The sequence below is a fragment of the Terrabacter lapilli genome (assembly GCF_039531305.1).
Classification (GTDB): domain Bacteria; phylum Actinomycetota; class Actinomycetes; order Actinomycetales; family Dermatophilaceae; genus Terrabacter; species Terrabacter lapilli.
Genome location: NZ_BAAAPU010000005.1, coordinates 1 through 40,708, shown reverse-complemented (window position 1 = coordinate 40,708; position 40,708 = coordinate 1). Strand labels below are relative to the sequence as shown.

39 protein-coding genes are annotated in these 40,708 nt (G+C 72.8%); 24 read left to right on the top strand and 15 right to left on the bottom strand.

From position 1 onward, the window contains the following. Positions 1-65 precede the first annotated feature (65 nt). On the bottom strand, positions 66-680 hold the full coding sequence (locus tag ABD241_RS07385) for a hypothetical protein (protein ID WP_344060026.1): 615 nt from the start codon (positions 678-680) through the stop codon (positions 66-68). A 27-nt stretch (positions 681-707) separates the two neighbouring features. Continuing rightward, on the bottom strand, positions 708-2,021 hold the full coding sequence (locus tag ABD241_RS07380; protein WP_344060024.1) for a GNAT family N-acetyltransferase: 1,314 nt from the start codon (positions 2,019-2,021) through the stop codon (positions 708-710). A 56-nt stretch (positions 2,022-2,077) separates the two neighbouring features. Between ABD241_RS07380 and ABD241_RS07375 the strand changes: the two genes are divergently transcribed. After that, positions 2,078-2,584 (top strand): nitroreductase family deazaflavin-dependent oxidoreductase, encoded by a 507-nt coding sequence (locus ABD241_RS07375; protein ID WP_344060022.1) that lies wholly within the window; start codon positions 2,078-2,080, stop codon positions 2,582-2,584. Between the two features lie 29 nt (positions 2,585-2,613). Here the strand turns inward: ABD241_RS07375 and ABD241_RS07370 are convergent, their stop codons facing one another. Then, a complete protein-coding gene (locus ABD241_RS07370) occupies positions 2,614-3,327 on the bottom strand; it encodes a PadR family transcriptional regulator (protein WP_344060019.1) in 714 nt (237 codons plus the stop codon). A gap of 365 nt (positions 3,328-3,692) precedes the next feature. On the opposite strand from ABD241_RS07370, the gene ABD241_RS07365 reads away from it, so the two are divergent. The 3 genes from ABD241_RS07365 to ABD241_RS07355 are packed head-to-tail and all read left to right on the top strand — an operon-like array spanning position 3,693 to position 5,842. Next, positions 3,693-4,127 carry an ATP-binding protein gene (locus ABD241_RS07365; RefSeq protein ID WP_344060017.1) on the top strand — a complete coding sequence of 145 codons (435 nt, stop codon included), beginning with the start codon at positions 3,693-3,695 and terminating at the stop codon, positions 4,125-4,127. A gap of 49 nt (positions 4,128-4,176) precedes the next feature. Beyond that, complete coding sequence (locus ABD241_RS07360) at positions 4,177-5,064, top strand: DUF5926 family protein (protein WP_344060015.1); 888 nt, start codon at positions 4,177-4,179, stop codon at positions 5,062-5,064. Positions 5,065-5,107: 43 nt separating this feature from the next. Next, positions 5,108-5,842 carry a glycosyltransferase gene (locus ABD241_RS07355; protein ID WP_344060013.1) on the top strand — a complete coding sequence of 245 codons (735 nt, stop codon included), beginning with the start codon at positions 5,108-5,110 and terminating at the stop codon, positions 5,840-5,842. A 30-nt stretch (positions 5,843-5,872) separates the two neighbouring features. Here the strand turns inward: ABD241_RS07355 and ABD241_RS07350 are convergent, their stop codons facing one another. Continuing rightward, complete coding sequence (locus ABD241_RS07350) at positions 5,873-8,065, bottom strand: hypothetical protein (protein WP_344060011.1); 2,193 nt, start codon at positions 8,063-8,065, stop codon at positions 5,873-5,875. Positions 8,066-8,162: 97 nt separating this feature from the next. On the opposite strand from ABD241_RS07350, the gene ABD241_RS07345 reads away from it, so the two are divergent. Both ABD241_RS07345 and pheA read left to right on the top strand, forming a co-directional pair. Then, positions 8,163-8,678, top strand: coding sequence for a DUF4446 family protein (locus tag ABD241_RS07345; protein WP_344060009.1), 516 nt, complete (start codon positions 8,163-8,165; stop codon positions 8,676-8,678). Next, a complete protein-coding gene (pheA, locus tag ABD241_RS07340; RefSeq protein WP_344060007.1) occupies positions 8,675-9,622 on the top strand; it encodes a prephenate dehydratase in 948 nt (315 codons plus the stop codon). The genes ABD241_RS07345 and pheA overlap by 4 nt, the downstream gene beginning before the upstream one ends. A gap of 24 nt (positions 9,623-9,646) precedes the next feature. Here pheA and ABD241_RS07335 read toward each other — a convergent pair whose 3' ends face one another. Next, positions 9,647-10,516, bottom strand: coding sequence for a peptidoglycan-binding domain-containing protein (locus tag ABD241_RS07335; protein ID WP_344060005.1), 870 nt, complete (start codon positions 10,514-10,516; stop codon positions 9,647-9,649). A 435-nt stretch (positions 10,517-10,951) separates the two neighbouring features. Between ABD241_RS07335 and ABD241_RS07330 the strand changes: the two genes are divergently transcribed. From ABD241_RS07330 to ABD241_RS07315, 4 genes are all read left to right on the top strand, one after another. Continuing rightward, entirely contained in the window at positions 10,952-12,538 is a 1,587-nt protein-coding gene (locus tag ABD241_RS07330) for a S8/S53 family peptidase (RefSeq protein ID WP_344060003.1), read from the top strand. Beyond that, a complete protein-coding gene (locus tag ABD241_RS07325; RefSeq protein WP_344060001.1) occupies positions 12,535-13,116 on the top strand; it encodes an RNA polymerase sigma factor in 582 nt (193 codons plus the stop codon). Before ABD241_RS07330 ends, ABD241_RS07325 begins: the two co-directional genes overlap by 4 nt. A 2-nt stretch (positions 13,117-13,118) precedes the next feature. Beyond that, positions 13,119-13,616 (top strand): hypothetical protein, encoded by a 498-nt coding sequence (locus ABD241_RS07320; protein WP_344059999.1) that lies wholly within the window; start codon positions 13,119-13,121, stop codon positions 13,614-13,616. 64 nt (positions 13,617-13,680) lie between these two features. After that, positions 13,681-16,236 carry a CHAT domain-containing protein gene (locus ABD241_RS07315; protein ID WP_344059997.1) on the top strand — a complete coding sequence of 852 codons (2,556 nt, stop codon included), beginning with the start codon at positions 13,681-13,683 and terminating at the stop codon, positions 16,234-16,236. A 125-nt stretch (positions 16,237-16,361) separates the two neighbouring features. Here the strand turns inward: ABD241_RS07315 and ABD241_RS07310 are convergent, their stop codons facing one another. Together ABD241_RS07310 and ABD241_RS07305 are read right to left on the bottom strand one after the other, a co-directional pair. After that, positions 16,362-17,543 carry a flavin-containing monooxygenase gene (locus ABD241_RS07310; RefSeq protein WP_344059995.1) on the bottom strand — a complete coding sequence of 394 codons (1,182 nt, stop codon included), beginning with the start codon at positions 17,541-17,543 and terminating at the stop codon, positions 16,362-16,364. A gap of 55 nt (positions 17,544-17,598) precedes the next feature. Next, positions 17,599-18,261 (bottom strand): DUF2461 domain-containing protein, encoded by a 663-nt coding sequence (locus tag ABD241_RS07305; RefSeq protein ID WP_344059993.1) that lies wholly within the window; start codon positions 18,259-18,261, stop codon positions 17,599-17,601. A gap of 115 nt (positions 18,262-18,376) precedes the next feature. Here ABD241_RS07305 and efeU point away from each other — a divergent pair, with 115 nt between their 5' ends. The 3 genes from efeU to efeB all read left to right on the top strand — a co-directional run bounded on the left by efeU (position 18,377) and on the right by efeB (position 21,814). Beyond that, complete coding sequence (gene efeU / locus ABD241_RS07300; protein ID WP_344059991.1) at positions 18,377-19,237, top strand: iron uptake transporter permease EfeU; 861 nt, start codon at positions 18,377-18,379, stop codon at positions 19,235-19,237. Positions 19,238-19,316: 79 nt separating this feature from the next. Then, positions 19,317-20,495, top strand: coding sequence for an iron uptake system protein EfeO (gene efeO / locus ABD241_RS07295; RefSeq protein ID WP_344059989.1), 1,179 nt, complete (start codon positions 19,317-19,319; stop codon positions 20,493-20,495). Continuing rightward, positions 20,492-21,814, top strand: coding sequence for an iron uptake transporter deferrochelatase/peroxidase subunit (gene efeB / locus ABD241_RS07290; protein ID WP_344059987.1), 1,323 nt, complete (start codon positions 20,492-20,494; stop codon positions 21,812-21,814). The genes efeO and efeB overlap by 4 nt, the downstream gene beginning before the upstream one ends. A gap of 18 nt (positions 21,815-21,832) precedes the next feature. Here the strand turns inward: efeB and ABD241_RS07285 are convergent, their stop codons facing one another. Beyond that, positions 21,833-22,933 (bottom strand): diacylglycerol/lipid kinase family protein, encoded by a 1,101-nt coding sequence (locus tag ABD241_RS07285; protein ID WP_344059985.1) that lies wholly within the window; start codon positions 22,931-22,933, stop codon positions 21,833-21,835. Between the two features lie 78 nt (positions 22,934-23,011). Between ABD241_RS07285 and ABD241_RS07280 the strand changes: the two genes are divergently transcribed. The 5 genes from ABD241_RS07280 (at position 23,012) to ABD241_RS07260 (ending at position 26,457) form a co-directional block, all read left to right on the top strand. After that, the gene (locus ABD241_RS07280) at positions 23,012-23,560 is read left to right on the top strand and encodes a DinB family protein (protein ID WP_344059983.1); all 549 of its coding nucleotides are present in this window, start codon (positions 23,012-23,014) and stop codon (positions 23,558-23,560) included. Beyond that, a complete protein-coding gene (locus ABD241_RS07275; RefSeq protein WP_344059981.1) occupies positions 23,557-24,612 on the top strand; it encodes a Gfo/Idh/MocA family protein in 1,056 nt (351 codons plus the stop codon). Before ABD241_RS07280 ends, ABD241_RS07275 begins: the two co-directional genes overlap by 4 nt. A gap of 64 nt (positions 24,613-24,676) precedes the next feature. Further along, positions 24,677-25,450: a type I methionyl aminopeptidase gene (map, locus tag ABD241_RS07270; RefSeq protein ID WP_344059979.1), complete on the top strand. Its 774-nt coding sequence runs from the start codon at positions 24,677-24,679 to the stop codon at positions 25,448-25,450. Between the two features lie 122 nt (positions 25,451-25,572). Beyond that, the gene (locus ABD241_RS07265; protein WP_344059977.1) at positions 25,573-26,043 is read left to right on the top strand and encodes a DUF2500 domain-containing protein; all 471 of its coding nucleotides are present in this window, start codon (positions 25,573-25,575) and stop codon (positions 26,041-26,043) included. A gap of 36 nt (positions 26,044-26,079) precedes the next feature. Continuing rightward, positions 26,080-26,457: a DUF2500 domain-containing protein gene (locus tag ABD241_RS07260; protein WP_344060028.1), complete on the top strand. Its 378-nt coding sequence runs from the start codon at positions 26,080-26,082 to the stop codon at positions 26,455-26,457. 37 nt (positions 26,458-26,494) lie between these two features. On the opposite strand, the gene zwf is transcribed toward ABD241_RS07260, so the two are convergent. Beyond that, the gene (gene zwf, locus ABD241_RS07255) at positions 26,495-27,928 is read right to left on the bottom strand and encodes a glucose-6-phosphate dehydrogenase (RefSeq protein ID WP_344059975.1); all 1,434 of its coding nucleotides are present in this window, start codon (positions 27,926-27,928) and stop codon (positions 26,495-26,497) included. A gap of 92 nt (positions 27,929-28,020) precedes the next feature. Here zwf and ABD241_RS07250 point away from each other — a divergent pair, with 92 nt between their 5' ends. Next, on the top strand, positions 28,021-28,284 hold the full coding sequence (locus ABD241_RS07250; protein WP_344059972.1) for a GlsB/YeaQ/YmgE family stress response membrane protein: 264 nt from the start codon (positions 28,021-28,023) through the stop codon (positions 28,282-28,284). Between the two features lie 70 nt (positions 28,285-28,354). Here ABD241_RS07250 and ABD241_RS07245 read toward each other — a convergent pair whose 3' ends face one another. The 4 genes from ABD241_RS07245 to ABD241_RS07230 form a co-directional block, all read right to left on the bottom strand. Then, a complete protein-coding gene (locus ABD241_RS07245; RefSeq protein ID WP_344059970.1) occupies positions 28,355-28,954 on the bottom strand; it encodes a hypothetical protein in 600 nt (199 codons plus the stop codon). Positions 28,955-28,987: 33 nt separating this feature from the next. Beyond that, entirely contained in the window at positions 28,988-30,646 is a 1,659-nt protein-coding gene (locus ABD241_RS07240; RefSeq protein ID WP_344059968.1) for an ABC-F family ATP-binding cassette domain-containing protein, read from the bottom strand. Positions 30,647-30,902: 256 nt separating this feature from the next. Beyond that, positions 30,903-31,613: a response regulator gene (locus ABD241_RS07235; RefSeq protein ID WP_344059966.1), complete on the bottom strand. Its 711-nt coding sequence runs from the start codon at positions 31,611-31,613 to the stop codon at positions 30,903-30,905. After that, positions 31,610-32,845 (bottom strand): sensor histidine kinase, encoded by a 1,236-nt coding sequence (locus ABD241_RS07230; protein ID WP_344059964.1) that lies wholly within the window; start codon positions 32,843-32,845, stop codon positions 31,610-31,612. Before ABD241_RS07230 ends, ABD241_RS07235 begins: the two co-directional genes overlap by 4 nt. A 186-nt stretch (positions 32,846-33,031) precedes the next feature. On the opposite strand from ABD241_RS07230, the gene ABD241_RS07225 reads away from it, so the two are divergent. Together ABD241_RS07225 and ABD241_RS07220 are read left to right on the top strand one after the other, a co-directional pair. Beyond that, positions 33,032-33,931: an ABC transporter ATP-binding protein gene (locus ABD241_RS07225; protein ID WP_344059962.1), complete on the top strand. Its 900-nt coding sequence runs from the start codon at positions 33,032-33,034 to the stop codon at positions 33,929-33,931. Next, positions 33,928-34,779, top strand: a complete 852-nt coding sequence (locus ABD241_RS07220) for an ABC transporter permease (protein ID WP_344059960.1) — start codon at positions 33,928-33,930, stop codon at positions 34,777-34,779. Before ABD241_RS07225 ends, ABD241_RS07220 begins: the two co-directional genes overlap by 4 nt. Before the next feature lie 84 nt (positions 34,780-34,863). On the opposite strand, the gene ABD241_RS07215 is transcribed toward ABD241_RS07220, so the two are convergent. Further along, on the bottom strand, positions 34,864-36,450 hold the full coding sequence (locus ABD241_RS07215) for a catalase (RefSeq protein WP_344059958.1): 1,587 nt from the start codon (positions 36,448-36,450) through the stop codon (positions 34,864-34,866). Positions 36,451-36,518: 68 nt separating this feature from the next. On the opposite strand from ABD241_RS07215, the gene ABD241_RS07210 reads away from it, so the two are divergent. The 3 genes from ABD241_RS07210 to ABD241_RS07200 all read left to right on the top strand — a co-directional run bounded on the left by ABD241_RS07210 (position 36,519) and on the right by ABD241_RS07200 (position 39,582). Then, complete coding sequence (locus ABD241_RS07210; protein WP_344059956.1) at positions 36,519-37,055, top strand: hypothetical protein; 537 nt, start codon at positions 36,519-36,521, stop codon at positions 37,053-37,055. Between the two features lie 106 nt (positions 37,056-37,161). Beyond that, positions 37,162-38,487 (top strand): serine--tRNA ligase, encoded by a 1,326-nt coding sequence (gene serS / locus ABD241_RS07205; RefSeq protein ID WP_344059954.1) that lies wholly within the window; start codon positions 37,162-37,164, stop codon positions 38,485-38,487. A 159-nt stretch (positions 38,488-38,646) separates the two neighbouring features. Beyond that, positions 38,647-39,582, top strand: coding sequence for a TIM barrel protein (locus tag ABD241_RS07200; protein ID WP_344059952.1), 936 nt, complete (start codon positions 38,647-38,649; stop codon positions 39,580-39,582). 133 nt (positions 39,583-39,715) lie between these two features. On the opposite strand, the gene ABD241_RS07195 is transcribed toward ABD241_RS07200, so the two are convergent. Then, on the bottom strand, positions 39,716-40,159 hold the full coding sequence (locus tag ABD241_RS07195; RefSeq protein WP_344059950.1) for a PA2169 family four-helix-bundle protein: 444 nt from the start codon (positions 40,157-40,159) through the stop codon (positions 39,716-39,718). Positions 40,160-40,708: the final 549 nt, after the last annotated feature.

Below are 40,708 nucleotides of genomic sequence, written 5' to 3'. Positions count from 1 at the left end.
TCCCATTCGGAGGTTCTCGTTCGTTCAACCAGGCACGCCGCTACCAACGTGGTGGCCGGGTACACCTAGGCGTCGAGGCCGGACTCGTGGGCGACGACCTCGGCCCCTCGGGTCAGCCGCAGGACGACCGCCGTCCAGAGACCGAAGGCCGCTCCTGCCGTGACGACGAGCAGCCAGGCGTGCACGCCCTCGGGCAGCTCGTGGCCGGCCTGCGGCGCCCACAGGCGGGGCATGGTCACGGGCACCCACAGGGCAGCCCACGCGAAGACGGTCCAGGACCGCCTGCCGTGGGTCGCCCTGTCGAGCCGCGAGAGGCGGACCGCGGGCAGGACCCACCCGACGACGGGCAGCGCCCACATGACCCACATCCCGAGGTCCGGCGCCACCTTCGAGAGTCGCCGGGTGCGAGCGAGGTACCACTGGAGCCGCACCAGCCAGACACACGCCAGCGCGCCGCCGGCCACCGCGAGCACCGCTGCGAGGCGATAGGCCGGGTCCGACGTCGAGCCGCCGAGGGCGCCGACGACGAGCGACGGCAGCGACAGGGAGCTGATCGCCAGGGACCGTGTGGCAGGTCGCCGCAGCCGCGGCTGGACCAGCCGTCTCGGTCGGTCGTCGGGCACGACGGCGAGGGCCTGCAGGGCTCCCGGCGTGCCCGTGCCACCCCTGTCGTCGTCCACGCCCGAACCGTAGCGGGCGGGAGGCCGTCAGGAGGTCGTTCCACCGTGCACGAGCGAGTAGTAGACCTCGTCGGACCAGGTGCCGTCGGGGTTGGGCAGCCGCCGGCTGAGCCGGCCCTCGGCGTGGAATCCCGCCTTCTCGGCCGCGCGCCCGGAGGCCTCGTTGCCCACCTTGTGGCCCAGCTCGAGGCGGGCGAGGCCGGCCTGCTCGAAGGCCCACCGCGACACCAGTCGCAGGGCCCGCGTGGTGAAGCCCCGCCCCCGGAAGGCGGGGAGCACCCCGTAGCCGACGAGTCCGGTGCCCGGAGGTCCGAGGCGCATGATGCCGATGACGCCGGCGCCGGCTCCGGTCGCGGCGTCGACCATGACGAACCGGGCCGCGGTGCCGCGACGCCACTCGCGCGCGGCGGACGCAGCACGCTGCCGCGCCTCCCGGTCGGTCAGCGGCCGGCCGGAGAAGTCCCATCGCAGGGACTCCTCGTTGTTGTGCTCGTCGCGCACGACCGGCCAGTCGTCAACGGTGAGGGGTCGGAGCGAGAGCACGCCGTCGCCCAGCGGGCCGGTCGCCGGGAAGCCCGGCGGCCGGTGCCCGGTCGAGGCGCCGGCGGGCGTCCTCAGCAGGTAGGTGTCCAGCGCCCAGCCGCGACGCCTGCGCGCCTCGGTGCGCAGGTGACGCACCTCCTCCAGGACGTCGGCCAGCCGGCCGTGGGCCAGGGCCTCGTCCGGAGTGCCCAGGTGGGTGCCCCAGTAGAGCTCGAGGTCGGGGAAGGCGTCCGCGAGTCCCGCGCAGGCCAGGTCGTCGTCGACGCTGACCACGACGTCCCCGAGCGCAGGGTCGTACTCGTCGACGAGGCGCGGCCCGGAGGTCAGGTGCACCGGCGCTCCGGCCGGGCCGAGCGCGATCCCGTGGCGCGCCGCCAGCAGCTGCGGTGCACCGATCCCGGCGACGACGTCGTGGACGAGCTCGACCCCGGCTGCGGCATACCGCTCGACGAGCGCGTCGACGAGGCTCGCGGTCGAGGCCTCGAACGCGGGGTCGCCCCACACGAGCAGCCCCACGGTCGTGACGTCCTCATCCAGCGCGTCGATCACCCGGGCGTACGCCTCCACGGCCGAGCGCTCGCCGCCCGGGACCCCGAGGACGCGCCCCGCGTGCCCCTCCGGAAGGAGGGCCTCGCAGAGGGCCCGTCGGGCGGCGGCCGGCGCCGGGTGTCCGCCTTCCTCGGGGACGAGCACCACGTCCAGCGTCGTGAGGGCGTGGGTCGCCTCACCCGTGAGGTGCAGCGGGTCGCCGAGGCCGATCCCGATGACCCGGATCCGCAACGACGCCGGCGAGTGCATCTCGCCATCGTGCCGGACGGGAGGCAAGGCCGTTCGCAGGTTCTAGGCTCGCGCCCATGCAGGTGCGACGCCTCGAGCACGCCAACCGGGTCCAGCGTGCGCTGCGGGCGCTCGTGGCCTCCCGTCCCGGGGCCTGGGTGGGCAAGCGGGTGCTGCACCGCCTCGACCTCGTCGCGCGCCGGCTGGCGCCCGGCCGCACGACGCCGAGCCAGTGGCTGGCGGGGGTTCCCGTCGGGCTCCTGACGACCACCGGCGCCAGGAGCGGGCAGCCGCGCACCGTGCCACTCATGCTCGCGCCGCTCGATGCGGGCTGGGGCGTCATCGCCTCGCACTACGGTTCGGAGCGACCGCCCGGGTGGTACTTCAACCTGCGCGCCCACCCCGACGCGTGGCTCGAAGTGGACGGGGTCGTGCACCGGGTGCGCGCCGAGCAGGTGCAGGGCACGGACAGGGAGCGCGTGCGGGACGCAGCCCTGAGCTGGTATGCCGGCTACACGGCATACGAGGAGCGCGCCGGTGGGCGGGACCTGGGCTTCTTCGTGCTGCACCCCGAGCGCGACTGACGCGCTCGGGGTGCAGCTGCCGTCGACGACTACTCGGGGTCGCCGTCGGCGAGCAGGCGGTAGAGCTTGCGCCGGGTCTCGGTGAGGACCTCGGCGGCCTCGGCCCGCTGCTGCGACGTGCCGGTGGTGACGATCTGCCACATGCCACCCATCACCTGGCCGACGAGCGGCATCAGGTCACCGGCGCCGCCGGACGGGCGAGGAGCCTCCTCGTCGTCGGTCGGTGCCTCGAAGGGGCGCCAGGTGGCAGCCATCTCCTCGGCGTTCTCCTCGACGTAGGACCGGCCGGCGTCCGTCAGGCGCAGCAGCCTGCGGCCGTCGACCTCGCGGCCCTCGACGAGCCCCTCGTCCTCGAGCTGCTGGACGGTCGGGTAGACCGAGCCGGGGCTCGGCTTCCACGCTCCGCCGGTGCGCTCGGAGATCTGCTGGATGAGCTGGTAGCCGTTCATCTCGTCCCCGGCCAGCACGTCGAGGATCGCAGCGCGCACGTCGCCGCGCTTGGCCCGGGGGCCGCGGCGGCCGCCGAACTCGGGACCGAAGCCGGGTCCGCCGAAGTGCCGGACCAGGTCGGCGACCCACGGTGGCGGGCCGGGGCGTCCGCGGCCGCCGGGACCCGGGCCGCCGGGACCGCCCCAGGGACCGCGCCCCGGGCCGAAACCGCCGCCGCCCCCTGAGCCGCCTCCCCAGCCGCCCCAGCCGGCGTCCCAACCGGACTCGCGTCTGGTGTGTCGATGTCCATGCATGGTTGTTCTCCTTCCGCGCGACTCACGAACAGTCGCGATAGGTCGACGATATATCGGTTAGAACGATGGTGCAAGGGGCGGGAAGGGGTGGGTAAGGACCACATGCACCGGAAACTCGTCGATGGCCGCGTATCAAACGGTCTAGATGAGGCACTAGAGAGAACTAGGCGGACACATCTAATGAGACGAGTTGTGCAAGAAAGTCACAGTTCGTTGAGGTAGGGCGAAGGTTTGGTTAGCGTGCCCGGCAGGGGGGCGCGCTTCGCCCGTGAGGAGGAACTGACGTGGCGGACACACAGGGACGCGGCTCGTCGCCCTACGCCGGTACGGGCGCCCGACGAGCCGCAACCGTCACAAGGAGACCGATGAGCAACATGCCGGCTACGCCGCTGGGCGAGAAGCGGACCCTACGCCTGCAGTGGGCGCCGGCCGCAGCGCCTCGGATCCGCCGGGAGCTCGTGCAGGACCTTCTCGCGCGTGAGGTCACCCCGGAGGTCATCGACGAGGCGGAGATCGTCGTGAGCGAGCTGGTCGCCAACGCGATCCGCCACGCGAGGCCGCTCGCCGACGGGGCGATCCGGATCCACTGGAAGGTCAAGAACAACGTCGTCGAGGTCGAGGTCTCCGACGGTGGCGGTCCCACGGTGCCGCGACCGGCCCCGCCCGCGATGTGGGCGCCCGGCGGCCGGGGCCTGCGGATCGTGCGGTCGCTGGCGCACGAGTGGGGCGTCATCGACGACCCCAACGGGCGCACCGTCTGGGCCTCGCTCGGCGGACCGTCCCGGCGCCGCTCGCACTGAGGTCGGCCGGCTGTCAGCACGCTCCCGGCCGGCCACTAAGGTGGCGCGCATGGGTAAGGCATCACGTCGACCGCGCGGCGAGCGCGCTGACCGTTCCGCACGTCCGCTCCCGGCCCCGTTCGTGGCCCGGCCCTTCGAGGGCCTGCCCAACGAGACCGACTGGGTCGCGATGCGCGAGATCGTCCCGGCTGCCACCGCCACGGTGCGCTTCGCCGACGGCAAGGCACCCGAGGGTGCACCGGACGAGGTGACCATCGCGACCGTCCTCCCGCTCGCCTGGCCGGGACTGCACCGCGAGAGCGGCGAGGTGCTCGTCGGCATCCAGTCCGGCAACGCCAGCGGCGACACCAGCCGCGACATCGCCCAGGCCATCGCCCTCACCTCGGCCGCCGATCCGGGCTCGCCGGTCGAGACGCTGCCCGTCGCCACGGTCGACAGCCCCCGGCTGCAGGACCTGCTCGACGTCGACGCGCCCTTCCAGATGCAGCTGCACGACGGCTTCGACTTCTGGGTCGCCGACGCCGACCTCGACGCCGACGGCAAGGAGTCGCTCCAGCGCGCCAACGAGTCGGTGATCCCCACCGTCAAGCTCGAGGCGGCGCCCTCGGCCTTCTGGTGCCGCATCGGTGACCGCACCTACGTCCGTTGGGTCCTGCCCTTCCCCGAGGACGCCGCCACCGACGCCCTCGCCCGGCTGCACGCCGCCGGCGACAGCCACCTCGGCGAGGACGGCCGGCTCCTCGGCTGCTTCCGCTCCAGCGGGCTGCTCATCCCGGTCTGGGAGGTCGACCCGAGTGCCGACGCCGGCGAGTTCGAGGACTCCGTCGCCGCGATGAGGTCGAGGATCGACGAGGCAGCCGCGTCCACCGAGCCGCTCACTGCCGCCGAGCGCGGCGCCAAGGCGGGCCTGACCAACCGCCAGGTCACCCTGCGCTGAGCAGTGCTGGCCGAGCAGGTCTGCGCGACGTGAGCCCACGAGGATGACCACGACCCCGCTGCCGTCCGTCGCGGTCGTCATCCCGGCCAAGGACGAGTCGGCCCGGATCGCCGAGACGATCCGCGGCGTCCGCACGATCCCGGGCGTCGCGGCGGTGGTCGTCGTCGACGACGGCTCGACCGACGGCACCGACGCCATCGCCGCCCATGAGGGCGCGGAGGTCGTGCGCCATGCACGCAACCACGGCAAGGCCGACGCCATGATGAGCGGCCTGGGCCGGGTCAAGGGGTTGCGCCGCGTCGGGCGCCTCGACGAGGACGCGTCGGTCCTCTTCGTGGACGCCGACCTCGAGGCGTCGGCGCAGGCGGTCGGTGCGCTGGTCGCGCCGGTCGCCCGCGGCGAGGCGGACCTCACCATCGCCACCCTGCCGAAGCAGCAGGGCAGCGCCGGTGGTCACGGGCTCGTCGTGTCGCTCGCCCGCCGCGGCATCGAGGAGCTGACCGGGTGGTCCCCGGTGCAGCCGCTGTCCGGCATGCGGTGCCTGTCCCCGGCCGCGGTGGCGGCCGCCACGCCCTTCGCCCGTGGCTGGGGTGTCGAGGTCGGCATGACCGTCGACGTCCTCGACGCCGGCCTGACCGTCCTCGAGGTGCCGTGCGACCTGCAGCACCGGGTCACCGGAACCGACTGGCGCTCACAGGTCCACCGCGCAGCCCAGTACCGCGACGTCGCGCTCGCCCTGGGCGTACGCCGGTTGCGCCGCCGCCTGGGCCCCGCCTGACCCGCTCCGGCGCAGTCGCAGACGGCGCAGTCAGAGGTGGTGGCGGTCCCGGCGCCGCCGCACCGGGGCCTTGCGCGCCTCGATCGCCAGGAAGTGCATCACCGCCGACACCACGAGCGGCACGGTGAAGATGGCGGCTACCGGGGGGATCGCCGCGCCCGAGTCGTTGGTGAGGAAGCCGATCACGGCCATCACGATGATCGAGAGCAGGCCGCGGCGCAGGATCGGGGCCTCCTCGAGCAGGCGCTGCAGCGGTTCGGTGCCGAGGATGCCCGGCTTCAGCACGACCAGCACGGCCACGACCATGAGCACGACGACGAGCACGAGCAGGACGGGCATGGCCACGGCCAGGTCGATGTTGGCCCACAGCTTGCGCGACAGGACGTCCCATGCGCCGCCGTCGATGACCGTCTGCAGGAAGCGTCCCGGGTGCGAGCGCTCGGCCTCGGGCCGGCGCCAGTCGAGGTAGCAGACGAGCCCGACGACGAGACCGGCCAGCACGAGCACGATCGAGATGTTGCGCACGGACGTGCGCCAGCCCATGACCCCCATCAGCAGGAAGCCGAGGGCCGGCACGAGCGCGATCGGGCCGCCGAAGTCGGCGCCCCAGGCCGGCAGCACGTCCACGGCCAGGGCGCAGCCTCCGACGAGGACGACCGCGCAGACCGCCAGGCGCGGGGCGCCCCGCCTCATCAGCGCGTGCGCGAGGGCGGCGCACAGCAGCAGGACGGCGGCGGCATACAGGGCGAACGCGACGTTGCCCATGCCGTAGAAGCGGCCGCCGACGAGCGGCTGGAGGCCGAAGATCGAGGAGATCTGCAGGCGGGAGCCGGTCAGCAGGTCGATGCCGATGACGGCGGCGGTGATCGCCGACATCGCCGCGAGCGGTCCGAGGGAGGAGCTGCTCCACGGACCCTTCAGGCACACCAGCGTGAGCAGGCTGCTGATCACGAGCACGAGGACGAGGAGCATGGCCACGAGAGCCACGGTGTTGGTCGACGCCCGCCACCACGGCACGAGGTTGGCCAGGAAGGTCGCCGCCGGCATGGCCGCAGCGAGGAGCCCCGTCAGTCGGGTCATGCGCAGCACGCGGGCGCGGGTCAGGCGCCGGTTCCACGGCCTCGCCCGGCGGATGACCACCCACAGCACGAACATCACGAGCGTCGTGCCGGCCAACCAGATCGTCAGGAACGGCGCGACGATGCGGTGCATGGCGTCGGCCTTGGTGTCGATGTCCGTCAGCACGGTCAGCTTGCTGTCGGCCGTCGCCTCGCTGTTGTTGGCCGACGGCACGATGCTGAGGGCCCGGCCGCCGATCTCGGTCCTGGGGTGCACCCCGCCGCGCTGCAGGATGGTCGCCGTGATGTCGGAGAGCTGGGCCACGCCGGTCAGGCGGGTCGAGGCCGACGCGAGCAGCCCCGGGGCGTAGTGCGGCCCGCTCGCCGCCAGCAGCCGCAGCCGCTCCTGCTGGTCGCGGTCGGCGAGCCCGGCCACGAGCAGGTCGGCACCGCTCGGCATGGCGTCCATGACCTGCTCGATCCGGCGCTCGAGGCCGTCGACGAGCTCGCGGTGGCGGGTCGGGTTGGGGTCGGTCGTGTCGATGCCGCCGACGTCCACGATGCTGACGGGGCACTGGGCGAGGTCGGAGACGAGGGTCGTCGCCTGGAAGGGGCTGTAGCGGGCCACCTTGCCGTCTGAGGTGGCCGCCGCGAGCCCGCCGCCCGGCCCGATCGCCTGGACGCACGTCCGTTCCGCCGCGAAGGAGTCGCCGAGCAGCCCGAGCTGGGCCCGGAACTCCGCGTCCCGGGAGGCCTTGGCCAGCGCGTCGAAGCCGCTCACGCGGAAGCCGGACGTGGCGTCGCCCGTGACCGAGGGCAGCGGATCGCACCGGGGACGCGTCTCGCTCGTCTCCGGCCCCGCCGCCTCACCCGCCGAGATGGTGGCCCAGCCGTCGGTGGGGCAGGTCGTGAGCCGCAGCGTCTTGACCGAGACGGATGCCGCCGCGCCGTCACGCAGCAGCCCCCACAGCGTCGGGGTCTCCTTGGCGGACACGTCGTCCCACGACAGGCCGCCGAGGCCCACGACGACGAGCGACTCGCCCGGCTGCGGCTGGGTCGTGGGCGGCACCGGGACCGTCGTGCGCTTGACGTAGGCGAGGGTGAGAGCCGCCGCCATGACCAGGAGCAGGACGACCAGCGTCTTGACGGGATGGCGGCGGATCACGCAGGACACCCTACAAACCGGTCCTGTCGACGGCCGTCGCGGTCACGGGCTGGAATGGGCGGGCCGGGGGTGCCCCACGCGGTTACCCTTGCCGATCGTGGACGCCCCGACGCTGACGACCCTCGCCATCGCGGCTGTCGTCGTGGCGCTCGTCGCCGTCGCCCTGGCCGTCGGGGCGCAGCTGCGGCTCGCCGGTGTCCGCCGCGACTTCGCGGCCCTCGGCGGCGACGGCCGGACCGACATCGCCCGGGTCGCCGCGGCCCAGAACCACCGCATCGACCGGCTCACCGCCGAGCTGTCCCGGCTGCGGGAGGACGTCGCGAGCGCCGAGGAGGACGTGCGCCAGAGCCTGCGCAACGTCGCAGTGGTCCGCTACGACGCCTTCGGCGACATGGGCGGACGCCTGTCGTTCTCGGCTGCCATCGTCGACGACCTCGGCGACGGCATCGTCCTCAGCTCGATCCACGCCCGCGGCGAGTCGCGCACCTATGCCAAGGGCATCGTCGGCGGGAGGTCGAGCATCACCCTGACCCCCGAGGAGCAGCAGGCCCTGGCGTCGGCGACCAAGGACGAGCCGGGCCGCCTGCCCGGGCGAGCGAAGGACGCCTCGTGACCCCACCGCGCACCCCGGAGCAGCTGCATCGCTTCGGCTACCTCGGCCCCCGCGGCACGTTCACGCAGATGGCTCTGGACTCGTGGGACGCCGCGGAGGGCCGCGAGCACCTGCCCTTCGGATCGGTCGACGCGGCGCTGTCGGCCCTGCGTAACGGCGACATCGACGCGGCCATGGTGCCCATCGAGAACTCCGTGGAGGGCGGCGTCTCGGCGACGCTCGACGCGCTCGCCACGGGCGAGCCGCTCGTGGTCATCGGTGAGGTGCTCGTGCCGATCACCTTCGTGCTGTGCGCCCGCCCGGGTATGCCGCTGGCCCGGGTCCGCACGGTGGGCACCCACTCGCACGCGTGGGCCCAGGTGCGCGGGTGGATGGGGCGCCACCTCCCGGACGCGGTCTACGTCCCGACGCTGTCGACCGCCGCGAGCGCCGCGGCGCTCGGCCGGGCCGCCGAGGCCATGTTCGACGCCGGGGTGTGCGCACCGGTCGCCGCCCGCGACGAGGGCCTGGCGATCCTGGCCGAGGACATCGGGGACAACAGCTCGGCCGTGACCCGGTTCGTCCTCGTCGCGCGGCCGGGCACGCTCCCCGAGCCCACCGGCGCCGACAAGACGACAGTCGTGCTCTTCCAGCGCGAGGACCACGCGGGCGGCCTGCTCGAGCTGCTCGAGCAGTTCGCCGTGCGCGGGGTCAACATGACCCGACTCGAGTCGCGGCCCACCGGCGAGGCGATGGGGTCGTACTGCTTCTCCATCGACTTCGAGGGCCACCTGCTCGACGCCCGCGTCGGCGAGACGCTGATGGGCCTGCGGCGGGTGTGCGCCGAGGTCCGCTTCCTCGGCTCCTACCCACGCGCCGACGGCGGGAAGCCCGACGCGCGGCCGGGCACCTCGGACGAGGACTTCGACCGGGCCAGGGCCTGGCTGGACGACCTCCGCGCCTGACCGCGGCGCACGCCGGGCCGGGCCTCAGCCGATCGTCGCGCCCATCTTGAGCAGGAAGAGCGTCTCGTCCCTGACGACACCGTCGGCCCCGACTCGGTTGGCGTCCTGCAGGCGCTGGACCGCCTTCTTCGTCTGCGCGCCGAACCGGCCGTCGACCGCCACGGTGGCGCCGGCGGCCCGCAGCGCACGCTGCAGGGTCACCACATCGGGACCCTGCGAGCCGAGCTGGAGGGTCACGTCACCGAGCGACCGCGAGATGACGAGCACCCACGTGCCGGCGTCGATGCGCCCGGGGTGCGCCGGCGGCCCTTCCAGGCTCGCCTCGACTCGCCTGACCGCGGCGCGCGTCTCGGCGCCGTAGACGCCGTCGACGCTCACCGGCCCGTAGTCGGCGTCGTCGAGGAGGCACTGCAGGGCGCGGACCGCGCCGCCGCGGGCCCCCGGCTCGAGCACCGGGTATGCCGGGAGCGTGCGCTCGCACGAGCCGTTCATTGGGCCCTTGCCGCCTGCCGGGCCGGGGGTGGGTGGGGCGGTCACCGGCGACACCGTCGCGGCACCGTCGGTCGGCGCGCCCGCACCTGCAGTCGGGGTGCCACTGGCAGCCCCGCCCGGAGCAGGCGTCGTGGTGGGCGCCGGCCGCTCGGGGGTGAGGGGGTCGGCCGTCATCGTGGGGACCGGCTCGGTCGCGGCGTCGCCCGTGGACGTCGCAGTGGCTGTGCTCGTGGCGGACGGCGACTGCCCACCCGCGACCGCGGGTGACGGCGCGGCGGAGGTCCGTCCGAGCGTCAGCGGCCCGCATGCCGACAGCGTGAGGCCGAGGACGACCGCACTCGCCGCCGAGAAGACCATCCGGTGCCGAGCCGTGTGGCCCCGCACGCCTGTCGCGCCCTGCATCCGACCGTCCCCCTGAGCTCGGCGCGGTCCCTGTGCCCGCACCCGTGGCAGAAGTATGCGCCAGCGACAGCGAGCGCCGGATCGCGACGCGCCTGACCGCATACGCCCGGATCGCGGTTTTTGTCCGACCGCCGGACGGCCGAGGCAGGGAAGGGGGCGCCGGTGCTGCCCAGCCCGGCGCCCCACGGTAGGGACCGCCCCACACGAGTCCCGAGCCCTCTAGGTCACCGAGCCCGCCGCCCCTCCTCGACGCCCTGCAGCAGCCCGATGACCGATCCCCCAGCCGTCCAGAGCGGGTTCGCCCGCTCCTGATACATGCCAGAGAGCCCACCGCCGGAGAAAGTTCGGGAAGGCGGATGTATCAGGAAAGGGCCTACGGACTCCCACTCCAGTGGAAGGGTCCTTCCATCACTGTCGCTGCTCAGGAGGTTGTCGATGTCCGAGTCCGGTCCAAGCGGCCCGCAGGGCGGCAACGGGGACAACCCGGCAGGCGGCGAGCGCCGTCGCGATCGGCCGCCGGTGCGGGCGCTCGACCCGGCGACGGCGATGCGCCTGACGGACGGCCGGCCGCCGCTCCCGGCGCTCTACCTGTCCGACCGGCTCCTCGTCCGCAACGTGCCCGGACTCACCCGCGGGCTCGACGACCTGGGCACCGCCCTCGACCGGCTCGGTCTCGACTTCGAGGTCACGCCGCCGCGACCCGACGAGCCTCGGGGGCTCGCCGGCAGCGCATGGGGCGCGAGCATCACCCTGCGGCCACGCAGGAGCATCGAGCCGGTCGACGCCTGGGACGTGCTGCAGCGGCTGCGGGCGGCAGACGACCCGGTCGCCGAGCGGCTCAGCCTCGAGCACGTCCTGCGTCCGGCCGACGGCTACTGGGGCGGCATCGGGGGCTACTGGGGCGGCATCGGCGGCTACTGGGGCGGCATCGGCGGCTACTGGGGCGGGATCGGCTACTGGGGCGGCATCGGCGGGTCGGCGCTGCAGGAGTACGGCATGCCCGGACGAGGCGGCCGGATGCCGGTCAGCCTGGCCCTGCCCGACCCGGCCCTGCGGGCCCGCAAGGTCGACCGCAGCCCGGTCGTCGCGCTCCTCGACACGCCCGTCGCCGACCACCCGTGGTTCCGCGACAGCGAGCGGCTCATCCGGTTGCGCTACCAGCACGGGCACCTCGTGCCGGACGACCCGCCCGTGACCTCTCCGAGTGCTGGCCCGGGTGCCCGCCCGGAGCCCACGCCGGCCCCGCCCGCGCCCCCAGTGGGTCTGCTCCAGGGACACGCGACCTTCATCGCGGGGCTCCTGCGCCAGGGCTGTCCCGAGGCGACGGTCCTGTCGATCCCGGTGATGGACGACGACGGCGTCGTCGACGAGAGCCACCTGCTCGACGTGCTCGAGGCGCTGCTCGAGCGCCACCAGCGCGGTCAGAAGCGCGGCGGGCGCAAGGCCGACGTCGTCGACATCCTGTCGCTGTCCATGGGCTACTACGCGGAGGACAGCTCCTTCACGAGCGGTCCTGTGGCCGAGATGCTCGACCGCTTCGCCGCGGCGGGCGTCACGGTCGTGGCGGGGGCCGGCAACGACGGCACGAGCTCGCCGTTCGTGCCCGCGTCGCTCGCGGCGTCCCTGCCGGGGCCCAAGCAGCCGCAGGTGCCGCCCGTGTCGAGCGTCGGGGCCGCCAACCCCGACGGGACGACGGTGGCGCTCTTCAGCAACCCGCTCACCGTCATCACGGCGACCCGGCCCGGCGTCTCGCTGGTCAGCACGCTCCCGCTCACCGACGGGATGGGGCAGCCGTCGTCCAGCATCACCGGCGACACCAACGTGCGCTGCACGGTCGACCCCGACGACTACACCGGCGGTTTCGGGGTCTGGAGCGGCACGTCGTTCTCGACGCCGGTGTTCGCCGCCGAGCTCGCCGCCTCACTCGTCGAGCAGGGCGGCCTCAAGGACGTGGGGCCCGAGGCCATGTGCGCCCGCTCCCTGGCCGCCCTGCACTCCTGCACCGGGAAGGACCTGTCATGACCTCGACACCCACTGCACCGGACGGGCTCGGCACGCTGGCCGGCCGAGCGTTCGCCGCCTACCGCGCCGGTGACCGCGAGCGCCTCTCGGAGCTCGTGGACCTCGTGACGCCCGTGCTGTGGAACGCGGCGCGTTCGCAGGGCGGCGCGACGGCGCTGTGCGAGGACGCCGTCCAGACCGCGTTCCTCCAGCTCGTCGACCGCGCCGAGTCCATCCAGGAGCCGGCGGCCGTGCTCGGCTGGCTCGTCGTCGTCGTCAAGCGCGAGGTGTGGCGTCTGGCCAGGGGTGCCCGCCGCGAGGTGGGCGTCGAGGAGGTGCCGGAGGCTCCGGCCCAGCAGCTCGACCCGGAGACGCAGTCCATCCTCTCGGAGCGCCAACGCGTCCTGTGGAGGCACGTGTCGGGCCTTCCCCCGCGATGCCAGGAGCTGCTCCGGGTCATCGCCTTCGCCGACCGGCCCGACTACGCCGCCATCGCGCAGTCGCTCGGCATGCCGGTCGGCAGCATCGGCCCGACCCGTGGCCGTTGCCTCCAGAAGCTGAGGACCACTCTCGGCTCCGACCCCGGATGGGCGGTCTGACCATGACTTCGCACACTGACGCCATCGACGTCCGCGACCTGGAGAACCTGGGACACCTGCGTGAGCTGTTCTCGCACGCCGACCCGGTGCCCGGTGACCTCACCGAGCGGGTGAAGTTCGCGCTGACGGTCCACGCGCTGCACGCGGAGGTGGCCGAGCTCATGGACACGGCGCTGCTCACGACGCGCGGCGCCGACACGAGCGTCGAGCCGACGCCGACGGAGTCGGTCACCTTCACGGCGGCCTCGATGAGCCTCATGGTCTCGTCCTCGGCGACGTCGACGGAGGAGTCCGACGACCGCGTACGCGTCGACGGCTGGGTCACGACGCCCGGGGCACGCGTCGAGGCCGTGACGAGCGAGGGGAGCAGCTCGGCCGTTTCCGATACGAACGGGCGTTTCGTTCTGGATGATCTACCTCACGGGCCGGTGCACTTCGTCGTGACCGACCCCGACAACGAGGACCTGCGACCGGTCATCACGCCCACGATCCAGATCTGAGCCCAGCTCTGGCGCGGGTGGGGCGGCCGGCGCCCGAGCGAGAGGCCGGCCGCCGACCATCGACGTGCTCGAGAGCGCACGAGCCCTGCGCGAACAGGGGGCTGCGGAGAACGTCGCCGGGCGACCCGTCGAGGCGGCCCGGTCGCTGGCGGCTGCCCTCGAGGAGATCGAGCGCTCCGGCGGTGACGCCCCGTCGAGGGCGCACCTGGAGCTGCGCTGCCGCACCCTCACCACCCTCGCCCTCACCGAGCTGATGCTCTCGGGCCTCGAGCGGGCGGTGGCCCGGCTGGCGGAGGCCGAGAAGCTCGTCGTCGAGCTAGACGACGACGTGCTCCGGGCGCGCCTGGACTACCAGCGTGCCAACATCCACGGCCGCGTCGGCGACCTCGCCGCGGCGTGGGACGGCCTCGAGGGCGCCGTGCGGCGGCTCGACGCGTTCGCCCCGCACGAGCAGTGCTCCGTGCACCTCAGCCGCGGGATGCTCGCCTTCACGCTGATGCGGCCGCGCGAGGCGCTCGAGTCCTTCGCCGAGGCGGCACGGCTCGCGCACGAGCTCGGCGGCGTGGAGCAGGAGTTCATGGCGCGCCACAACGAGGGGTATGCCGCCTACCTCCTGGGCGACCTCCCGCGGTCCCTCGCCGGGATGGCCCGCGCCGACGAGCTCGACGCCGACGTCTTCCTGGGCCCGGCGAGGCTGGACCGGGCGCAGGTGCTGCTCGAGGCCGGCCTCGCCAAGGAGGCCGTCGAGGCGCTGCAGGCAGGCGTGGCCGAGCTGGACGGCGACGGGCACGACCAGATGCGGGCCGAGTTCGAGCTGGAGCTCGCTCGCGCGCACCGGCTGCTGGGCCACGTGGACCGGGCGGCGGCGGCAGCGGCGTCCGCCCGGGAGACGTATGCCCGCATCGGCGCGACCGCCTGGGCCGCCAAGGCCACCCTCGTCGGCCTGCTGGCCGAGCTCGACCGGCAACGCAGGACGCATCGCGCGCAGCCGGACGCCGACGAGACGGGTCTGGCGCTCGCGGCGGCGGCGACGGCGGACGAGCTCGTCGAGACCGCGACGATGCTCGGCGACGCAGAGCTGGCCGACAACGCCCGGGTGGTCGCGGCACAGGCGCTCCTGCTCGCCGCTGACCCGGCGGGGGCGGCCACCCGGCTGCGCGACCTCGCGCGGGTGTCGAGCGGGTCCCTGGCCGACGAGCTCGACGCGGCGGTGGTCAGGGCGATGACCTTGGTCGCCACGGGTGAGCCGGCGCCTGCGAGGCGCGTCCTCGCGCAGGCGTCCCGGCGGCTCGCCGCGGGCCAGCAGGGCAGCGCCAGCCTCGACCTGCGCACCGCTCGGGCCATCCACGGGGCCAGGCTGGCCGAGCTCGACCTCGAGCTGGCCGTCCCACGGGGGAGCGGCGCAGTGCTGCAGGCTCTCGACCGCTGGCGCAGCGCCACCGACCGCCTTCCCTCCCTCGGTCGTCCGGACGACGAGCAGCTGGCCGTGCTGACGGAGCAGCTGCGCGCCGTACGCGGCCAGCTGCGGGGAGAGGACGATCCCCGGCAGGTGCGCGAGCTGCACGAGCAGGCCGCGCGGCTCGAGCGCCGGATCCGCGACCGCGACTGGGCGCTGAGCCGGAGCGGCGCGGCGACGCGCGCCGTCCCGGTCCGGCTCCACGAGGCTCGCGAGCACCTGCGACACGTCGACCGGGACCTCGTCTGGTTCTTCCGGCACCACGACCGGCTCTGTGCCGTCGGGATCGTCGGCGGGCGGGCGACGATGCGCGACCTCATGCCCGCCGGTCGGGCGGCGGAGCTCGCCCAACGCGTGCGTGTCGACCTGCGTGCCGCTGCCACCCACCACCTCGGCCCGCTCGCGGGCGCCGTCTGGTCCTCACTGCGGGCGAGCGCGAACGAGCTGGACGAGGCGCTGGTTCGTCCCTGGCGCTCGGGCCGCGGGCTCGTCGTCGTCACGTGTCCGGAGGTCTCCGCGCTGCCCTGGGCGGTGTTCCCGTCCATGGTGGGGCGCCCGTTCACGGTGGCGCTGTCGCTGACCTCGTTCGCCCGTCGAGGCGCCCGGCCAGTCGGTGCAGGCGTCCCCGGGGTGCACGTGACGGTGGGCCCGGGGGTGCCGCGCGGGCTGGGCGAGAGCCGGTCGGTGGTGGCCACCTGGGGCGAGCGGGGCACCCTGGTGGACCCGTCACGCCGCGAGGAGCTGCTCGGTGCGCTCGCGCGCCCCGGCGTCGTGCACGTCGCGGCCCACGGGACGCACCAGGCCGAGTCGCCGCTGTTCTCCTCGCTCGTGCTGCACGACGGTCCCGTCTTCGCGCACGAGCTGCAGCCGACCGGTGTCCGCGCGGACCACGTCGTGCTCTCGGCCTGCGATGTCGGTCTGGCCTCCGCGCGGCCGGGCCACGAGTCGCTGGGGCTCGCGCTCTCGCTCCTCTCGCTCGGTGCGCGCTCCGTCGTCGCGGCGGTGGCGCCGGTCCCCGACGACGTCGCGGCGGCCACCATGACACGGCACCACGAGCTGCTGGCGTCCGGCCTGGCGAGCGACGAGGCGTTGGCGCGGGCGGTGGCAGAGACGGACGACGTCGCTGCTGCGTTCCTCGGTCTCGGTGGTCAGCATCGGTTGTGACGGCTGGGTGACGCGCACGGCGCCCTGACGGTCGCCGACGCTGCTCCCGGCGACGTCCGCCACGTCGCCCATGGGCTCGGAAGCTGCTCCCGAGAACGGAGCAGGATCCGATGACGCCCGGGGGACTACGAGGCGGCGCGGAGGGCCTTCATCTCGCGTCGTTTGCGCAGGGCCATGGCGAGGGCGATCTTGCGGGCGTCGATCGACAGCTCGCGGAGCATGCCCGAGATCGGGTTGGTGTAGCCGGTGAACCACAGCCCTTTCGCACCGCGCGGGGTGCGGCCGCCACGCTCGCAGGGGCGGCCCCGGTCGTCGAGGACGCCGAGGTGTCCGAGCAGCGGCTCGAGCCCCTGCGTGTAGCCGGTCGCGAGCACGACGACGTCCGGGTGCAGGCGCGTGCCGTCGGCGAGGACGACCGCGTCAGCGTCGAGCTCGCGCAGGGCCGCGACAGGCTCCACGGCACCGGTTCGGATGGCCTCGATGATGCCGACGTCCTGCACCGGGATCGCGTTGTCGCGCTCGACCCGGGTGAGCAGGCCGGTGTCGGGACGGGGCAGCCCGTGCGCCGAGAGGTCCGGGGTCTGGATGCGCTCGACGATGGGCGCGACGCGGTCGACGAGGGAGGTGGGCAGGTGCCGCACGGCGATGCCGGTGTACTGGGCGGCATACGGCCCGGTGTTGCGGCGCAAGATGTGGGGGACGGTCCGCACGGCGAGGCGCACGCGGGCGGCGCCGTGCTCGACGAGGTCGACGGCCAGCTCGGTCCCGGTGTTGCCGGTGCCGACGACGAGCACGTCCTGGCCGGCGTATGCCGCGCCGTTGCGGTAATCGCGAGCCATGACGACCGTGCCCGAGTAGTCCTGCAGGCCGGGCACGGCGGGCTCGCGCGGGGTGTGGTTGAACCCCGTCGCGACGACGGCGTAGGGCGCGGTGAGCGTCGTCCCGTCCGCGAGGGCCAGCGTCCACGCGTCGCCCTCGGGGGAGCGGTCGATCCGGCTGACCTCGGTCCCGAGGCGCACGTCGAGCCGGTGGTGGGCGGCATACAGCTCGAGGTAGCGCACGACGTCGTCGCGCGAGACCCAGCGCCCCATCTCCTTCGGGATGGGCAGGCCGGGCAGGCCGGAGAGCTCGCGTGGCGTGTGCAGGTGCAGCCGGTCGTAGTGACCGCGCCACGACGAGCCGATGCGGTCGGCGCGCTCGAGGACGACGCCGTGGAGCCCGCGCGCCTTCAGCGCCGCGGCCGTGGCCAGCCCGCCCGGTCCGCCACCGATGATGTACGCGTCGACCGGGACGCTGCGCTGGGTCACGGTCGGAATGTAGCCGCCGCGCCGCCCCGGTGCCCACGAACCGCCGAGCAGCGTCTCACGTCGTGGCCGCGTCGGAGTCCACGTGCTGCGAGAGCCACTCCACGAGCGGACGGACGGATCGCCAGGTGTCCCGCACCTTCGTCAGGGCGCGCCGCGTCGAGAGCCAGTCCGGCGCACCGAAGTCGCGCACCACCATCAGCTCCTTGTGGCGGAGCGTCTCGATGCGGGGGTGGTCGGCGGCATATCCCCTCGGGGCGGTCTTCACCCGCTCGCCCAACACCTCGAACCGCCCCCGGCGCAGGGACTGGAGGACCTGCTCCAGCGCGAGCCCGCTCGCGGGCGCGTCGACGGCCGCCCGGAAGCGCGCGGTCTGGGCCGACGACGCCGCCCGGAAACCCCCGCCCGCCCGCAGGCCGTCGGCGCTGACCTGCACGTAGTAGCCGAGGACCGTGCCGGAGCCGACGAGGGCGCCCTGGTGGGTCTTGTACGGCGACTTGTCGGCGCTGAAGCGCACGTCGCGGTTCGGGCGGAACATCCGGGCCTCGCCGAACTCGTCCTCGAGGCCGTCGAGCAGCGCGAGCATCGGCTCGTGCACGTCACGCTCGTACGCGTCCTTGTGCGCGAGCCACCAGTCCCGGCTGTTGTGCTCCTCGAGCTCGGCGTAGAAGGACAGGGCGCCGGCAGGGAAGCCCGAGAAGGGCGGGGCGGGCGTGCTCATGTGGCGACTCTGACACCGGTGCCAGGTTGTTAGGCAAGGCTTACCTGTGCTTTGCTGAATTCCGTCACGCCACCGTGGCGTAATTGCTGACAGCTATCTGAGAGAGAAGGCCGCCGTGCTCGCGAGCAATGCGCTCATCGGACTCCGAGAGGGGCTCGAGGCTGCCCTCGTGGTGGTCATCCTCGTGGCCTTCCTCGTCAAGACCGACCGACGCTGGGCCCTGCGTCACGTGTGGACCGGTGTCGGCATCGCCGTCGCCCTGTCGGTGGCCCTCGGCGCCCTGCTCACCTACGGCACCAAGCAGCTGACCTTCGAGGCCCAGGAGCTCATCGGCGGCAGCGCATCGATCATCGCGGTCGTCTTCGTGACCTTCATGATCTTCTGGATGAAGTCCGCGTCGCGCACGATCTCCGGTGAGCTCAAGGGCAAGCTCGACAGGGCGCTCGACATGGGCCCGCTCGCCATCGCCCTCGTCGCGTTCCTCGGCATCGGGCGCGAGGGCCTCGAGACGGCGATCTTCTTCTACGCCACCACCCAGGCCGCCGGCCAGGGCAACAGCCAGCCCCTCGTCGGCTGGGTCATCGGCCTCGGTGGGGCGGTCGTCCTCGGCTGGCTCATCTACCGCGGCGCCGTGAAGATCAACCTGACCAAGTTCTTCCGCTGGACCGGCATCCTGCTCGTCCTCGTCGCGGCCGGCATCCTCGCGTACGGCCTCCACGACCTGCAGGAGGCGCAGTTCCTGCCGGGCCTGACGACGCTCGCCTTCGACGTCAGCAACACCGTCGACCCGGGCAGCTGGTACGCCACGCTCCTGAAGGGCATCTTCAACTTCACGCCCGAGACGACCGTCCTGCAGGCCGTGGCCTGGGTGCTCTACGTCGGCATCGTGCTGACCCTCTTCCTGCGCCCCGCCCGCACGCCCGCACAGCCGGCTGCCGCCACGCGCTCGACCGGCCGCCCCAGCGTCGCCGCCTGACCGCCGCGCCCGACCCGCGCGCCACCCCTCGCCGACGAGCACCACCCCCTCGCAGCTCACACCGCCAGGAGAAACCGCCATGCCCCGCCCTGCCCTGCGCCCTGCCGCGCGTGCCGCCGCGCCCCTCGCAGCGACGATCGTCGCCGCCCTCGTGCTCACCGGCTGCGCCGACAAACCCACCGCGGGTACCGGCTCGACGGCCGGCTCGACGGCCGCGGCTGGTGGCCCGATCACCGTCCAGGCCGGCGACACCGCGTGCACGCTCAGCGCCACCACGGCCAAGGCGGGCACCGTGACGTTCCAGGTGACCAACACCGGCACCAAGGTCAACGAGTTCTACCTGTACGCCGCGGGTGACCGCATCGTCTCCGAGGTCGAGAACATCACCCCGGGCCTGAGCCGTGAGCTCAAGGTCGAGATCACCGAGCCCGGCACGTTCACCACCTCGTGCAAGCCCGGCATGGTCGGCGACGGCATCCGCGGCACCTTCACCGTCACGGGCACCGCCGCCAAGGGCAGCACGGACACCAAGGTCGCCAAGGCCATCGCCGACTACAAGGCGTTCGTCGCCTCCGAGGCCGACGAGTTCGTCGAGGGCACCGAGCAGTTCGTCGCCGCCGTCAAGGCCGGTGACGTCGCCAAGGCCAAGTCGCTCTATGCGGAGGCGCGCCACCCGTGGGAGGCCATCGAGCCGGTCGCCGAGGGGTTCGGCGACCTCGACCCGAAGATCGACGGACGCGAGGACGTCGTGGCCGACGGCATGACGTTCAGCGGCTACCACCGCCTCGAGAAGGACCTCTGGAAGGACGGCCTCCAGAAGGACTCGGGCGCCGTGGCCGACCGTCTGCTCGCCGACGTCAAGCAGATCGCCGCGAAGAGCAAGACCGTCGAGCCCACGGCCCTGTCGATCGCAGGCGGCGCCAAGGCGCTGCTCGACGAGGTCGCCACCGGCAAGGTCACCGGTGAGGAGGAGCGCTACTCGCACACCGACCTCTGGGACTTCGACGGCAACCTCGAGGGCTCGCAGCAGGCGCTCGCCGTGCTGCGACCGGTCATCACCGAACGCGACCCCGCGCTGCAGAAGGCGCTCGACGCCCGCTTCGCCGAGCTGAAGACCCTGCTCGGCAAGCACAAGAACGGTGCCGACTACACGAGCTACACCTCGCTCACGGCCGCCGACATCAAGGCCCTCACCGTCTCGCTCGACGCACTGTCCGAGCAGGTCGCCAAGGTCCCCGGAGTCGTGGAGGCCACGTGAGCGACACCTCCTCCGAGCCCGGCGTCAGCCGGCGCCGGCTCCTCGGCGCGTCCGGCACCGCTGCCGTCGTGGGGATGGTCGGGGGCGCGGCCGGGTCTGGAGCCCTCGCCCTGCGAGGGAATGCCGTGTCGCGCGGTGACGACGCCGCTGCAGCAGGTGCCCCGGCCTCCACGGCGGCCCCCGCCCTCGACGCCGCGATCCCGTTCCGCGGTCCGCACCAGGCCGGGATCGTCACGCCGGCCCAGGACCGCCTGCACTTCGTCGCGCTCGACGTCGTGACCTCGGACCGCGAGGAGCTGCGAAGCCTCCTCGAGGAGTGGACCCGCGCCGCGGAGCGGATGACCGCCGGCGCGGAAGCCGCTCCCGGCGGCCTGGTCGGCGGGGGACCGAACCGCGCGCCGGAGGACACCGGCGAGGCGTACGACCTCCCGGCCTCGGGCCTGACCATCACGATCGGCTACGGCCCCTCGCTCTTCGACCACCGGTTCGGGCTCGCGTCGAGGAAGCCCGCCGCCCTGCGGGACCTGCCGGCCTTCACGGGCGACCAGCTCGACCCCCGACGCACCGGCGGCGACCTGTGCATCCAGGCCTGCGCCAACGACCCGCAGGTCGCGGTCCACGCGGTCCGCAACCTCATCCGGATCGGGTTCGGCGTCGTGGCTGTCCGGTGGTCGCAGCTCGGCTTCGGGCGCACCTCCTCGACGTCGACGACGCAGGCCACGCCCCGCAACCTGTTCGGCTTCAAGGACGGCACCAACAACCTCAAGGCCGAGGAGCCCGAGGCCCTCGACCAGCACGTGTGGGTCGCGCCCGGGGACGAGACCGGTGGTGGCTCCTGGATGGCCGGCGGCTCCTACCTCGTCGCACGCCGCATCCGCATGCACATCGAGGTGTGGGACCGGACCAGCCTGCAGGAGCAGGAGGACGTCATCGGCCGCGACAAGAAGGAGGGGGCACCCCTGGGCGCGGCCAAGGAGCACGACGCCCTCGACCTCGCGAGGAAGGGGCCGGACGGCAAGCCGGCGATCCCGGCCACCGCCCACGTGCGCCTCGCCCACAAGAGCCACCTCGGCGGCATACGCATCCTGCGGCGCGGCTACAACTTCACCGACGGCTCCGACGGCGTAGGCCACCTGGACGCGGGCCTGTTCTTCCTCGCCTACATGCGCAACCCGGAGAAGCAGTTCGTGCCGATGCAGCGGGCCCTCGCCAAGGCGGACGGGCTGAACGAGTACATCGAGCACAACGGTTCAGCGGTCTTCGCCTGCCCGCCGGGCCTGAAGGACGGCGAGCACTGGGGCCAGGCCCTCTTCGCCTGAGCCCCGGTCGCGGCACGGCTACTGGCTGACGCGGACCGTGAGGCAGCCGGGCCGGACGGTGGCGCTGACCTCGGTCGCCTCGCCGATGACGTCGCCGTCGATCTGGACGGGGACGGGGCGGTCGGTGCGCACGCGGACCTCCCTGGACACCTTGTGGTCCAGCGTCGGGTGGCCCTTGCGCCGGCGCGTCGCGACCCGGGTGGCGACGGGCACCCAGCCCACGACGCCTCGGGGCGAGGCGATGACGGTGTCGAGCTGCCCGTCGTCGACCCGGGCGTTCGGCATGAGCACGAGGCCGCCGAGGAGGCGCCCGCAGTTGCCGATGACGACCATGCGCGCGCGGCGGCGGAACTCGAGCTCGTCGTCGACCTTGACCGAGATGCGGAACTCCGGCGAGACGAGGTGCTTGAGCCCGGAGACCATGTAGGCCGGCCAGCCGACCTTCGCCTTGAGGTTCTCGTTGGTGCCGGCCATGATCTGTGCGTCCATGCCGATGCCGCTCATGACGAGGAACTGGTGCGTGTGCGGCGCGCCGGACTCGTCGGGGGCCTCGTCCATGGGTGCCGCGCCGATGACGAGCTCGCCGACGTCGATGCGCCGGTTGCGCCCGGTCAGGGCGACGGTGACGGCCATCTCCAGCGCCACGGGGAGGTCGAGGTTGCGGGCCAGCAGGTTGCCGGTGCCGGCGGGCAGGATGCCGAGGGCCGTCTCGGTGCCGATGAGGGCGCTCGCGACGTTGCGGACGGTGCCGTCGCCGCCGAGGGTGCACACGAGGTCGACGCCGTCGCGGACCGCCTGGGCCGCCTGGCCGGTGCCGGGGTCCTCGACCGTCGTCTCGTAGAAGAGCGGCTCGCCCCAGCCGTTCGCGAGGCAGGCCGCGGTGATCCGCTGCTCGACCGCCACGAGGTCGGTGAACTTCGTCGGGTTGATGACGACGCCGGCTCGCTTGAGCGGCGCCGGGGGGTCGTCGCCGTCACGGAAGTGGTCGCGCGGCGGCCGGGGGCGGCGCCGCAGGGTCGCCGTCGCCTCGGGCGCCACCCGGGTGAGGACCACGCCTGCCACGACCAGCGCCAGCACGACGAGGCCGGCGATGATCCACGGCAGGTAGTCCTTGAGCACGAAGACATACGGTATCCCGAGCCTGAACGCCTCCCGAACGGCCGTCGTCGCGTCGGGTGGCCGCCCTAGGGTGAGCGCATGAGCGAGCCGATCACCGACCCGGGACCCTCCACGCCCGACGACGCGGACTGGACGTGGGTCCTCACCCGCCCGTGCCCCGACTGCGGCTTCGACGCCGCCGCCGTCGAGCCGGGCGACATCCCGGCCCTGATGCGCGAGGCCGCCCACCGGTATGCCGTCCGCCTCGGCCGTGACGACGTGCGCTCCCGCCCCGCCGACGGGGTGTGGTCACCGCTGGAGTACGCGTGCCACGTGCGCGACGTCTGCGACGTCATGACCGGCCGGCTCGAGCAGATCATCGCGGGTGGCGGCGAGCTCGTCACCTTCGCCGACTGGGACCAGGACGCGACCGCGGTGGAGCGGCAGTACTGGCGCACCGATCCCGAGGTCGTGGCGCGCGAGGTCGCCGATGCCTGCGAGAGGGCCGCGACGGCATACGGCCGCCCTTCGGGTACGCAGTGGGAGTGGCCGGCGCTGCGCAGCAACGGCTCCCGCTTCACGGCCCGCACGCTCGCGCTCTACTTCGTCCACGACGTCCGCCACCACCTCTGGGATGTGACCGCATGACCCTGCCCATCGACGTGCCGCTCCGGCTGCCCGAGGCGCGCACCCCCGACCCGCACGACGCACCGGCCATCCGATGGGGCATCCTCGCCCCCGGCGGCATCGCGCACGCCTTCGCCGACGCGGTCGCGGTCGGCACGGCGTCCTCGGTCGTCGCGGTCGGCTCCCGCAGCCTCGAGCGGGCCAAGGACTTCGCCGACGAGTTCGGCATCCCGCGGGCGCACGGCTCCTACGAGGACCTCGTCGCGGATCCCGAGGTCGACGCCGTCTACGTCGCCTCGCCGCACTCGGAGCACCGCGACCACGCGCTGCTGGCGATCGAGGCGGGCAAGCCGGTGCTCGTGGAGAAGGCGTTCACGCGCAGCGCGGCGCAGGCACGCGAGGTGCTCGCGGCCGCCGCCGAGCGGGGACTGCTCGTCGTCGAGGCGATGTGGAGCCGGTTCCTGCCGCACTACGACGTCGTGCGCCACGTCGTCGAGACCGGCCTCATCGGCGAGCTCGTGACGGTCTTCGCCGACCACGGGCAGCGCCTCTACCCCGACGGTCCGGCGCGCCTGTCCCAGCCCGAGCTCGCCGGTGGCGCGCTGCTCGACCTCGGCGTCTACCCGGTCTCGTTCGCCGACCTCGTGCTCGGCGCGCCGTCGTCGGTGTCGGCCCACGGCACCCTGACGCCGCTCGGGGTCGACGCGACCACGACGGTCACGGTCAGCGGTGACGGGGGAGCGCAGGGCCTGCTGTCGTGCACGATGGCCGGGGTCACCCCCTGCACCGCCGTGGTCGCCGGCACCGAGGCGCGGCTCGAACTCTCGGGCGCCTTCTACGGCGCCGGGTCGACGATCCGCCTGGTCGACCGGCACAACGAGACCATCGACGAACGGCCCGGCGGCCTGGGCGACGACGTGCGTGGGTTCTCCTACGAGGCAGCGGAGTTCGCCCGCTGCCTCGTCGCAGGCGAGACCGAGTCGCCGCTGATGCCGCACGCAACGACGCTGCGCGTCATGGAGACGATGGACGACGTACGCCGGCAGGTCGGGGTCATCTACCCCGGCGAGTGAGCGTGATGCCGGCGATGGCATCGACGGGGCCGGAACGGCCATCGGGCAATGAGGGAGGGGCGGCGTGATCGAGATCCTGAACGCCGACGAGCTGCGACGAGCCAGGGCGGCCGGAGGGCTCGTCGCCGAGATCCTGAGCACCCTGCGTGCGCGCTGCGCCGTGGGGACCAACCTGCTCGAGATCGACCGGTGGGCCAAGGACATGATCGTCGAGGCGGGCGCGCAGTCCTGCTACGTCGACTACGCGCCGTCCTTCGGGCGCGGGCCGTTCGGCCACTACATCTGCACGTCGGTCAACGACGCCGTGCTCCACGGGCTGCCCCACGACTACGCCCTCGCCGACGGCGACCTGGTCTCGCTCGACCTGGCGGTTTCGCTGGGCGGCATCGCGGCCGACTCGGCCCTCAGCTTCGTCGTCGGTGAATCGAGGCCGGCCGGGAGCGTGGCGCTCATCGAGACGACCGAGCGCGCCCTGGCGGCGGGGATCGCCGCGGCCGGCCCCGGTGGCCGACTCGGCGACATCTCGCACGCCATCGGCTCGGTGCTCTCGGGGGCGGGATACCCCGTCAACACCGAGTTCGGCGGCCACGGCATCGGCTCGACCATGCACCAGGAGCCGCACGTGCCCAACACCGGTCGGCCCGGCCGAGGCTACCGGCTGCGGCCGGGTCTGCTGCTGGCGCTGGAGCCGTGGGTGATGGCCGACACCGACGAGCTGGTCACGGCGGAGGACGGGTGGACGCTGCGCAGTGCCACCGGTTGCCGGACCGCCCACAGCGAGCACACGATCGCGATCACCGACGACGGTGCCGAGGTCCTCACGCTCGCTTCGCGGTAGAACCGAGCCGGAGCCGCGCTGGGACCGAGCCGGAGCCGCGCCGGTCTCCCGATGGTGCAACCCTGGGCGCCGGGCCGCCGTCATACTGCGGTCCTCACCCCTTCGAGACACAGAGGTCTGCGATGGTCACCGACGAGTTCGGCCCCTTCGACCAGGCGATGACAGGGCCGCCGACCATGTTCCTCGTCTTCTTCGGGGTCGTCGCGACGGTGGTCGTCGGCACGTTCGTGTTCACCGCGGTCAAGCTCTTCTCGCGGTGGCGGGCGGACCAGGCCGCACCGCTGCGCAGCATCGATGCGATGGTGGTCTCCCGCCGCACCGACGTGCGCCGCAGCACCCGGCCCATCGGTGGCCCCGTCGCCGGCCCTGCCGACGGAAGCGCCGGCGCACCGATGGCCGCAGCAACCGTGGCCACCAGCACGAGCACCTCGTACTTCGTGACGTTCGAGGAGCCGTCCGGCGAGCGGCGCGAGCTGCAGGTGCGGGGCCGCGACTACGGCCAGCTCACCGAGGGTGACCGCGGCCATCTCATCCACCAGGGATCGCGTTACAAGGGCTTCACCCGCCAGGGCACGGTGGACGGGATCCGTTGAGGCAGGTGGGCCGGTGAGCCCGAGGTCGGAGGCGTGATGGGCAGCACCGTCGGGCTCGTCGGGCTCATCGCGTACGTCGTGTTCCGGCTCATCTGGCTCCTGGGGGTCCTGCTCCTCGTCATGGGCTCAGGCGAGCTCTTCCTGCAGTGGCGTGCCAACGAGGCGGCGCCGGTGGTCCGCGTCGACGCGATGGTGGTCTCCAGCCGCAAGCGGGTGGCCCGGCGCCGACGAGCGGGCGTGGACCCGTCGACGTACATGGTCACGTTCGAGGAGCCGTCGGGCGAGCGTCTCGAGCTGCAGATCCGGGGGCAGTACATGGCCGACCTCACCGAAGGCGTCCAGGGACTCCTGACCTACCAGGGCACGCGCTTCCTGGGTTTCGTCCGCCACGACACGGTCGACCGCCAGGGCTGAGCGGACGGTGCCACGCGGCATACGTCCTCGGCGCGGGTCAGGCCCCCATGACGTTGGGGTCGCGCCAGCGGCGCTCGAACGGCAGGCGCCACGTGTAGGGCGCCACGAGCTGGTGGATCTGGTTGGGGCCCCACGTTCCCGGCTCGTAGGGGCGGACCGGGGGCGGGTTGTCGAGCAGCGGCTGGCTGATCTCCCAGAGGCGCTCGATGCCCTCGGCGGAGGTGAAGAGGGTGCGGTCGCCGCGGGCGGCGTCGTAGACGAGCCGCTCGTACGCCTCGAGGACGGCGCCGGCCCAGTGGGTCTCCTGCATCGAGAACTGCATCGAGAGCTTGTCGAGCCTCATGCCCGGTCCCGGCCGCTTGCCGTAGAACGACAGGGACATCCGCGCCTTGTCGGCGAGGTCGAAGGTCAGGTGGTCGGGGCCGTTGTCACCGACACCCGAGGCGGCCGGGAACATCGAGCGCGGCGGCTCCTTGAAGGCGATCGAGATGATCCGCGCGCCCTCGGCCAGGCGCTTGCCGGTGCGCAGGTAGAACGGCACGCCCGCCCAGCGCCAGTTGTCGACGAAGCACTTGAGCGCCACGAACGTCTCGGTCTGGCTCTCCGGATCCACTCCCGGCTCGTCTCGGTAGCCGACGTACTGGCCGCGGACGACGTCGTGCGGCTCGATCGTCGCCATCGAGCGGAAGACTTTGTTCTTCTCCTCGCTGATCGCAGCCGGCTCCAGCGCCGTCGGCGGCTCCATCGCGGTGAAGGCCAGCACCTGGAAGAGGTGCGTCACCACCATGTCGCGGTAGGCGCCGGTGCCCTCGTAGAAGTCGGCGCGCTGGGAGAGGCCGAGCGTCTCGGGCACGTCGATCTGGATGTGGTCGATGTGGTTGCGGTGCCAGATCGGCTCGAAGAGGCCGTTGGCGAAGCGGAAGGCGAGGATGTTCTGCGCCGGCTCCTTGCCGAGGAAGTGGTCGATGCGGAAGATCTGCTCCTCCGAGAAGACCTGGTGCAGCTCGGCGTTGAGCGCGCGGGCGCTCTCGAGGTCGGTGCCGAAGGGCTTCTCCATGATGATGCGGCTGCGCTCGACCAGCCCCGCCTCGGCCAGCTCGTGCACGACCGTCAGCGCTGCCTTCGGTGGCACTGAGAGGTAGTGGAGGCGCCGCGAGTCGTCGCCGAGGATCGCCTCCGACTCGTCGACGGCCGCCCGGATCCCTTGCGGTCCAGCGCTTCCCGGCACCCAGTGGATGCGGTCGGCGAACTCCTTGAGGTCGTCGTCGCTGACGTCGTGGCTGCTGTGCTCGCGCACCGACGCGAAGACGACGTCGAGGAACTCGTCGCGGCTCAGCTCGTCGAGCGAGGTCGCGACGACGCGCAGCCCGGCGAGCAGCTTCGACTCGTGCAGGTGGAGCATGCCGGGGAGCAGCTTGCGACGCGCGAGGTCACCGGTGGCGCCGAAGAGGACGACCGTCGTGGCAGGCATGCGACCAGCGTGCCGCAGATCGCCGGCCTGCGGGGGCTCTGGGCTCGGCCGAACCCCTGACCGCGACGGCATCCCGGTCCTATGCTCGGAGCATGCTCATTCTCGGCATGATCCTGTTCGGGATGCTCGTCGGGGCCGCCGCCCAGCTCATCCTGGGCCGCAAGGGCAAGGGCATCGACTGGACGATGGCGTTCGTCGCAGGGCTCGTCGGCTCGTTCGTCGGTGGGCTCATCGCGAGCCTCCTCTCGGGCGACGGCCTCCAGCTGCGCCCCAGCGGCATCCTCGGCTCGATCGTGGGTGCCGTCCTCGTCACCGCGGGCTGGCGCTGGTTCCGGACCCGCAGCGTGGCCCGCTGACGGCGTCCGGTGGCTCCCATCACCGCTGCCGACGCCAGCGGATGGCGGAGGACGCCGTTGCGCCTCTGCGTCAGGCGCGGGTGGTGACGTCGGCCCGGATCGTCTCCAAGGCCTTGCTGAGCGGCTCGGCGTTCACGGCGAGGTTGTAGGGCAGGCAGATGCCCTCGCTCCCGATGATCCCCGGGGCGTAGAGGCGCGAACGTCGGCCCCCGGCGCTCCGGCGCTGCGCGACCCACGCGTCGACGGTCGACTCGTCGACGAGGATCGTCGCCACGAGGTGGCTCTTGTCCAGGCGGTTGCCCTGCAGGCTGGTGCCGAAGCCCGAGATGACCGACCACGGGACGCACTTGCCCTGGACGTGCACGCCCTCGGCGTCGGCGACCACGGGCGGTCCGGACGGTCGGGCCTGCCCGATGCCCAGACCGAGGATGAAGAGGCCGACGAGGGCGAAGACGGAGCCCATGACGGCGTCACCGCCCTCCACCGTGCCGGTGCCGGGCGAGACGACTCCGAGGACCATGCCGATGAGTGCGAGGCCCGCCGCCAGCAGCCCCACTCCCAGCACGAGGTACACCCCCACCATCGACCGGCTGAACCGGACCTCCACCCTGCCGTCGCGACGGAACGTGTCGACGACGCGACGGACCTGTGCTCCCCTGTGTGCAGTCACGGGTCCGAGTGTGCCGTAGGCGTGTCGGGCGCTTCAGAGCGCCTCGACCCGCACGTGCCCGCGGCGCACGACCCACCGGTGGGTGAGCCGTATGCCGTCCAGCAGGCTCTCGTCGTGGCTGACCACGAGCACCGTCCCCCCGAAGGCCGCCACGGCGGCCTCGAGCTGCTCGATCGCGTCGACGTCGAGGTGGTTGGTCGGCTCGTCGAGTACGAGGACGTTGACCTCGCGTCCCTGGAACAGGGCCATGAGGGCACGGGTCCGCTCGCCCATCGACAGGCTCCGCGCCGGACGTGACACGTGCTCCGAGCCGAGCCCGAACTTGGCCAGCAGCGTGCGCACGTCGGCGACCGGCCACTCGCGACCCGTCCTCGGGTCGGTGCCGAGCTCACGGCGTACGACCTCGAGGACTGGCGCGTCGTCGTCGAGCAGGTGCCGGCGCTGGTCGAGCACGCCGACCGCGACCCGGGTGCCGAGGGCCTGCCGGCCGGAGGCGAGCGGCAGGTCGCCGAGCAGCGCCCCGAGCAGGGTGGTCTTGCCCGAGCCGTTGTCGCCGACGAGCGCGATGCGGTCACCGCGCCCCACGACGAGGCTGACCGGGCCGAGCCGGAAGCCGTGGCGCTCCACGACCGCCTCCGAGAGGGTCGCCACGACGTCGGCCGACGGCCGCCCCTCGGTGATGGCGTAGCGCAGCTGCCACTCCTTGCGCGGCTGCTCGACGGTCGCCAGGCGGTCGGCGGCCCGCTCGAGCCTGGCCCCCTTGGCGGCCTGGCGGTCGGCGCGGGCCCTGTGCTTCTCGCGGATGTGCTTGTCCGGCTCACCGCCCAGGGCGACGTTGCGCCGCCCCTTCTCGGCCCAGCCCTGGCGCTGCCGGGACTGGGCGAGCAGCGAGTCGCGCTCGGCGGCATACCCCTCGTACGCCTGCCACGCGTGCGCCCGCGCCAGCTCGCGCTGGGCGACGTAGTCGCTCCAGCCGCCGGTGTAGTGGCCGATACGCTGCTGCTTGACGTCGAGCTCGACGACGCTCGTGGTCACCGCGTCGAGGAACGTCCGGTCGTGGCTCGCGATGAGGACGGGCCCCTCGTGCCCGCGCACGAACTCGGCCATGAGGGCGAGCCCGCGCGCGTCCAGGTTGTTCGTCGGCTCGTCGAGCAGGAGCACGTCGTACTGGCTGAGCAGCACCGCGACGAGGCAGGCGCGGGCGGCCTGGCCACCGGACAGCGTCCCGAGCGGCCGGTCGGGTGCCACGTCGAGGCCCACCCGGGCGGCGACCTCGGGGAGCCGCTCGTCGAGGTCGGCAGCCCCCAGGGCCAGCCAGCGCTCGAGCGCCACGGCGTAGCGGTCCTCGCTGCCGTCGGCTCCCTCTGCGAGCGCCGCGGACGCCGCCTCGAGCTCCGCGTCGGCAGCCGTGACACCCGTGCGCCGACGCGCGTACGCGACGAGCGTCTCGTCCGCGTCGGGCACAACCTGCGGCAGCCAGCCGATGGTCGCGTCGCGCGGGGCGAGCCGCATCGAGCCGGCCTCCACGGGGAGCTCGCCGACGATGGTGCGCATCAGCGTCGACTTGCCCGAGCCGTTGGGGCCCACGACGGCCGTCACGTCGCCGTCGGCGAGCGTGAGGTCGAGGCCGGAGAAGAGGGTGCGCGCGCCGAAGGCGACGTCGAGCCCGGTGATGGTCAGTGTGGAAGACATGAGAGGTCCTGGATGGTCGGCAGGGCCCCGGCGGTGACGTCGGACGCTCAGCGGCGTGTCGTCGACGGGTCAGCGCGCGGGCTGGCTCGGAGCATCAGGAGATCCACACGGGAGAGAGGTTAGGGGCGGGCGCGCCTGCCGTCCACCCCTTTTCCGTGCGCACCCGTGCGCGCGAAGTGCGCCCTGGCGCGGTTCGGGGTCGGGTTCCGGCGCGGTTCGGGGCGGGAAGTGCGCCATGGCGCCGTTGGGGTCGGGCTCAGGTGAGGCCGGCGTCGTGGACGACGATGGCGATCTGCACCCGGTTGTCGGCGCCGAGCTTGTCGAGCACGCGCGAGACGTGTGCCTTCACGGTCGGGACCGACAGGTGGAGCTCGCGCGAGATGTCGGCGTTGGACAGCCCGCGGCCGATGGCGTGCGCGACCTCGCGCTCGCGGTCGGTCAGGGTGGCGAGGCGGGTCTCCGCCTCGGACCGGCGGCGGTGTCCCTCCACGTCGGCGCCTCCGCCGGTGGCGACGTGGGTGATGAGGGCCGCGGTGACGCTGGGGGAGAGGATCGGCTCACCGGCGGCGACGAGACGCACCGCCTCGACGAGCCTTCGGGGCTCGGTGTCCTTGAGCAGGAAGCCGTGCGCGCCGGCCCGCAGCGCCTGCACGACCATGTCGTCGGCGTCGAAGGTCGTCAGGACGATGACCTTGAGGTCGTCACCGCGAGCGTCGCGGACGGCCCGGGCCTCTTCGGCCAGAAGGGATCTCGTCGTCTCGAGGCCGTCGCGACGCGGCATCCGGATGTCCATGAGCACGACGTCGGGACGGTGCTCATGGACCACGCGCTCGGCCTCGAGCCCGTCACCGGCCTCGGCCACGACCTCTAGGTCGGTCGCACCCCCGAGGATCATCCTCAGGCCCGCACGGACCAGCGCGTCGTCGTCGACGATCGCCACACGCGTACACCGCTGCTCCCCGCTCATCGCGACCACGGTAGCCGAGCGGTGAGGACGAAGTCGCCGGCCCGGTCGGGGCCGTAGGTCAGCTCGCCACCGGCGAGGACGGCCCGCTCGGTGAGCCCGAGCAGTCCCAGCCCTGACCCGACCGTGACGTCGGGGCGTATGCCGTCCGCTGCGTCGGTGCGCGCGCGGGGGACGCTGTTGCGCACCGTGATCCGGACCGTCTCGTCGTCGAGGCCAGCGTCGGCGGACGTCGCCACGCTGACGCGGACGGATGCCCCGGGGGCGTGCTTGCGGGCGTTGGTCAGGCCCTCCTGGACGATGCGGTAGGCGCTGCGCGACACCTGCTCGGGCACGGCCTCGAGGGTGCCGGAGCGGTCGAGCGAGACCGTCGTGCCTCCGGACCGGGCCTCGTCCGCGAGGGTGTCGAGGTCGTCCAACGTCGGTTGCGGTGGCTCGGGCGAGCCGTCCGCCGGCGCGTCGACGCCGGGCACGTCGCGGAGCACCCCGAGCACGGTGCGCAGCTCGGTCAGGGCTTGGTTGGCGCTCTCGCGGATGACCTCGGCCGTCTCCGAGACCTGCTCGGGTGTGAGGTCGGTGCGGTAGGCGAGGGCGCCGGAGTGCATGGCCACCAAGGAGATCCGGTGCGCCAGGACGTCGTGCATCTCGCGCGCGATGCGGGCCCGCTCGGCCACCTTGGCCTGGACGACGCGCATCGCCTGCTCGCGCTCTGCCGTGAGCGCCCGCTCGTGCAGCGAGGCGACGAAGGCGCGGCGCTCGCCGATGGCCCAGCCGATGGCGACGCTCACGGCATAGCTGAGCAGGCCGATGATGACGTTGGGCAGCGTGATCGCCTGGTCCTCGGTGGGATAGACGAACGCGTGTCCCCAGCCGGCGAGCATCCAGGGCACGGCGACGACGGCGATCTCGCGCCAGCGGCGCCGCGTCGACAAGGAGACGAGAGCGAGCACCGACGGGCCGACGGCGACCGAGGACAGGCCCGAGAGCAGCGCCGTGGCCAGGGCCACGGCGAGCGGCCGGCGGCGCCGCCACAGCAGCAGCACGGCCGAGCCGAGCCCGATCGCGAGGTCGACGAGAAGCCAGCCCCTGCCGAAGGTCGGGTCGAGGTGCCGCTGGTCGAGCTGCGCCTGCACCGAGCCCCAGATCGCGAGCCCGAAGAGGAAGGACAGCCCGAGCCGCCAGCTCTCGCCCCACACGTGCCCGCGTCGGGTGCGGGCGATCCGGGGCAGCGGCACCCCGCCAGCCTAGGCGCGGACCGGGCGGGACGGCATACGACCAAGGTCTGCTCTCGCACCCGACCACAGTGGCCACCCCGAGCAGGGACCCTGACCCGGGTCAGGGTCGGACACGACCTTGGTAGGGGTCGGAATCAGGCTTGTGACGGATGTGCGACCCCACCCGGCTTCGGGAGGGTGGAGCCCATGATCACAGTGGAACGACTCACCAAGCGCTACGGCCCGTTCACGGCCGTCGACGACGTCTCCTTCGACGTCAAGCCGGGCCTCGTCACCGGCTTCCTCGGGCCGAACGGGGCCGGCAAGACGACCGCGATGCGCGTCATGGCCGGCCTCACCCCTGCCACGTCGGGGCGGGCCACGGTGCTGGGCAAGCCGTATGCCGCCCTGCCGAACCCGGGCCGCCATGTCGGCCTGCTGCTCGACGCCTCCGCCCAGCACGCCGGCCGCACCGGCCGCGAGGTGCTGACGCTCGGCGCCATCCTCATGGGCGTCGGCAGGCACCGCGTCGACGAGATGGTCGAGCTCGTCGGCCTGACGGAGAAGGAGGCGAACCGGCGGGTGCGCAACTACTCCCTCGGCATGCGCCAGCGCCTGGGCATCGCCCACGCCCTGCTCGGCGACCCCGAGGTGCTCATCCTCGACGAGCCGGCCAACGGCCTCGACCCGGCCGGCATCCGCTGGATGCGCGACCTGCTCCGCGGCTACGCCAACGAGGGCGGCACGGTGCTGCTCAGCTCGCACCTGCTCAACGAGATCGAGCGCGTCGCCGACGAGATCATCGTCATCGGCCACGGCAAGATCGTCGCCCACGGCACCAAGGACGAGCTGCTCGCCGGCGCCGGCACGTTCACCCGCTCCACCGACGACGACGCTCTCATGGCGGCCCTCGCCGAGCAGTCGATCGTCGCCCAGCGCACGCCCACCGGCGGCCTGCAGGTCGAGGCCGAGCCGATCGCCGTCGGCCGCGTCGCCGTCGCCCACCAGATCGTCCTGACCGAGCTGCGCGGCGCCGACAGCCGGGGTCTCGAGGAGATGTTCCTCGACCTCACGGCCGACGCCGCCCGAGAGGAGGTGGCGGCATGACCGCCACGACCACGACCCAGGTGCCCAGCGGGGCGCCCGTCTCCAAGAACGCCGAGTCGGCCCTGCCGACCCATGCCAAGGTCCCGAGCCGCATCGACGGCCCGCGCCCCACCACCGGCGTGCCCTTCGGCCGCCTCGTCCACGTCGAGCTGCGCAAGATGCTCGACACCCGGGCCGGGCGCTGGCTGCTCATCGGCATCGGCGCGATCATCGCGATCGCCCTGACGATCATGTTCTTCACCGAGGGCGGCCAGCACGCGTTCGGGGAGTACCTCCAGGCCACGACGATGCCGATGGCGCTCATCCTCCCCGTCGTCGGCATCCTCGCCGTCACGTCGGAGTGGAGCCAGCGCACCGGCCTCGTCACCTTCGGCCTCGAGCCGCGCCGCATCCGCATCGCCTGGGCCAAGCTGCTGTCGGCGCTCGTCGTCGGCGTCTGCGCCTTCGCGCTGGCGCTCGTGCTCGCGGCGCTGGCCCACCAGGCCGCGATCACCTTCCGCGGCATCGACGGCAACTGGTCGACGGACGCGCTCGTGCTCCTGGGCGCCGGTGGCTACGTGCTGCTCGGCATCGCCCAAGGTGTCGGCTTCGGCATGCTCTTCAAGAACACGCCGGCCGCCGTCGTCGTCTTCTTCGTCCTGCCGACCGCGTGGTCGATCCTCGGCTCGCTGGTGGCGTGGCTGCGCGACGCCGCCACGTGGCTCGACATGAACCAGACGATGAACCCGCTCTTCCAGGGGTCGCTGACCGGAGCGCAGTGGGCGCACCTCGCCACCTCGGTCGCTGTGTGGGTCGTCGCACCGCTCGCGGTCGGCATCTGGCGCCTCACCCGCGCCGAGGTGAAGTAGCACCTCCCCACGAACGAGGGGTATGCCGTGTGCCCGACGGGGGCACACGGCATACCTCTTCGTGTGGTGGGGCGAGAAGCCTTGTCAGCTCGCGGCGTTGGTGTCCGACTCGACGAGGGGCTCCTGCACGACCTTGGCGTCGTCGGCGTCCCCGCCGGGGTTCTCGCCGCCGAGCCCGGCGCGGACGAGCTCCTCGATCTGCTTGCCCGTCTCGGCGTCGACCTGCTTCCAGTAGTCGAAGGCGCGCTCGAGCACCGGCGACTTCACGCCGCCGAGCAGGTGCCCGGCAACAGTCTCGGTGAAGGCCTCGCGCTGCGCGTCGTCCCAGACCTCGCGGACGAGCCGCCCGGCCTGGCCGAAGTCGTCGTCGTCCTCGCGCAGCGTGTAGGCCTGGCGCACCATGGCGCCGTCGGTCTCCCAGCCCTCCTCGACCTCACCGACGTTGTCGGCGTAGCCGCGGCCCTCGCTGTTCGGGGCGTAGACCGGGGCGTCGCCGCGGTGGTCGTAGGCCATCGGCCCGTCCTGCGTGTACGTGTTGAGGCCCTCGACGCGGGGACGGTTGACGGGCAGTTGCAGGTAGTTCGGGCCGATCCGGTAGCGGTGCGTGTCGCTGTAGGCGAAGACCCGCCCGAGCAGCATCTTGTCCGGCGAGAAGCCGATGCCCGGGACGATCGCGGACGGCTCGAAGGCAGCCTGCTCGATCTGGGCGAAGAAGTTGTCGGGGTTGCGGTTGAGGGTCATCGTGCCGACCGTGATGAGCGGGTAGTCGCTGTGCGGCCACACCTTCGTCAGGTCGAACGGGTTGAGGTGGTAGGTCTTGGCGTCCTCGTAGGGCATCGCCTGGATCGACAGCGTCCAGCTCGGGTAGTTGCCCGCCTCGATGGCCTCGTAGAGGTCGCGGCGGTGGTGGTCGGCGTCCTGGCCGGCGATGCGCTCGGCCTCGGCGCCGGTCAGGCCCTCGACGCCCTGGTTGCTGTGGAAGTGGTACTTCACCCAGTGCTTCTCGCCGGCCTCGTTGATCCACAGGTAGGTGTGGCTGCCGTAGCCGTTCATGTGCCGGAACGTCCTGGGGATGCCGCGGTCGCCCATGAGGTAGGTGACCTGGTGGGCCGACTCGGGGTTGAGGCTCCAGAAGTCCCACTGCATGTGGTTGTCGCGCAGGCCCGAGCCGCCGCGGCGCTTCTGGCTGCGGATGAAGTGCGGGAACTTCATCGTGTCGCGGATGAAGAAGACCGGGGTGTTGTTGCCGACGAGGTCGTAGTTGCCCTCGGTCGTGTAGAACTTCAGCGCGAAGCCGCGGGGGTCGCGCCACGTGTCCGGGCTGCCCTGCTCGCCGGCCACCGTCGAGAAGCGCGCGAGCATCTCGGTCGTGACGCCCTTCTGGAAGAGCGCTGCCTTGGTGTACGCCGACACGTCCTCGGTCGTCTCGAAGACCCCGAACGCGCCCGAGCCCTTGGCGTGCACGTTGCGCTCCGGGATGCGCTCGCGGTTGAAGTGCGCCATCTGGTTGGTGAAGTGGTGGTCGTGCAGCAGGATCGGCCCGTCCGGGCCCACCGTCAGCGAGTTGCGGTCGCTCGGTGCCGGCGCACCCGTCTCGGTGTGGGAGCCCAGCTCCGCCTCCCTGCTCGGTGCGGTCTCGATCGACTCGCGTGGCTGCGTGCTCTCGCTCATGTGTGCCCCTTCGACGTGTGTGGAAGGGCCATACCCGGTCGGGGGTCGGGGAACCTAGAGTCGAAGGCATGTGGTGGCGACGGCTCGGGCGCGTCGTCGGCCTGCCCTCGGTGGTCCTGGCCGCGCTCCTGGCCGCGTCCGGGTGCACCGGTGGTGCCCCGCCGGTGGCGCCGACCGGCGTCGTGACGGCCGTCCGCGTCGGGACGCCCGAGGTGTCGTTCACGCCTGTCGACCCTCAGCCGGCGCCGCCGCTGAGCCTTCCGCCGCGCTTCGCCGGCGAGGTGGCCCGGGTCGAGGTGAGCAGGCACGGTGCGACCAAGGCATTCCGCATCGTGCCGGGGGAGCCGTTGGTGTCCGAGCGCACCTACACGGTCGAGGCGGCCTGCACGGCGGGCACGCCCTCGACGGGGACGAGCTATGCCGTCTACGACGCGGCCCCGGGCGTCTACGGCCATGGCGACCCGATCTACTCCCGCCCGTTCCCGTGCGACGGCCACGTGCAGCGCACGATGCACCTCGGGCTTCCTCCCGGACCGGTGCAGGTCGACGTCCGCGACCTTCCCCCGGATGCGGTGGCCGCCTACGCGGTGATCCACCCCGAATAGTCGAGTGAGCGCCCCGCCCCGGTCGAGTGTGGTCGCGCGCTCGCTCGAGGTGGGTGGTCGCGATCTCGGTCGTGGGCGCCGTGCGGGCGCCGTTAGGCTGGCCCGCGTGATCGACATCAAGCTCGTGCGCGACGAACCCGATCGGGTCCGCGCCTCGCAACAGGCCCGTGGAGAGGACCCGGGGATCGTGGACGCGATCCTCGCCGCCGACGAGCGCCGTCGGTCGTCCCTGGGCGAGTTCGAGTCGCTGCGCGCCGAGCAGAAGACGGTCAGCAAGTCGGTCGGTGCCGCGATGGGCGCCTTCCAGAAGGCGAAGAAGGCCGGCGCTGCCGACGCCGACCACCTCGAGAAGGTGGCGCACGAGGCGCGCACCCACGCGGCGCGGCTCAGCGAGCAGGTCAAGGCCCTCGAGGCGGCGGCCGACGAGGCCGGTGCCGAGCTCGAGGCCCTGCTGCGCAAGGTCGGCAACGTCATCATCGACGGCGTCCCCGTGGGTGGTGAGGACGACTACGTCGTGCTCGAGACCGTCGGCACGCCAAGGGACTTCGCGGCCGAGGGTTTCGAGCCGCTTGACCACCTGGCCCTCGGCGAGAAGCTGGGTGCCATCGACATGGAGCGCGGCGCGAAGGTCGGCGGGGCGCGCTTCTACTACCTCACCGGGGTGGGGGCCCTGCTCGAGCTGGCCCTGCTCAACATGGCGATCGCCCAGGCGACCGCGGCCGGCTTCACCCCGATGATCACCCCGACGCTCGCGCGGCCCGAGATCATGGTCGGCGCGGGCTTCATGGACGCGCACGCCGAGGAGGTCTACCGCCTCGAGGCCGACGACCTCTACCTGACCGGCACCTCGGAGGTGGCGCTCGCCGGCTACCACTCGGACGAGATCATCGACCTGAGCGACGGCCCGAAGCGGTATGCCGGGTGGTCGGCCTGCTACCGCCGCGAGGCCGGGTCGCACGGCAAGGACACCCGCGGCATCATCCGGGTGCACCAGTTCCACAAGGTCGAGATGTTCAGCTACTGCCGTCCCGAGGATGCGGAGGACGAGCACCAGCGCCTGCTCGGGTGGGAGCGCGAGATGCTCGCCAAGATCGACGTGCCCTACCGCATCATCGACACGGCCGCCGGTGACCTCGGTGGCCCCGCCGCGCGCAAGTTCGACTGCGAGGCGTGGGTGCCGACCCAGGGCAAGTACCGCGAGCTGACCTCGACGTCGAACTGCACGACGTTCCAGGCCCGGCGACTGAACACCCGTGAGCGCGACCCGAACGGCTCGGGCACCCGTGCCGTCGCGACGCTCAACGGCACGCTCGGTACCACCCGCTGGCTGGTCGCGATCCTCGAGAACCACCAGCAGCCCGACGGCTCGGTGCGGGTCCCGGAGGCGCTGCGCCCCTTCCTCGGCCTGGACGTGCTGAAGCCCATCGCCTGAACGTCGACTGCCTGCACGCTCCTTCGGGTTCGGGCGACCGATCTCGTCTAGGCTCGTGCGCGACAAAGGGGTTCGCTGCCGCTGCAGGCGTTGGGCGTCGCGGCGGCGACGGCTCCCGGCATCGAGGGGCGCCGGCGCGCCCGAGGAGGCGCAGTCGCAGTGAGCCCCAGGAGCCCGCACCCCGGCAACCCCGATGTCGTCCCGCCCCTGGACGAGCGCGTGGCAGGGGCACCGGTCTCGTGGGGCGTCTGCGAGGTCCCGGGCTGGGGTTGGCAGTACGACGCGCCCACGGTGCTGGCCGAGATGGCCGAGTCCGGCCTGGTGGCAACGGAGTTCGGCCCGGACGGCTTCCTGCCGGAGGACCCGCGGGAGAGGGCGGAGACGCTGCGGGCGCACGACCTGCAGGCGGTCGGCCAGTTCGTGCCCGTGGTCCTGCACGACGCCGACCACGACCCGGTGCCCGAGGTCGAGCGCGCGCTCGAGGGCCTCGTGGCGGCAGACGCCTCGACCGTGGTCCTCGCGGCCGCCACCGGGGCGGAGGGCTACGACAGCCGACCGGAGCTCGACGACGCCGCGTGGGGCACGCTGCTCGCCAACCTCGACCGCGTCGCCGAGGCGGTCCGGGCCCGCGGGCTCACGCCGACGCTGCACCCGCACGTCGGCACGATGGTCGAGAGCGCAGCGGATGTCGAGCGGGTCCTCCACGGGTCGTCGATCGGCCTCTGCCTCGACACCGGCCACCTGCTCATCGGCGGGGCCGACCCGGTGGCGCTCGCCCGCGAGCACCCGCAGCGCATCGCCCACGTCCACCTCAAGGACGTCCGGCTCGAGCAGGCCCGCCGCGTGCAGTCCGGGGAGGTCACCTACACCGAGGCGGTCAAGGCGGGGATGTACGTGCCCCTCGGACGCGGCGACGTCGACGTTCGGGCCATCGTCAACGCCCTCGAGGACGCCGGGTATGCCGGGTGGTACGTCCTCGAGCAGGACACCGTCCTCGAGGGGCCGCCGGAGGGTGAGGGCCCCAAGGGTGAGGTGATGGAGAGCCTGAACCACCTGCTGGGCATCGAGGCGCAACGGTCCGGGGTGGGTATCTAGCCACGGCCGCGGGACGGGCGACGCGGCATACGACCTCTGAGGTGCCGCAGGACGGGACGAGCCGGCCAGCTCCCGTGGGGGTGCTGGCCGGCTCGGCTGCCGGCGGGGCTCTTCGCCCTGTCGTCGGGTGGGGTCAGTCGGCGACCTGGAGGGCCTTGACCTCGTCGCGCGCCGCCACGACCGCTGCGTGCTGGCGGGACACGACCTGGCGGAAGCCGTCGCTGAGGTCCATCTCGAGGGCCTTCTCGTACTCGGACACCGCGTGGTCCTCGCCGGTGACGGCCGCACCGAGGACGCTGCCTGCGTCGTCACCGGTCAGGGCGTCCTTGAGCGCGATCCAGCCGCGGTGGACGGCCGCAGTGGCCGAGCCGCTCTTGTCGACGTCGTCGCCGTACTCGTGGCCCATCTCGACGATCTCGCGGCGGAAGCCGGCACGCTGCTCCGACAGGCGCTGCATGGTGGCGGCCCACTCGGCACGGTCGCTGTCGCGCAGCTTCTCCGCGGACGAGGCGTACCCGCGCTCGCCGTCCTTCAGCGTCTCCACGAGCTCCTTGGCTGCCTTTGCGTCGTCAGACATGTGCGCTCCTTCGATCGGGGTTCGGTCTCCCGACACCTACCCAGCAGAGCGCGTCGCGCAAACCCGACGGAGCGCCGGCCGGCCGGGTCGAGGGCCTCGATCGGGGCACCACGGTGGTCGGCGTGGCGGGCTCGCCTGGTGAGCCCGGAGCAGCCTCGCGGGGCCGTTTTGGCGGTTCGCCGGAAGCCCTGTAATGTTCTCTTCGTCAGCCCGACAGGGAGCAACGGACGCCACCGCGATCGACATGATCGAGAGCGAAGTTGGCCGGTCCCGCGGGTGGGCAGTCACCTCGGTCATGACGTCCCATGAGGACGGCGTGTGAGCCCTGACCGTCAGACAAGATGTCCTCGACTTGGTCGAAGACATCGGGCCCTACTAGGCTGGATGAGCCCCGGAGGCCGGTTCCTTGAGCTGGTCGATGGTGTGTGTCCGATGCTTGAGAACTCAACAGCGTGTCAAAAATCGATGCCAATTACCTCGTCCCGGGGCTGGTGTGGTCTCACTGTTCGGTGGGTCTTTGCTGGTCTTGGACGAATTATCCTTTGGTTG

Coding starts and splice junctions, on each gene's coding strand:
- ABD241_RS07380 (WP_344060024.1), bottom strand. CDS start 2,021: ATGCACTCGCCGGCGTCGTTGCGGATCCGGGTCATCGGGATCGGCCTC.
- ABD241_RS07375 (WP_344060022.1), top strand. CDS start 2,078: ATGCAGGTGCGACGCCTCGAGCACGCCAACCGGGTCCAGCGTGCGCTG.
- ABD241_RS07370 (WP_344060019.1), bottom strand. CDS start 3,327: ATGCATGGACATCGACACACCAGACGCGAGTCCGGTTGGGACGCCGGC.
- ABD241_RS07365 (WP_344060017.1), top strand. CDS start 3,693: ATGAGCAACATGCCGGCTACGCCGCTGGGCGAGAAGCGGACCCTACGC.
- ABD241_RS07360 (WP_344060015.1), top strand. CDS start 4,177: ATGGGTAAGGCATCACGTCGACCGCGCGGCGAGCGCGCTGACCGTTCC.
- ABD241_RS07355 (WP_344060013.1), top strand. CDS start 5,108: ATGACCACGACCCCGCTGCCGTCCGTCGCGGTCGTCATCCCGGCCAAG.
- ABD241_RS07335 (WP_344060005.1), bottom strand. CDS start 10,516: ATGCAGGGCGCGACAGGCGTGCGGGGCCACACGGCTCGGCACCGGATG.
- ABD241_RS07330 (WP_344060003.1), top strand. CDS start 10,952: ATGTCCGAGTCCGGTCCAAGCGGCCCGCAGGGCGGCAACGGGGACAAC.
- ABD241_RS07325 (WP_344060001.1), top strand. CDS start 12,535: ATGACCTCGACACCCACTGCACCGGACGGGCTCGGCACGCTGGCCGGC.
- ABD241_RS07320 (WP_344059999.1), top strand. CDS start 13,119: ATGACTTCGCACACTGACGCCATCGACGTCCGCGACCTGGAGAACCTG.
- ABD241_RS07305 (WP_344059993.1), bottom strand. CDS start 18,261: ATGAGCACGCCCGCCCCGCCCTTCTCGGGCTTCCCTGCCGGCGCCCTG.
- efeO (WP_344059989.1), top strand. CDS start 19,317: ATGCCCCGCCCTGCCCTGCGCCCTGCCGCGCGTGCCGCCGCGCCCCTC.
- ABD241_RS07280 (WP_344059983.1), top strand. CDS start 23,012: ATGAGCGAGCCGATCACCGACCCGGGACCCTCCACGCCCGACGACGCG.
- ABD241_RS07275 (WP_344059981.1), top strand. CDS start 23,557: ATGACCCTGCCCATCGACGTGCCGCTCCGGCTGCCCGAGGCGCGCACC.
- ABD241_RS07265 (WP_344059977.1), top strand. CDS start 25,573: ATGGTCACCGACGAGTTCGGCCCCTTCGACCAGGCGATGACAGGGCCG.
- ABD241_RS07260 (WP_344060028.1), top strand. CDS start 26,080: ATGGGCAGCACCGTCGGGCTCGTCGGGCTCATCGCGTACGTCGTGTTC.
- zwf (WP_344059975.1), bottom strand. CDS start 27,928: ATGCCTGCCACGACGGTCGTCCTCTTCGGCGCCACCGGTGACCTCGCG.
- ABD241_RS07250 (WP_344059972.1), top strand. CDS start 28,021: ATGCTCATTCTCGGCATGATCCTGTTCGGGATGCTCGTCGGGGCCGCC.
- ABD241_RS07240 (WP_344059968.1), bottom strand. CDS start 30,646: ATGTCTTCCACACTGACCATCACCGGGCTCGACGTCGCCTTCGGCGCG.
- ABD241_RS07235 (WP_344059966.1), bottom strand. CDS start 31,613: ATGAGCGGGGAGCAGCGGTGTACGCGTGTGGCGATCGTCGACGACGAC.
- ABD241_RS07225 (WP_344059962.1), top strand. CDS start 33,032: ATGATCACAGTGGAACGACTCACCAAGCGCTACGGCCCGTTCACGGCC.
- ABD241_RS07220 (WP_344059960.1), top strand. CDS start 33,928: ATGACCGCCACGACCACGACCCAGGTGCCCAGCGGGGCGCCCGTCTCC.
- ABD241_RS07215 (WP_344059958.1), bottom strand. CDS start 36,450: ATGAGCGAGAGCACGCAGCCACGCGAGTCGATCGAGACCGCACCGAGC.
- ABD241_RS07210 (WP_344059956.1), top strand. CDS start 36,519: ATGTGGTGGCGACGGCTCGGGCGCGTCGTCGGCCTGCCCTCGGTGGTC.
- ABD241_RS07195 (WP_344059950.1), bottom strand. CDS start 40,159: ATGTCTGACGACGCAAAGGCAGCCAAGGAGCTCGTGGAGACGCTGAAG.